The organism is Streptomyces sp. NPDC006739 (assembly GCF_042869815.1).
In the GTDB taxonomy this organism is placed as follows: domain Bacteria; phylum Actinomycetota; class Actinomycetes; order Streptomycetales; family Streptomycetaceae; genus Streptomyces.
In genome coordinates this window covers 1-57,039 of record NZ_JBIAGM010000036.1, presented here as the reverse complement: position 1 = coordinate 57,039, position 57,039 = coordinate 1, and the positions used below count along the sequence as shown (strand labels likewise).

Sequence of the window (57,039 nt, the reverse complement as noted above, 5' to 3'; positions counted from 1 at the left end):
CTGGACGTGCTCACGGATCGGGACGCCGACCTGCACTTCTCGATGGCCCTGCGGGCCGGCCAGCAGCGCGGGCTGGTCCTGGAGACGGGGGCCGAGGGGCCGCCCGCGGAGGTCCGCCGCGCGGAACACCAGCGGCTGTTCGACGACACCGTGGAGTTCTGGCGCTCCTGGCTGCGCCGGTCGCGCTACACGGGGCGCTGGCGGGAGGTGGTGGAGCGCTCGGCGATCACGCTGAAACTGATGACCTTCGCCCCCAGCGGTGCCGTGGTCGCCGCCCCGACGGCGGCGCTGCCGGAACAGCTGGGCGGCGAGCGCAACTGGGACTACCGGTTCACCTGGATCCGGGACGCCGCCTTCTCCGTGTACGCCCTGCTGGGGCTGGGCTTCACCGACGAGGCCTGGGCGTTCATCCGGTGGCTGAGCGACCGGGTCAGGGAGCGGGCCGGCCGCGGCGGCGACTCGGGGCCGCTGAACGTCATGTACAAGGTCGACGGCTCCTCCGACCTGGACGAGCAGATCCTCGACCACTGGGAGGGCTACGCGGCCTCCGCGCCGGTGCGGATCGGCAACGGCGCGGCCACCCAGCTCCAGCTGGACATCTACGGCGAGGCACTGGACAGCATCTACTTCGCGCACCGGCACGGCATCCAGGTCGGACACCGGGGCTGGACCGCCCTGCTGACGAACCTGGACTGGCTGACCGACCACTGGGACCAGACCGAGGAGGGCCTGTGGGAGACCCGCGGCGGCCGGCAGGACTTCACCTACGGCCGGGTGATGTCGTGGGTGGCGTTCGACCGCGCGCTGCGCCTGGCCGAGTCGAACGGCTGGCCGTCCGGGGCCGCGCGCTGGCACGGCGCCCGGGACACCGTCTACGAGCAGGTCATGGCCAAGGGGTGGAGCGAGGGGCGGCAGGCCTTCGTCCAGCACTACGGCAGTGACGTACTGGACTCCTCGCTGCTGCGCATGGCGACGGTCGGGTTCCTCACCCCCGGCGACCCGATGTGGGCGTCGACGCTCGACGCCATGGAGGAGGAACTGGTCAGCGACAGCCTGGTCTACCGCTACAACCCGGAGGCGTCACCGGACGGCCTGCGCGGCTCGGAGGGCACGTTCTCGCTGTGCACGTTCATGTACGTCGACGCCCTGGCGCGCGCGGGCCGGACCGACAAGGCGCGGCTGGTGTTCGAGAAGATGATGGGGTACGCCAACCACCTGGGCCTGTACTCGGAGGAGATCGACCTGACGGGCCGCCAACTGGGCAACTTCCCGCAGGCGTTCACCCACCTCGCGCTCATCGACGGCGCCCTCACCCTGAACGCGGCCCTCGACGGACGGCAGCCCGCCCCGAGAGCCGTCCACCTGTGAGGACCGGACTCAGCCGCCGGTGGCGAAGCCCGGGAAGAGGGTCATCCCGCCGTCCACGTAGAGGGTCGTGCCCACGACGTAGTCCATGAGGTCGGAGGCGAGACCGACAGCCGCGTGGGCGATGTCCCGGGGGTCGCCGACGCGCCCGTAGGGGATCAGCCGCAGGAGGTCCTTCTCGGCATCGGGGGTGTCCCAGGCGTCGCGGTTGATGGGGGTCTTGACGGCTCCCGGGGCGATCGCGTTGACGCGGATCCTCTTCGGGGCGAGTTCCTGGGCCAGCGTCTCCATCATCATCTGGATGCCGCCCTTGGAAGCGGCGTAGTTGACGTGCCCCGCCCACGGGATGATCTGGTGGACCGAACTCATGCAGATGATCTTCCCGGCGGCGCTCGACACCTCGGGGACGACCCCGCGCCGCAGGAACTCCTTCGTCGCCTCGCGGGCGCACAGGAACTGTCCGGTGAGGTTGACGTCCAGGACCTTGCGCCACTGGGCGAGCGTCATCTCGGTGAAGGCGGCGTCCCGCTGCAGTCCGGCGTTGGCGACCAGGATGTCGATCGTGCCGAACTCCTCGACCATCCGCTCCGTCATCGCGACGACCTGGTCCTCCTCGGAGACGTCCGCCTCGTAGGCCGCCGCCCGCACCCCGAGGGCGGTGATCTCCTCGACCACCTTCTCGGCCTCGTCGCGGCCGGCCACGTAGTTCACGACCACGTCCGCGCCGGCCTGGCCCAGGGCGATGGCCGTCGCCCTGCCGATACCCGAGTTGGCACCGGTGACCAGCGCCTTCTGGCCCTTGAGCAGGTGGCCGGGGATCACGCCCTCAGGGGCGCCCACGGGGGAACTCACGATGGTCTTCTCCTCCACTGCGGGACCGGGCCGGCCGGGCCGCCGCCCGGGGGTGCAGGTGCCACACCATCACCCTCGGCGAGCGGCGGCACCTCGCGCACCGCCCGCTTGCGCTGCCCGGCTGAGGGCCTTCGCCCGGTTGGACGCGGGATCGGTCCCCACGCCGGTTCCCACGGCCGGGGCGTCCATCCGGCCGCCCCGACGGTTGGAGGCATGACCTGCGTCACATCCCTGTCGTCGCCGGAAGCACGGCGGCCCGGCCCGGCGCCTCGGGCGACACGGCCGTCATCTCGGCGCAGGCCGCGCCGTCACCCGTGAGGGCCATGACGGGGACGCCGAGGGCCGCGGCCGTCGCACCGGCGAGACCGATCTCACCGACCGGGCGGCCGCCGAGGCGCCCCGAACCACCGTTTTCACGCCCCCGGCCGTCATCGACCGCCCCCGCTCGCAGTACCGCCCGCAGTCCCGCCCACCAGGCTGTACGTCCTCGGCGCCGACGAGTCCGGTGACGTCCTCCAGGTCCGCGCTCAGGCCATGTCCGCACCGCCCGAGGTTCTCGGGGTGGCGGACGATCGACCCTACGTACTGTAGGTTCCCAACCGCCAGAGGACTCACGTCGGTTCATCGGGGGGACACATGCAGGACCCGGACACCCAGGAGGTGCCGCTACCGAGGGTGCCGTGCGCGCGCACTCTGGCCCCCACCCTGACCCTGCTGGTCGTGAGCCTGGCCATCGCCGCCGTCGGCGTGTACGAGCTGTGCGGCTTCGGGCTGCACAGCCTGGACCGGCGCCCGCACCTGTTCAGCGACGGCCTGGCCACGGGCGGTGTGATCGTCGCCGCGGTGGCGGCCGGCGCGGCGGTGGGTAACCTGGCGTGGCTACTGGCGGCGGCACGCCGGGGCGAGGCCAGAGCAACCGCGACGGCCGGAGCGACGTCTAGCGACTAGCAAGGGTGTCGGCCGTACACGGGTACGGCACGTACCCCTGCGCGCGCCCCGTCCTGCGAGCCCCTTGATTCCGGCTCCCCGACAAGGCACGATCCGCCCGTCCTTCCCTTACGTTTACCCTACAGACTGTAGGGTGCTGCACTGTCCTGTACCTCCCGCTCCGTCCCCAAGGTGACCAGTCACCATGCCCCCACAGCAGTCGGCCCAGACCTCCGCCCAGGTCCCCGCTCAGCGCGCCTCGCAGCGCACCCCCTCGGCCCGCGGCGGCCGGCTCCGGACCAGGGCCGCCGCCACCACCGTCTGGTACCTGCGGCTGATCGCCGTGCTCAACGTGGTCGCGGTCGTGTCGTTGCCGTTCCGCCAAGAGGTCAACGAGCACAACACCGGCCGGATCACCCTCCACCCGCGCTACGCGCACCACTCCGGCCAGTTCTTCACCCCGTACCTGGCCACCGCCGGTCTGGTCTCCGCCGCCCTGGCGATCTTCTTCGCGCTGGTGATGCGGCGCCGGAAGCGGGCCGCCTGGGTGGCCAACCTGCTGCTCGCCGGCCCGCTCTTCGCGCTCTACGTCCTCGCCCTCACCCAGCACGAGTACCGCACGCACCTCTTCAACTGGGTCTCCGCCGGACTGACCGGCCTCTTCGTGGCCGCGCTGCTGATCGGCCGGCGTGAGTTCAACGCCGTCGGCGACCCGTCCAACCCCAAGCTCGCGCTGGCCGTCGGCGCCGGCGGCGTCGTGGTCGCCGGCGGCCTCGGCACCCTGCTGGTGGACGCCACCAACAAGCTGCCCGGCGCCACCCTGCCCGACGAGATCGCCTACACCCTGCTGCGCGGCATCAGCGTCGGCCCGCTCGCCGACCACGTCGACGCCGTGCACGCGCCCCGCTGGGTCGACATCCTCCTCAACATCGCGCTCGCGGCGGCCTTCTGCCTCGTCCTGTACGCCTGCTTCCGCTCCCCGCGCGGCCGTCGGCTGCTGAGCGCCGATGACGAGGAGCGGCTGCGTGCCCTGCTGGACAAGCACGGCGCCCGGGACTCCCTCGGCTACTTCGCCCTGCGCCGCGACAAGGGCGTCATCTTCTCGCCGAGCGGCAAGGCGGCCATCACCTACCGTGTCATCGGCGCCGTGAGCCTCGCCTCAGGCGACCCGATCGGCGACCCGGAGGCCTGGCCCGGCGCCATCGACGCCTGGCTCGCCGAGGCCCGCCGGCACGCGTGGACGCCCGCCGTGATGGGCGCCAGCGAGGAGGCCGGCACGGTGTACGCCCGGCACGGTCTGGACGCCCTGGAACTGGGCGACGAGGCGATCGTGGACATCGGCGACTTCACCCTGGACGGCCGCGCGATGCGCGTGGTCCGCCAGGCCCACAACCGGGTCCGCCGGGCCGGTTACACGGTCCGCATCCGCCGCCACGAGGACATCCCCGCGGACGAGATGGCCCTGCTCATCGACCGTGCCGACCACTGGCGCGACGGGACCACCGAACGCGGTTTCTCGATGGCCCTGGGCCGCCTCGGCGACCCGGCGGACGGCCGCTGCGTGATGCTGGAGTGCCGGGACGCGGAGGACGTGCCGCGCGCCCTGCTGAGCTTCGTCCCGTGGGGCGAGCACGGTCTCTCCCTGGACCTGATGCGCCGGGACCGGGACTGCGAGAACGGCCTGATGGAGTACATGGTCGTGGAACTCCTGCTGCAGGCCAAGGACCTGGGCATCCGCCGGGTCTCCCTCAACTTCGCGATGTTCCGCTCGGTCTTCGAACGCGGTTCCCGGCTCGGCGCCGGCCCCGTCCTGCGCCTGTGGCGCTCGGTCCTGACCTTCTTCTCCCGCTGGTGGCAGATCGAGTCCCTGTACCGGGCGAACGCGAAGTACCGCCCGGTGTGGGAGCCGCGCTTCCTGCTCTTCGCGAAGAGCAGCGACATACCGCGCATCGGGCTGGCGAGCGCCCGGGCAGAGGGCTTCCTCACCCTGCCGACGCTGCTGGCGGGCCGTTCGGCTCCCCCGCCCCCCTGACCCACCCCATGACACGCCCCGAGGCCTCACCCGCCGGCTCCACGCCGGTCCGGTGAGGCCTCGGGGCGTGTTTCGGGCTCAGCCTCCCGTTCGGGCCGTGCCGTCCCCGCCGACCGTGAAGCCGATCACCGCGCCGCCGCCTTCGCGGCGGAAGGCGAACGGGGCGCCGCCGTGCGCCATGGCCACCTCGCGCACGATGGACAGGCCGAGGCCGGAGCCGGGCAGGGAACGGGCGTCGGCGGCGCGGTAGAAGCGGTCGAAGATGCGGATCAGGTCGCCGTCGGCGATGCCGGGGCCCCGGTCGAGGACCTCGACGCGGACCGTGCCCGACCGGGCCGGGCCGGTGACGTTGACCTCGATGGGCCCCCTGCCGCCCCGGTCGAACTTGGCGGCGTTCTCGACCAGGTTGGAGACGGCCCGCTGGAGCATGCCCGGGCGGCCCTCGGTGGCCGTGTTGCCGCTCGTCCTGAGGACGATGTCCCGTCCGGTACGGCGGCGGGCCAGGCCCACCACCTCCTCCGCGATGTCGGCGAGGTCGACGCGCTGCGGGGGCTCGGTGTCGGACTGCCCGGCGGCCAGGTCGACCAGCTCGTTGACCAGGTCGGTCAGCTCGCGCGCCTCCTGGCCGAGGTCGGCGACGAGTTCCTCGCGGGTGGCGGGCGGCAGCTCGTCGATCCGGCGCAGCAGCGAGATGTTCGTCCGCAGCGAGGTCAGCGGAGTGCGCAGTTCGTGGCCGGCGTCCTGGACCAGGCGCCGCTGGTCCTCCTCCGACTGGGCGAGGCGGCCCAGCATCCGGTCGAAGGCGCGGCCCAGCCGGCCCACCTCGTCGAGGCCGGCGACGGGCACCTCGATGCCCAGCCGCCGGGTACGGGCGACGTCCTCGGCGGCCGAGGTCAGGACCACCAGGCGCCGGGTGATCCGGCGGGCCAGCCACCAGCCGAACAGCCCGGCCGCCACCACCACCGCCGACATCAGCGCGAGGGTCCGCCGCTGGAGCGTCCGCAGCAGGTCCTCGGTGTCGCTGAACTCCTGTGCCACCTGCACCGCGCCCCGCCCCCCGCCGAGCGCCACGGTGGCGATGCGGAAGAGGTCGCCGCCGACCGGTACGTCCTTGTGCTCGACCAGCTTCCCGGCCTTCCGGGCGCGCGCGGTGGCCCGGTCCCGGGCGGTGACGGGCAGCACCGGGCTGCCGTGGTCGGTGATCTCGCCCTGCGCGCCGAGCACCTGGACGTCGGTGCGGGCGGGCCGTACCAGGTCATGGCCGGGGCGGGAGGAGGAGAAGTCGTCCGGCACCATCTCGTGCTGCCGCACCTCGCTCTGCACGTCCTGCACCACCTGCGTGAACACCGACTGCTGGTCGACCCGGACCAGGCGTGCGGCGGCGCTGTACGACAGGATGCCGACGAGGATCGTGACGGCGGCGGTGACGGCGGCGAAGGACACCGCGAAGGTGGTGCGCAGCGACACCAGCTTGGGCCGGCGCCGGGCCAGCAGCCGCCCGAGACGGCCCACTCAGTCCTCCCGCAGCACGTAACCCACGCCTCGGACGGTGTGGATCAGCTGCGGGGCGCCGGGCTCGTCGAGCTTGCGGCGCAGGTAGCCGACGTAGACGGCGAGGTTCTTGGAGCCGGGGCCGAAGTCGTAGCCCCAGATGCGGTCGTAGATGGTGGAGTGGTCGAGGACGATCCCGGCGTTGCGGACCAGCAGTTCCAGCAGCTCGAACTCGGTGCGGGTCAGTTCCAGCTCGCGTTCGCCGCGCCAGGCCCGGCGGGCCTGCAGGTCCATGCGCAGCCCGGCGGCCTCCACCTGGCGGTCGGAGATCTGCGGCTCCCCCTTGCCCGGCTCGGCGCCGCCCCCGCCCCCGCCGCCGGGGGCGCCCGCGGTGACCGGGCTGGTGCGGCGCAGCAGGGCGCGCAGCCGGGCGAAGACCTCCTCGACGTCGAAGGGCTTGACGACGTAGTCGTCGGCGCCCGCGTCCAGGCCGGCGATCCGGTCGGCGGTCTCCACCAGGGCGGTCAGCATCAGGATCGGCGTGCGGTCACCCTCGGCCCGCAGCACCCGGCACACCTGGAGCCCGTCGATGCCGGGCATCATCACGTCCAGCAGCAGGATGTCCGGCGGCGTCTTGTGGGCCTGCGCCAGCGCCTCCACGCCGTCGGCGACCGCGGTCACCGCGTAGCCCTCCAGGCTCAGGGCCCGCTCCAGGGCATGACGGATGGCGCGGTCGTCTTCGGCGAGCAGCACAGTCTGGGGCACGCCCCCAGTCTGCCAATGCCTGCGCTGGTTCGGCCGGGACGAGTGGACCTACGATCACCCTTTTTACCTGCCTCTCACCGTCACACAGGCAACCGGGAACGGGGCCCTACCGTCTTCTCACCGTCTGCGGTCGGCCCCTGCTCGGGCCGCCCCGCGCCACCCGTCCGGGTCAGCCGCGCAGCGCCGCCAGCTGTGCCTCGAACGGCACGACGGTCAGCTCGTCCGAGGCCGCGGCGGGGGTGCGGGCCGTCGCCGGCAGGACCGTCCCCGGCAGTGCCTTCATCAGCGCCGCCAGTTCCCCCGCGGCCCGCTCGATCCGCTCGGCCAGCCCCTGGGCGCCCCAGTCCTCGGAGGCCGCGTACACCCCCGTGGGCACGATCACGGCCCGCAGGTGGGCGAAGAGCGGGCGCAGGGCGTGCTCCAGCACCAGCGAGTGCCGGGCCGTGCCCCCGGTCGCCGCGATCAGGACCGGCTTTCCCGCCAGGGCGTCCTCGTCACCCGCGCTCAGCACGTCGAAGAACGACTTGAACAGCCCGCTGTACGACGCCGAGAACACGGGCGTGACGACGATCAGCCCGTCGGCCGCCTTGACCGAGTCGATCGCGGCGGACAGCGCGCGCCCGGGGAACCCGTTGGTGAAGTTGTGCGCGATCTCCACGGCGAGGTCGCGCAGTTCCACGACCTCGGCCTGCGCCCCGGCCCCGCCCGGGGCGGGCCGGCCGGCCGCGGCGGCCAGCCGGTCGCCCAGCAGCCGGGTGGACGACGGGACGCTCAGCCCCGCCGAGACGACGACGAGTTTCATACGGCGGCCTCCTTCTTCTCGGCCGTGGCCAGCAGGGACGCGTGGGTCGGCGCCTCCGGTACACCGTCCGGGCGCCCCTTCGCGAACTCCGCGCGCAGCACGGGTACGACCTCCTCGCCCAGCAGGTCGAGCTGCTCCAGCACCGTCTTCAGCGGCAGCCCGGCATGGTCCAGCAGGAACAGCTGGCGCTGGTAGTCACCGGCGTACTCCCGGAAGGCCAGCGTCTTCTCGATCACCTGCTGCGGGGAGCCGACGGTCAGCGGGGTCTGCTCGGTGAACTCCTCCAGCGAGGGCCCGTGGCCGTACACCGGCGCGACGTCGAAGTACGGGCGGAACTCGCGCACCGCGTCCTGCGAGTTGCGCCGCATGAACACCTGGCCGCCGAGGCCCACGATCGCCTGCTCGGGCGTGCCGTGCCCGTAGTGGGCGTACCGGCTCCGGTACAGCTCGACCATCCGCTTGGTGTGGTCGGCCGGCCAGAAGATGTTGTTGTGGAAGAAGCCGTCGCCGTAGTACGCGGCCTGCTCGGCGATCTCGGGCGAGCGGATCGAGCCGTGCCAGACGAACGGCGGTACGCCGTCCAGCGGACGGGGCGTCGAGGTGAAGCCCTGCAGCGGCGTACGGAACTTGCCCTCCCAGTTCACCACGTCCTCGCGCCACAGCCGGCGCAGCAGGGCGTAGTTCTCGATGGCGAGATTGATGCCCTCGCGGATGTCCTGGCCGAACCACGGATACACCGGTCCGGTGTTGCCGCGGCCCATCATCAGGTCCACCCGGCCGTCGGCCAGGTGCTGGAGCATCGCGAAGTCCTCGGCGATCTTCACCGGGTCGTTGGTGGTGATCAGGGTGGTGGAGGTGGAGAGGATCAGCTTCTCCGTCCGCGCGGCTACGTAGCCGAGCATCGTCGTCGGTGAGGACGGCACGAACGGCGGGTTGTGGTGCTCGCCGGTCGCGAAGACGTCGAGCCCGACCTCCTCGGCCTTCAGCGCGATGGCGACCATGGCCTTGATGCGCTCGCGCTCGGTCGGCGTACGGCCCGTGGTCGGGTCCGGAGTGACGTCGCCGACGCTGAAGATCCCGAACTGCATGGTCGCTCAACCTCCAAGTTGTTGACCGTTCAACTATACCCCTCCAACGGAAGCCGGTCCGGCGGTATTCCCCTTGACCCGGCACGGCGTCGCCGGGACATTTATCTGCGTGACACAGATACTGCATGACGTAGGCAAACCTGCGGCACCTTCCGCCCGCGCCCGCTGGGCGATCCTCGGCGTCGTCCTCGCGGCCGACGTCCTCGACCTCCTCGACTCGACCATCACCAACATCGCCGCCCCGACCATCACCCACGACCTCGGCGGCGGACCCGGCCTCGTCCAGTGGCTCGGCGCCTCCTACACCCTCGCGCTCGGCGTGCTGCTCGTCCCCGGCGGACGGCTCGGCGACAAGTACGGGCGCCGGCGCCTCTTCCTCGCCGGACTCGCCGGATTCCTCGCCGCGTCACTGGCCTGCGGGCTCGCCCCGGACCCCGCCGTCCTCGTCGTCGCCCGGCCGGCACAGGGCGCCTGCGGCGCGCTCGTCGTCCCGCAGGGCTTCGGCATCCTCAACGCGGTCCAGCAACTCGCCAACGCCCTCGGCGCCGCCGCCGTCACCGCGGTGTACTTCCACACGGCCCGCCACGGCGAGACCCACGCCATGAACACGAGCCTCATCGTGGTCATGGCGGCCGTCGCCCTGTGTCTGGCGCTCGTCCCCCTGCTGCCCCGCAAGGCACCGCAGGAGCAGCACCATGAGTAAGGGGCTGCTAGGGGGTGTTCCGGGGCCGGTCCCTCAGGCGCGCGACCTGTCGGCCGGTGAACTCGACAGTCCGTCTCATGTGCCCGACCACGGTGGCGAGTTCGGTGTCGTCCAGGTCGTCGAAGAGCGTGGACCAGTCACCGGCCAGTCCCTCCCACAGCCTCCCGAACTCGGCGATGCGCTCCGGCACGGTCGCCACGAGCACCCGGCGCCGGTCGGCCGCGTCCCGCCGCCGCTCGACGTACCCGGCCCGCTCCAGCCGGTCCACCAGCCGGGTCGCCGACCCGGTCGTCAGCCCCGTCAGCTCCGCTACCCGCCCCGTCGTCACCGGCTCCGCCTCCAGGGTGAGCAGGTTCAGGCACTGCAGATCGGTGGGGTGCAGCCCGAGGCGGTCGGCGACGGCCTGGTTGAACAGGGCGTACGACGCCATGTACCGGCGGGAGACGGTGGACAGTTCCGCGAGCAGCCGGGCCCGCCCGGCCCCGCCCCCTGTGCTCCCCGCCATCCGTGCTCCCTCGCTCCCGCTGGTCCGTCGTCCCCGTGGTGCGCAGATCGTACGACGGGCAGCGGCGGCGGGCCGAAGGCGCGCGAGACGGCCCCCGAAGGCGCGCGGACCCGCCCGTGCGAAGCTGCCCGCATGCTCATCCTCCGCTCCGCCGCCCTGTTCGTCGTCGCCGCGCTGTTCGAGATCGGCGGCGCCTGGCTGGTCTGGCAGGGCGTACGGGAGCACCGGGGCTGGCTGTGGGCGGCCGGCGGCGTCCTCGCCCTCGGCGCGTACGGCTTCGTCGCCACGTTCCAGCCGGACGCCCACTTCGGCCGCATCCTCGCCGCGTACGGCGGTGTCTTCGTCGCGGGCTCCCTCCTGTGGGGCGCCGTCGCCGACGGCTACCGCCCGGACCGCTGGGACATCACGGGGGCACTGATCTGTCTGGCGGGAATGGCGGTGATCATGTGGTCTCCGCGTGGCGGGTCATGAGGGCGCCCGCGCGGCTTGCGCCCGGAAGCACGCCGCTCCGGGGCACCGCACCGGCACCGGCCCCACCGGCCCGGTCACCTACCCTGGACGCCGAAACCGTACGCACGCACGCCACGCCCGAGGAGCACCCATGGCCCCCGCCCCGTCCGCAGCGTCCCGCATCGCCGTGGTCACCGGTGCGAGCAGCGGAATCGGTGCCGCCACGGCCCGCCGCCTCGCCGCCGCCGGCTACCGCGTCGTCCTCACCGCCCGCCGCAAGGACCGTGTCGAGGCGCTCGCCGAGGAGATCACCGCGGCCGGCCACTCCGCCGTGGCCTACCCCCTGGACGTGACCGACCGCGCGGCCGTGGACGAGTTCGCGACGGCGTTCCAGACCATCGGCGTCCTGGTCAACAACGCCGGCGGCGCCCTCGGCGCCGACCCGGTGGCCAGCGGCGACCCGGACGACTGGCGCACGATGTACGAGACGAACGTCATCGGCACCCTCAACCTCACCCAGGCCCTCCTGCCCCGGCTGGAGGCGAGCGGCGACGGCACGGTGGTGGTCGTCTCCTCCACGGCGGGCCACGGCACCTACGAGGGCGGCGCGGGCTACGTCGCCGCCAAGCACGGCGCCCACGTCCTCGCCGAGACCCTGCGCCTGGAGATCGTCGGCAAGCCGGTCCGGGTCATCGAGATCGCGCCCGGCATGGTCCGGACCGACGAGTTCGCCCTGACCCGCTTCGGCGGCGACGCGGAGAAGGCCGCGAAGGTCTACGAGGGCGTCGCCGAGCCCCTCACCGCCGACGACGTGGCCGACACGATCGTCTGGACGGTGACCCGCCCCAGCCACGTCAACGTCGACCTCCTGGTCGTCCGCCCGCGCGCCCAGGCCTCCAACACCAAGGTGCACCGGGAACACCGGTGATGCACCGGCCACGAACAAGGCAGACTCACCCGGGTGGACCGACACATACCGTTCTCCCGCCTGCGCAACTTCCGTGACCTGGGCGGCTATCCGACGCAGGACGGCCGCCTGCGCGTCCGCCCCGGCCGCCTCTACCGCGCCGGCTCACTGGGCGGACTGAGCGAGGGCACCCCCGACTGGGACCGGGGCCCCCGCCCCCCGGACGCCGGCTACATCCACCGCCTGATGACGACCCCGCACACGGCCCCGCCCGGAACGGGCCGCCGCATGCTGCGGGAAGCGGAGTCCCGCATCGCCGCGACGGGCCGCCCCTACGCCCGCCTCGACTGCCTCGCCGCCAACCCCCGTCTGCGCGCCTACTACGAGTCGGCGGGCTACCGGGTGGTCGGCGAACGACCGGTCGAGGACGGCGGCACGGGCAGCCCGTACGCGGTGACGTTGCTGGAGAAGCGGCTGAACTGACCCATGGCCATCAGCCCTTCGCGCGGTGACCCGGGACCCCTCAGCCCTTCACGCAGACGACCTGCTTCAGCTTCGCGACGACCTCCACGAGGTCCCGCTGCTGGTCGATGACCTGCTCGATCGGCTTGTAGGCCCCGGGGATCTCGTCGACGACACCGGAGTCCTTGCGGCACTCGACGCCCCGCGTCTGCTCCTCCAGGTCCTTCGTCGAGAAGCGGCGCTTGGCCGCGTTGCGGCTCATGCGCCGGCCGGCGCCGTGCGAGGCCGAGTTGAAGGACTTCGCGTTGCCGAGGCCCTTCACGATGTACGACCCGGTGCCCATCGAGCCGGGAATGATCCCGTACTCACCGGAACCCGCGCGGATCGCGCCCTTGCGGGTCACGAGCAGGTCCATGCCCTCGTACCGCTCCTCGCTCACGTAGTTGTGGTGGCAGGAGATCTCCGGCTCGAAGGCCGGCTTCGCCTTCCTGAACTCCTTGCGGATCACGTCCTTCAGGAGCGCCATCATGATCGTGCGGTTGTACTTGGCGTACTCCTGCGCCCAGAACAGATCGTTGCGGTAGGCCGCCATCTGCGGGGTGTCCGCCACGAAGACGGCGAGGTCGCGGTCGATCAGGCCCTGGTTGTGCGGGAGGCTCTGGGCCACGCCGATGTGGTGGTCGGCGAGTTCCTTGCCGATGTTCCGGGATCCGGAGTGCAGCATGAGCCACAGCGAACCGGCCGAATCCAGGCAGATCTCGACGAAGTGGTTTCCCGAGCCCAGGGTTCCCATCTGCTTTTCCGCGCGATCGTGACGGAACCTGACCGCCTCGGCCACACCGTCGAACCGCCCCCAGAACTCGTCCCATCCGGCGGTGGCCAGCCCGTGGAACAGTCCCGGCTCGACGGGATCGTCATGCATCCCCCGCCCCACCGGAATGGCCTCCTCGACCTTCGAGCGCAGCCGCGACAGGTCCCCCGGCAGGTCGTTCGCCGTCAGTGACGTCTTCACCGCCGACATCCCGCAGCCGATGTCCACCCCGACCGCGGCCGGGCAGACGGCCCCCCGCATCGCGATGACCGAGCCGACCGTCGCACCCTTGCCGTAGTGCACGTCCGGCATGACCGCCAGCCCCTTGATCCACGGCAGGGTGGCGACGTTGCGGAGCTGCTGCAGGGCCACGTCCTCGACCGTCGCGGGGTCGGTCCACATCCGGATCGGAACCTTCGCGCCCGGCATCTCCACGTACGACATGTCTTCCTCATTCCCCCGTACAACACAACAAAAGTCTTAGAAACAGCAAAACGCAAAAGCGGCGCCAAGGTCAGTGAAAAGGGACAGGGGACCGGCGTCCACCGCAGTGCGTGCGATACACATTGTCTCCAGGGGGCGCCCCGCTGCGGCAAGCGAATAACCAGCGGGGACACTGGATGACCGGTCGAACGGACACCGTCGAGAGGAGCCTGACCGTGCTGCGGAAGGCGTATGTACCCGGCACCGCCGCCCTCCTCGCGGCGCTGCTCGCCGGCTGCACGAGCGGCAAGGGCACCGGCACCCCGACCGACAACGCCAACCCGGGCGACGCCGGCACGGTGACCGCGGCCGCCCAACCCGGCAAGTACCGCACCCTGCCCGAACCCTGCGGCGCCGTCGGCCACGACTCCCTCGACTCCCTCCTGCCCGGCATCAAGCAGATCGCCGACCCCGACCAGCGCGAGAAGGCCTACGAGGGCGAGGCGGAGCTGACCTACGACACCGACCGCAAGGTGGGCTGCCACTGGAAGGTCGAGTCCCCCGGCGCGACCGACCGCCTGATGGTCGACTTCGAGCGCGTGGTGTCGTACGACAACGCGGTCAGCGACGACAGCCAGGCGCAGCAGCTCTTCGCGGAGAGGGAGACGGCCGCCGACCTCCCCGCACCCAGCACCACCACGGCCTCCCCGTCGACCCCGGCCGGCCCCTCGTCCTCCTCCAGCCCCTCCGGTCCCTCCGCGGCGGCGGCATCCACCGCGCCGGCCACGCCCGCCGCGAGCGGTGACCCGAGCGCGTCCGCGTCGGCCTCCCCCACGGGCACCCCGGCCGACCTCCAGCCGCGTGCCCTCACCGACCTCGGTGACGAGGCGTACATCGACGACCAGCTCGGCGGCTCCGGTTCGGCGGCCGAACCGCGCACCGTGACTGTGGTGTTCCGCACGTCCAACGTCCTGGTGACCATCGAGTACGAGGAGCAGCCGATGGCCACCGGAACCGTCCCCGACAGCAAGGAAATGCAGGACAGGGCGCGGAATCTGGCGGCCCGACTGGCCGACGCGCTCAACGGCTGACGGTCCCTTCCGCCCCGTCCTCCCGCGCACGCGAAGACCGCGAACCAAAACAGCACAGCTCCTTCACCGCGTACGGTGGGCCCGCAGGAACCCGCACGAACACCGAGCGTCATGAGTGAAGGAACCATGCAGCGAGCAGACCAGCGAGACGACCGTGCCCTCCGTGACCTGCGTGCCAAGCGCCTGAGCCGCGTTCTTGTCGCCGCGGCCGCCGTCCCCGTGGTGCTGATCGCCGCCGGCTGCTCCTCGGACTCCGGCAAGGGCAAGAGCGCCGGCCCCGGCACCGAGACGCGAGCGAGCGGCGGCGGCAGTTCGGTGCCGGAGGCCGGGTCCTCCCCCTCCGTGCAGGCGGCGGCGTACCAGAAGCTTCCCGAGCCGTGCGGGGTGCTGTCGAAGGGCACGCTGACCGATCTGGTGCCGCAGGGCGTCACGTCGGGCAAGAAGGGCTCGTCGGACGACACCGCCTCCCGTGCCAGCTGCTCCTGGAGCAGCCTGGCCAACAACGGGGTCAAGGGCTCGCAGTTCCGCTGGCTCAACGTCTCCCTCCTCCGTTTCGACTCCGACGCCGGCCGCGGCGCGGGCGACCAGCAGGCGCACGCGTACTACACGCAGCAGGTCAAGGACGCCCAGGCGGTGAGCGGCGCGAAGAACTCCACCTCCGAGCCGGTCACCGGGGCGGGCGACGAGGCGACGGCCGTGCGCTACGACCTGAAGAAGAAGGAAGGCGACTTCAAGCAGCAGACGGTCGTGGCCCGCGTCGAGAACGTCGTGGTCACCCTCGACTACAACGGCGCCGGTCTCGCGGGCGAGCAGACCCCGAACGCGGACGACCTGACGAAGGCGGCGGAGAAGGCGGCCAAGGAGGTGGTGGGGGCGGTCTCGTCGGCCAACGGCGGCGGCTCGGCGACCACCGCCCCGTCGCAGTCCGCGTCCAAGTCCCCGGCCGCGTCGGCGTCCCCGTCGGGCAGCACGTCCCCGAAGCCGGCCGCCAAGTCGCCCTCGGCGTCGGCCTCTTCGAAGAGCTGACCCTACGGGCCGGCCCTGAGCCGACGGTGGGCCCGACCGTCCGGCCCACCCACCGACACCACGTTCGCCGCACACGTGTGCCACTCTGTTGCGCGCAACAACACGCAATGGGAGGGGAGTACGAGTGGCCGCGCCACTGCAGCTGACTCGGATGCACCGCGTTCTCATCGGCGTGGTCGTGACCGGCGCCATGATCATCGCCGGCATCGGCTTCGCCGGTTCGTACGCGGCCGTCCGTGAGCTGGCCATCAAGAAGGGCTTCGGGAACTTCTCCTATGTGTTCCCGGTGGGCATCGACGCGGGCATCTGCGTGCTCCTCGCCCTGGACCTGCTGCTGACCTGGATCCGCATCCCCTTCCCGCTGCTGCGCCAGACCGCATGGCTGCTGACGGCGGCGACGATCGCCTTCAACGGAGCCGCCGCCTGGCCGGACCCGCTCGGGGTGGGGATGCACGCGGTGATCCCGATCCTGTTCGTGGTCGCCGTCGAGGCGGCCCGGCACGCCATCGGCCGCATCGCCGACATCACCGCCGACAAGCACATGGAGGGCGTCCGCCTCACCCGCTGGCTGCTCTCCCCGGTGCCCACGTTCCTCCTGTGGCGGCGCATGAAGCTGTGGGAGCTGCGCTCCTACGACCAGGTCATCAGGCTGGAGCAGGAACGTCTCGTCTACCAGGCCCGCCTCCACGCCCGCTTCGGCCGCGCCTGGCGCCGCAAGGCCCCGGTGGAGTCCCTGATGCCCTTGAGGCTGGCGAGGTACGGGGTGCCGCTGGCGGAGACGGCCCCGGCGGGGCTGGCGGCGGCGGGCATAGAGCCGGCGCTGCTGCCCCCGGCGCCGCAGCCCAAGCCCCAGCCCCAGCTGTCGGCCGCGGAAGCCGCCGCGGTCGCCGGTGACCCCGAGGAGGCGCCCGAGCCGCAGCGGGCCGCGCCCCCGGGCGATCAGCGCCCCGACGCCGGCCCCCGGCAGGCGGACGAGGCACAGGGCCCGGACGAGAGCCCGTGGTTCCAGGCACCGCCCCCTCAGCAGGTCCCGTACCAGGGCGGCTACGACCCCACCTACGACCCGCAGTACGACCCGCAGTACGACCCTCAGTACGAGCCTCAGTACGAGCCTCAGTACGAGCCCGAGGAACAGTACGAGGACACCGGCAGCTTCCCGATCCCGGTGGGTCCCAACCGCACCCGCGAACTGGGCGAGGGCGGCGGCACCGAACCCGACGAGGAGGCCTTCTACCAGGTCTTCCGCCAGTCGATAAACGGCAGTTACCCGACCCCCGGCCAGTTCGGCGACAACGTGAAGGCCGAGTTCGGCATCAGCCTTCCCGACCCGGACGCCAAGCGCATGGTCAGCACCTTCACCAACCGCTTCAACGCGGAACTGGAGGAGGACCACATCGCCTAGCCGACCGGAGCACGCGGCGAACACGACGCACGCGGCGAACCGGCGGAAGCGGCGCACGGGAAGGCGCCCGGTGCCTCTCGGCACCGGGCGCCTTCCCGTCGACTACTCCCCGAGCAGGGCCCGCACCCGCTCCTGTCCCACCGCCAGCAGCAGCGTGGGCAGCCGCGGCCCGGTGTCCCGGCCGACGAGCAGGTGGTAGAGCAGCGCGAAGAACGACCGCTGGGCCGTCTTGATCTCCGCCGGAAGCTCCTTGGGCGTGGCGTCGGCCGGGAACCCGGCCTGCACCTTGGGCACGCCGTAGACGAGGTGGGTCAGCCCGTCGAGCGACCAGTGCTCGGCGAGCCCGTCGAGCAGCAGCCGCAGCGAGTGCTGGGACGCCTCGTCGAGCGACTTCAGCAGCTCGGCGTCGGGCTCGTCGCGGACGATGGTGCGCTGGTCGGCGGGCACCTGGGTGTTGATCCAGGCCTCGGCCCGGTCGTAGCGGGGCCGGGCCTCGTCCAGCGAACCGATCGGGTTGGCCGGGTCCAGCTCGCTGAGGATGCGCAGCGCCTGGTCCTGGTGCCCGGCGGTGACGTCGGCGACGGAGGCCAGCGTGCGGTACGGCAGCGGGTGGGGTGTCTTCGGCAGTTCACCGGCGGCGGTGCCGACGGCACGGGAGTGGGCGGCGACGTCGGCCGGCAGGGCGGAGCCGTCGGCGACCTTGCCGACGAGCTTGTCCCACTCGTCGTAGAGCCGCTGGATCTCCTGGTCGAAGGCGATCTTGAAGGACTGGTTGGGCCTGCGGCGGGCGTAGAGCCAGCGCAGGATCTGGGGCTCCATGATCTTCAGGGCGTCGGCCGGGGTGGGCACACCGCCCCGCGAGGACGACATCTTCGCCATGCCGCTGATGCCCACGAAGGCGTACATGGGCCCGATCGGCTGCTTGCCCCCGAAGATCCCGACGATCTGGCCGCCCACCTGGAACGAGGACCCCGGGGACGAGTGGTCGACACCGGAGGGCTCGAAGACGACGCCCTCGTACGCCCACCGCATCGGCCAGTCGACCTTCCAGACCAGCTTGCCGCGGTTGAACTCGCTCAGCCGGACGGTCTCGGCGAAGCCGCAGGCCGTGCAGGTGTACGACAGCTCGGTGCTGTCGTCGTCGTAGGAGGTGACCGTGGTGAGGTCCTTGCCGCACCCGCCGCAGTACGGCTTGTACGGGAAGTACCCGGCCGAGCCGGAGGAGCCGTCGTCCTCGGCGGCCGCGCCCGAGCCCTCCTCGGCCTCCAGTTCGGCCTCGTCCACGGCCTTCTGCTGGGGCTTCTTGCCGCCGCTCTTCGGCTTGGTCCGGTACTGGGCGAGGATCGCGTCGATGTCACCGCGGTGCTTCATCGCGTGCAGGACCTGCTCGCGGTACACCCCGGAGGTGTACTGCGCGGTCTGGCTGATCCCGTCGAACTCCACGCCGAGTTCGGCCAGCGACTCGACCATCGCGGCCTTGAAGTGCTCGGCCCAGTTCGGGTACGACGACCCCTTGGGCGCGGGCACGGAGGTCAGCGGCTTGCCGATGTGCTCGGCCCAGGACTCGTCGACCCCGGCGACACCGGCCGGCACCTTGCGGTAGCGGTCGTAGTCGTCCCAGGAGATGAGGTGGCGTACCTGACGGCCGCGCCGGCGGACCTCGTCGGCGACCAGGTGCGGGGTCATCACCTCGCGGAGGTTGCCCAGGTGGATGGGTCCGGAGGGGGAGAGTCCGGACGCGACGACGACGGGTTTGCCCGGGGCTCGGCGCTCCGACTCCTCGATGACGTCATCCGCGAAACGGGAGACCCAGTCGGCGGTCTCGGTGCTCTGAGCCACGATCGGCACGTCCTTCTTTCTGAACGGGGTGACACCTCATTCTCCCAGACCGCACGGCGGCCGGGAAAACCCCTTTACCTCCCATGGGATACTGGCTGGGTCTATCCATTCCACGAGGAGAACGGCACCCACTCCATGGCCTCGGTCACGTCCCTCAGCGATTTCGTCCAGCAGCACCTCGCGTCCGCCCTCTCGGCCACCCTGCCCGAGGCCGCCGGCGCGGACCCGCTGCTGCGACGAAGCGACCGGGCCGACTACCAGGCCAACGGGATCCTGGCCCTGGCCAAGAAGGCGAAGGCGAACCCGCGGGAGCTGGCGACGCAGGTCGTGACCGCCGTCGTCACCGGTGACGTGATCAAGGACATCGAGGTCTCCGGCCCCGGCTTCCTGAACATCACGCTCACGGACAAGGCGATCACCGAGACCCTGGCCGCGCGGTACGCGGACGAGTCCGGCCGCCTCGGTGTGCCGTACGCCGCGAACCCGGGCACCACCGTCATCGACTACGCCCAGCCCAACGTGGCGAAGGAGATGCACGTCGGCCACCTGCGGTCCGCGGTGATCGGCGACGCGTCGGTGCGGCTGCTGGAGTTCACCGGGGAAACGGTCGTACGACGGCACCACATCGGCGACTGGGGCACCCAGTTCGGCATGCTCATCCAGTACCTGGACGAGCACCCGCACGAGCTGGACCACAAGGCCGCCCGGGTGACCGGCGAGGAGGCGATGTCGAACCTCGACCGCCTCTACAAGGCCGCGCGCAGGCTCTTCGACTCCGACGAGGAGTTCAAGACCAGGGCCCGGCGCCGGGTCGTCGACCTCCAGGCCGGTGACCCGCACACCCTCGCGACCTGGCAGAAGTTCGTCGACGAGTCGAAGATCTACTTCTTCTCCGTCTTCGAGAAGCTGGACATGGAGGTCCGGGACGCGGACATCGTCGGCGAGTCGGGTTACAACGACATGCTCGCCGAGACCTGCCGCCTCCTGGAGGAGTCGGGTGTCGCCGTCCGCTCCGAGGGCGCCCTCTGCGTCTTCTTCGAGGACGTCAAGGGCCCCGACGGCAACCCGGTCCCGCTGATCGTGCAGAAGTCGGACGGCGGCTACGGCTACGCGGCCACCGACCTCTCGGCGATCCGCGACCGCGTCTTCAACCTGAAGGCGAACACCCTCCTGTACGTCGTCGACGCCCGGCAGGCCCTGCACTTCCGGATGGTCTTCGAGACCGCCCGGCGGGCCGGCTGGCTGAACGACGACGTGTCGGCGGTGCAGTTGGCCTTCGGCACGGTCCTCGGCAAGGACGGCAAGCCGTTCAAGACCCGTGAGGGCGAGACGGTGAAGCTGGAGGACCTCCTCGACGAGGCGGTCCAGCGGGCGACCGCCGTGGTGCGGGAGAAGGCCGAGAAGGTGGGCCTGACCGAGCAGGAGATCGTCGAGAACGGCCGGTACGTGGGCATCGGCGCGGTCAAGTACGCGGACCTGTCCACGTCCGCCGTGCGGGACTACAAGTTCGACCTGGACCAGATGGTCTCGCTGAACGGCGACACGTCCGTCTACCTCCAGTACGCCTACGCCCGTGTCCAGTCGATCCTCCGCAAGGCCGGCGAGGCCCGCCCGACGGCCCACCCGGAGCTGGAACTGGCCCCGGCCGAGCGGGCGTTGGGCCTGCACCTGGACCAGTTCGCGGAGACGGTGCTGGAGGTGGCCGCCGCCTACGAGCCGCACAAGCTGGCGGCGTACCTCTACCAGCTGGCCTCGCTGCTGACGACGTTCTACGACCAGTGCCCGGTGCTGAAGGCCGACACCCCGGAGCAGACGGAGAACCGCCTGTTCCTGGTCGACCTCACGGCCCGCACGCTGCACCGCGGAATGACGCTGCTCGGCATCAGGACACCCGAACGTCTCTGACCCGCCCATCGGCCCGCCGCCTTCGGCCTCGACCTGTTCTCGCGGGTCGAGGCCGTTGTCGTGACACCCGCCAGGGGCGTCCGAACGGAGCAAGATCGAAATGCGGTGGCCGCCGAACGCCTCGACGATGGCTGTGCAGGGCGGAGCGCGAAGCCTGTGACGGCCGAGCACTCCGCCGAGTCATGCGCCAACGAGAGAGGTAAACATGACGACGACGACGGAGACCCCCACGCGGGAGAAGGCAGGAGTCGGCACCGAAGGCGCCGGCGAGGAGTCCACCATCAGTCCCCTCCTGCTGGCAGCCCTGCTGGCCCGTCGTGAGGAGCGCGGGGAGGAGCCGATCATCGAGCACCCGCTGCTGCTCGCCGCACTGATGCAGCGCCGCCAGGAGCGCGGGGGCGAGTCCGGGATCCAGCACCCCCTCCTCCTCGCCGCACTCATGCACCGCCGTGAGGAACGCGAGGAATCGGGCATCGAGCACCCGCTCCTGCTCGCCGCACTGATGCAGCGCCGCCAGGAGCGCGGGGGCGAGTCCGGGATCCAGCACCCCCTCCTCCTCGCCGCACTCATGCACCGCCGTGAGGAACGCGAGGAATCGGGCATCGAGCACCCGCTCCTGCTCGCCGCACTGATGCACCGCCGCCAGGAGCGCGGAGGCGAGTCCGGGATCCAGCACCCCCTCCTCCTCGCCGCACTCATGCAGCGCTAGGACGTCACGTCCCCTGCCCTCCGATGGTCGCGCTCGCGACGTCGGAGGGCAGGTCCCGTACGGCAATCGAAGACTCGATCGAAGACTCGAAGGAACCACAATGGCAGCTGAGTCCGGCGGAGAAGCGGAGCGGGATCCCCTGGAGACCTTCATCGACGAGGTCTTCGAGGAAATGGTGCGCGAGGCCGGGATTCCGCGTGGCGGCATCAGTAGCAGGCACGGGAAGGATCCGATGGCGGCGGCCCTGGTGGAGGCTGCCATGACATCCCTGTCGCAGTCGGCGTCCTCCCGGTCCTCGGAACTGGAGAGAGCGCTGTTCGCGCAGGCTCTCGCGACGGCGTTGGCTGAGTCCCTCGCCCCCGCCCTGGCCGATGCACTGGCCTCGGAGATCATGAAGGTCCTGACCCACCACGCGGGCGTGAAGGGCGACAGCGCACACCAAACTGTCGGGGCCACCGGCCGCAACCGCCGCGGTTCCGGCGACGGGAACCCCTGAGCGGATCGTCCGTCCGCGTCCGGGGGACCGCGACCGTCCCGAGCGGCCCTCCGGATCCATCACTCATGTCAGTGCCTCCCCCTAGAGTCACCGGCATGGCGACTCTTCCCAATCCGCTGCCCACCCTCGCGACCGACCCCAGCGGTCGTTCCCTCGGGCTTCGGCTCCCGCCCGGGAGACTGATCGACGACACCGAAGAAGGCTCCTGGCACGAGCCGTTGCTGTGGCACGCGGACGTCTCCGCCGCACCCGGTGCGTGGAAGGCGCTCGGCGGCCCCGCCGCGCGGGCGGGGCTGCTGCCCCTGCTCGTGGACGTGGAGGGTGAGCAGGGCGGGCCCGCCACCTGGGAGTTGATGCCGGGTGAGATGTCGTACCCGGGTGACCACGACGCCGACGCCGTCCTCGCCGAGTACTGGGAGGACATCGCGGAGGAACTGGGCGCGGAGGAACTGGGCGCGGAGGAACTGGGCGCGGAGGAACTGGGCGCCGAGGAAACGGGCGGGGCGGAGCCGAGCGGGGCGGCACCGGACGGGCTTGGAGGTCCCCTCGGGGGTGAGTGGCCCGGCCTGGCGCCCCCCGCACCCGACCGCACCGTCGCCCCGGACGTCCACGCCGCCCGCGTCGCCGACTCGCTGGCCGACGGCACCCTGCCCTGGTGCGAGGAGCCCCGCCTGGCCCTGGTCCCGGCCCGCCGGTCTGCCGACCTGCCGGCGGCGATCGGCTGGACCGGCCCGCTGAACCACGAGAACGACGTCGCCCGGCTCTGCGCGGTGCTGCGCTCCTGGGAGGACCGCTTCGGCATACGGGTCGTGGCCCTCGGCTTCGACAGCCTGGTCGTCTCCGTCGCCGCCCCGCCGGCCACCCCGGCGCAGGCCGGGGCCATCGCCGCCGAGCACCTCGCCTTCTGCCCGGACGCCGTCACCCAGGACGACGGCACGGTCGACCTCCCCGGCTACGCCAAGGAGTTGGTCGGCGCGCCCCACTGGTCCTTCTGGTGGGACTGAGCTACCGGCCGCCGAGCCCCCGCCCCAGCCTCCTGAGCCCCTCCCCGATCTCCTCCACCGTCTGCGTCACGAAGCACAGGCGCAGCGTGGAGCGGTCCGGCTCCCCGGCGTAGAAGGGCGCGCCCGGCACGTACGCCACGTCCTGCTCCACCACCTGGCGGAGCAGGACCGTGGTGTCGTACGCCCCGGGCAGCCGCGCCCACAGGAACATGCCGCCCTCGGGGCGGTTCCACGTCGAGCCCGGCGGCAGCGCGTCGGCCAGCCCCGCGAGCATCGCGTCGCGCCGCTCGCCGTACACCGCCCGTACCTTCTCCACGTGGGTGTCCAGGACGTCGAGGTAGCGCGCGGCGGCGAGTTGGTTGACGGTGGGGGTGTGCAGGTCGGCGGCCTGCTTCGCGACCGCGCAGGCCCGCCGCAGCTCCGCCGGTGCGCGCAGCCAGCCGAGGCGCAGACCGGGGGCCATGACCTTGGACAGGGAGCCGAGGAGGACCACGCGGTCCGCCGCGTCAGGGTGGGCGGCGATCCAGGGGACGGGTGCGCCGTCGTAGCGGAGTTCGCCGTAGGGGTCGTCCTCGACCACCCACAGGCCGGCCCGCGCCGCGACCGAGGCCACGGCGGCCCGGCGGGCGGCCGGCATGGTGCGGCCGGTGGGGTTCTGGAAGGTGGGCACGAGGTAGAGGAGCTTCGGCCGCTCCCGCAGCACCAGTTCCTCCAGGGCCGCCGGGTCCACGCCGTCCTCGTCGCCCGGCACGGGCAGCACACGCGCGCCCGCGAGTCCGAAGACCTGCAGTGCCGCCAGATAGCAGGGGTCCTCGACCAGGACGGTGTCGCCGGGTTCGAGCAGGGCGGTCGCGAGGAGGGAGAGGGCCTGCTGTGAGCCGGTGGTGACGAGGAGGTCGTCGGGGGTGGTCGGCAGGCCCCGGTCGGTGACCCGGGCCGCGAGGCCGGCCCGCAGCGCCGGCTCGCCCTCCGTCGTGGAGTACTGGAGCGCCCGGTGCGGGGTCTCCTCCAGCACCTCGCGGAACGCGGCCGCTATGCCCTCGCGGTCGAACAGCTCGGGTGCCGGCAGACCGCCCGCGAAGTTGATCACCTCGGGGCGGGCGGTGACCGCCAGGATGTCCCGTACGGGCGAGCCGCCCACCGTACGGGCGCGGGCCGCCAGCGGCGGGACGGGGGCGCGGGGCGGCGCGGGTTCGGTGACGGTCATGGCACGGCTCCTTCGGCTGCGGAACGGCTCTGCGCTGCGCAGCCTAGGGAAGTGCGTGCTGCCTACACCCGGAATTCCGCGATCCGGACGACGGGCCCGGGCCACCGGGCGGCGCCACGGACCGACGCTACGACCGGGGTCATGGACCGGCACGCCGGACCGGCCCCACGGCCGGGGTTCATGGAGCGACGCCATGAGCCGGAGCCACGAACCGGAGCCATGAACCGGAGCCGCGAACCGACGTCACGGACCTGCGCCGCGAACCGGAGCCACGGACCGGAGCCGCGAACCGACGCCATGAACCGGAGCCACGGACCGGAGCCATGAGCCGGAGCCGCGGACCTGCGCCACGGACCGGCGCCACGGACCGGCGCCACGGACCGGCGCCACGGACCGGAGCCACGGACCGGCGCCCCCGCCGAAGCCTTTGCCACTGCTTTACAACCAAATGCGCCCCCGCCGCGTCTCACCTGCGTGCCCGTGTCCCGCGTCGCCCTCGCGCGGGACGGTATTCCCGCAGCTCAAAGGGAGATCACCGAAGCCGAAGGGAGCCCTTCCATGTCCGCCCGCCGCACCACCTCCGCGCCGGCCCGGCTGCTCGCCGCCGTCGCGCTCTCGCTGGTCGCCGTGCTCACCCTGACGGCGTGCCAGGACGGCGAGGGCATACGGGACGAGGGGCCCTCGTCGGTGAGCGCCCAGCCCCGGGCGCACCACCTCCCCGCGCACCTCCCCGCGCACCACGGCACGGCAACCAAGCCGGACGAGGCACACAGCCCGGCCAAGACGCCTACAGGCCGCCCCCCGCACGCAGCTTCTGCGCGGCCTCGGTCGCCCAGTAGGTGAGGATGGTGCGCGCACCGGCCCGCTTGATGCCGGTGAGGGTCTCGAACATGGCCCGGTCCCGGTCGATCCAGCCCTTCTCGGCGGCGGCCTCGACCATCGAGTACTCGCCGGAGATCTGGTACGCCACCACGGGCACGTCCACCGAGTCGGCGACCCGCGCCAGGATGTCGAGGTAGGGACCGGCGGGCTTGACCATCACCAGGTCGGCGCCCTCGGCCAGGTCCAGCTCCAGCTCGCGCAGTGACTCGCGCCAGTTCGCCGGGTCCTGCTGGTACGTCTTGCGGTCGCCCTGGAGCGAGGAGGCGACGGCCTCGCGGAAGGGGCCGTAGAAGGCCGAGGAGTACTTGGCGGTGTAGGCCAGGATGGCCACGTCCTCGCGGCCGATCTGGTCGAGGGCGTCCCGGACGACCCCGATCTGCCCGTCCATCATCCCGCTCGGCCCGACGACATGGGCGCCGGCGTCCGCCTGCACCTGTGCCATCTCGGCGTACCGCTCCAGCGTGGCGTCGTTGTCCACCCGGCCCCGCGCGTCCAGCACTCCGCAGTGCCCGTGGTCCGTCGTCTCGTCGAGGCACAGGTCGGACATCACCAGCAGGTCGTCCCCGACCTCGGCGCGTACGTCCCGCAGGGCGACCTGGAGGATGCCGTCCGGGTCGGTGCCCGCAGTCCCGAGCGCGTCCTTCTTGGCGTCCTCCGGCACCCCGAACAGCATGATCCCGGAGACCCCGGCCTGCACGGCCTCCAGCGCGGCCTTCTTCAGACTGTCCCGGGTGTGCTGGACCACACCGGGCATGGCCGCGATCGGCACCGGCTCGCTCACGCCCTCCCGGACGAACGCCGGGAGGATGAAGTCGGCGGGGTGCAGGCGGGTCTCGGCGACCATCCGGCGCATGACGGGCGAGGTCCGCAGCCGCCGGGGACGCGTACCGGGAAACGATCCGTACTTCGTCATGGCACCTACGCTACGCCCGAGCCGCGCCCACCCTTGCCGACGCCCTGTCGGCCCGAGGGCCGGCTCATAGCGAGCCCACAGGCACCCCATTCAGCGCACTCGCGGGCATAACGCCCCGGTCATACGAACTTTTTGCGCTCCCCTGGCGATCCCTGGACCCACCCGACTCCCCGGCGTTCTACGCGCGTGGTGTCATGCACGCGCCACCCCCCACCACGCCTCCCCGACAGGAGTCCCGCATGCTGCGGAAGGTCCTCACAAGCGTGTCCATGGCCCTGGCCGCCGGCGCCACCGTCGTCGCCGGCGCGGTCCCCGCGAACGCCGCGAGCTACTCGGCGTTCGCCTTCTCCCGCACCGGCGCCCAGCCCACGATCTACGACTTCATCAACTCCGCCACCAGCACGCTCGACATGACGATGTACGAGTTGGAGGACACGACGGCCGTCGACGACCTCATCGCTCTGAAGAACAAGGGCGTCACGGTCCGGGTCATCCTCGACCGCCAGCACCAGAGCGCCGACGGCGCGGCGTACACGTCCCTGACGAACGCGGGCATAGGCGTGGTCTGGTCCTCCTCCGCCTACGTCTACACCCACCAGAAGACGATCACGGTCGACGGCACCAAGTCGCTGATCCTGACCGGCAATCTGACCTCGCAGTACTACACGACCAGCCGCGACTACGGCGTCTTCACCGACGACACCCGGGACGTCGCCGCGATCGAGAAGGTCTTCAACGCCGACTACACGGCGACCTCGGTCACCCCCACCGACGGCGACCACCTCCTGTGGTCCCCCACCGACTCCCGCAGCCGCCTGGTGTCCGTCATCAACTCCGCGACCAAGACGCTCGACGTGGAGGAACTGGAGTTCAGCGACAGCACGGTGGTCAACGCGATCGTGGCCCGCGCCAAGGCCGGCGTGACGGTCCGCGTGGTCCTGGAGACCCCCTCCAGCTACTCCAGCCAGGTCTCCGCCATCAAGGCGGCCGGCGGCAAGGTCGTCGGCTACTCCGACCCCAACGGCTTCTACATCCACGCCAAGGCGATGGTCGCCGACTACGGCCTGTCCACCCAGGAGGTCGAGGCCGGCTCCATGAACATCAGCAGCAACTCACTGAGCAACAACCGCGAACTCGGCATCATCCTGACCGGAACGGGCGTGGCCCAGCCGGTGGCGAGCACGATCGAGACAACGTTCAACAGCGACTACGCGGGCGGCACGACGGCGTGACCGTGACGCTACGCGGCATGAAGTGAGCCGTGTGGCGTCGGCCGCTCGGATGGGGACCGGCAGTCGCGGCAGCGGCCGGCGTGTGCGGCGCGGAAGGCGCGTTCGCAGCCGTCGCAGGTCTGGAAGGGATGAGGACGAGGGCCCCCGGGGGCGTCTGCCGGTACGGCCGGTGGTGCGGAGACCGCTGGAAGGGGCACGGGCAACAGCTCGCGCAGGCGGTAGCCGAGCACACTGGCCGGGTGCCGCATGTCATCGGGAAGGTTGACGGTCAGCGCCCGGTGGACGACAGCGGCCGGAGCACCTCCCTCGAACCAGGTGGTGACGACAGGGGCGAGCGCATGCACGTCCCGGCGGGAGAGGGCAAGGCGGGCGTCAGTGCGGCGCAGGCCCGCGAGGAGGGTGACGGCTCTGTCGTGGCGGCCGTCGTGGGGGCCGTCCTGGGCGACCTCTTCTGCGGACGGACTCCGCCGTACGGGCCGTCGCACGGGCGTTTCAGCTCGCTCGGCCGAACGGTCCGCGCCCCCGTCGTCATCCTGGGGTGTCCGTCGGTCCTCGCAGGCCGACTGAGTCGTGCCGGCACCCGGGAGATGGTGCGCGTACGTGCGGGTGAGCAGCCGTCCCGCTTCCGTACGCTCCCGGACCCGCTCCAGATAGCCGTACGCCTCCAACTCCCGCAGAGCGAAGGCGATTCGGTCGCGCCCCTCGGGAAAGCGCTCGGCGAGGCTGCGGATGTCGACCGGGGCGCCCTCCGGCAGCGACAGGATGTGGGTGGCCAGTCCAATGGCGGTCAGCGACAGCTCGCGGTGCTGGGCGAGGTGGTTGCCGACGATGGTGTAGCGGCCGGAGTGGTACGCCCGTACGTGGGTTACCCCGGAGTGGGTGGTCTGGCGCCGAACGTCCTGACTCGGAGTTGCGACGGCATTAGGCTTCTTCTCAGCCATGGGGAAGATCTGCTCTCTTCCTGGATGGTCAGGCCCTCGCCCTGGGATTGCAGTCCCGGCGGGGGCCGAAGCATGTGTGGGGTTGCGGAGTTGCGGGTGTTGCCTGCGGCGAGCCTGCCCGCCCTGCCCATCGAAACGCCAGCCGCAACGGCCGGTTTCACCCGCTCGGGTGATGAAAGCCGGGTTTGGTTGGTTGGAGGGTTATTTCCCTCGGGTTCTTTGGTCTTTTACCGCCCGCCGCCCCGACGCGCACTCGGCCGGGCTACGCGTTTCCGGGCTGCGGTGCGGCACTTGCCGGGAGGGGCTGCGGTCGGGCGATCCCCTGGATTTACGTCACTCAACGTGTCCATGCATGCGTAGGCTGTGAAGCAAGGCAGCCCGTGCGGATGGTGGCTGAGTGCGCGGCGGGAGGGTGGCGACGTGAGCGAGTGGGACGCGGGGCTGGAGGAGGACGAGGAGGCCGGGGCCGCGATGAGGGCCGTCCAGCGGCAGTTGAAGCTGTGGCGGGAGTCGGCCGGCCTCACGCAGGCCGAGTTCGGGGCGGCCATCGGGTACGGCGAGGACCAGGTCTCTGCGGTGGAACGGGGACGGCGGATCCCTCGCCCCGAGTATCTGGACCGCGCCGACGAGGCATTGGACGCAGGCGGCCGGATCGCCGCGATGAAGGAGGACGTGGCGGAGGCGCGGTACCCGAAGAAGGTACGGGACCTGAAGAAACTGGAGGGGGACGCGGTTGAGTTGTGTGCCTATAACAACTCGGTGATTCATGGGTTGTTGCAGACCGAGGAGTACATCCGGGCGTCCGTCGCCACCAGGCGGCCTCCCTTCTCGGAGGACGAGCTGGAACAACACGTGGCCGCCCGCCTGGCTCGTCAGGACATCCTGAGCGAGCAGACACCGCCGCGAGTCTTCAGCTTCGTACAGTGCGAATCGACGCTACGACGCCCCATTGGCGGCAGAATGGCAATGCGGAGGCAGCTCGAACACTTGCTCACAATGGGCCGGTTGAGCAATGTCGATCTGCAAGTACTACCCCTGGAGCGCGAGGACAACGCTGGCCTGGCGGGCTCGTTCAGACTGCTCAGGCTGCGGGACGGGAGCACAGTAGGGCACAACGAGGTCCAGCTCATCAGCCGAGTGATCAGCATCCCCAAAGAGGTTCAGATCCTGGACATCCGCTATGGGATCATCCGGGCACAGGCTCTCGCCCCTCGGGAGTCGCTGGCCTTCATCGAGAAAGTGCTGGGAGAGACATGATCCGCAAGCCTGCAAGGGAAGACGGACCGGCTCTGGAGTGGATAAAGAGCAGTTACAGCACGCCTGACGGCCCCGACTGCGTCGAAGTGGCCACGGCCCCCGCCGACATCCTCGTCCGCGACTCCAAGACCCCCCACGGCCCCCGCCTCGCCCTCACCCCCACCGCGTGGGCGACCTTCCTGCCGTACGCCTCGGAGCACTGACCCGCGAGACGGCTGTGCTCCTGCTTCCGCACCGACCGTGAGGGGTGGGAGCACACTCACGCCGTCAGGCGAGACTCTCCGCCATCTCCTCCGCCTGCTTCAGAACCCGTTCGATCGCGGCGGGTTGCCTGTCGGGCGGATAGCCGTACTTGCGCAGCAGGCGGAGGACCCGGGCCATGATCTTGTCCCTGGCCTGCTCCTTGACCTTCCAGTCGACCGTGACGTCCTTCCTTATCTGCTCGTACAGCTCGTGAGCGATCTTCGCGAGGAGGGTGTCCTCCATCTCCTCCGCTGCGGACGGGTCGGCGGCGAGGGCGTCGTAGAAGGCGAGCTCGTCCTCGGTCAGACCGAGCTTCTTCGCTCTGCCGCGGTCGGCCGACACCTCACGGGCCAGGTTGACCAGGAACTCCATGAACTCGGCGGCGGTGAGAAGGCCGTTGGTGTAGCGGTTCATGGCGGCCTTCATCTTGTTGGTGAAGGTCTCCTGCCGGGTGAGGTTGTTCGGGTGGGCATCCTTGATCTCCTTCATCAGCGCGCGCCGGAGTGCCGCGATGGCGAGGTTGGGATGTCTGCTGGCTTTCAGGTCGTTCAGTATCCGGTCGTCCAGATGGGACAGGTCGGGCTTGGTGAGGCCGGCCGCGTCGTAGATGTCCACGACGCCCTCGGTGGCGACGACGGACTCGTTGAGCTGGGCGATCAGCAGGCGTACGTCGGCCGCCGTGGCAAGGCCCTGCTCCTCCTTCTCGTCCATGGCGTACTTCTCGCGCATGGTGCGCACCGCCTCGAAGAAGCGGATGTCGGGAAGCAGGTCCTGCACCCGCTGGTCGGTCGGGCAGAGCGAGAACGCCTGACGCAGCAGGTTGGCGTGGTACATGAACCGCTGCCTGCGGGTTGCCTTCCCTGGCTCGGGCTCCGACGCGGGCTCGGGGGCGATCAGAAACTCAAGCACCTCCGTCAGCGCCTCCCGGTAGGCGCTCGGACCACCCGCGTCACGGATCTCGCGCCACGGACAGCCGTGCAGGAGTTCGTCGATGCGCTGCTGGTTCTCACGAACCAGCTGGACGGCCTGACGGAGGTCAGCGCCGAGCATGGGATTCTCCTGGTCCCGCTCGGAGTACTCGGCCAGGGCCTCCCTGATCTCCCGGATCACCCCCTGGAAGTCGACGACGAGCCCCGACGGCTTGCCCGGCCAGGTGCGGTTGACGCGGGCGATGGCCTGCATCAGGGCCGCGCCGCGCATGCGCTTGTCCAGGTAGAGGGTGTGCAGGGGGGGAGCGTCGAAGCCGGTCAGCCACAGGGACTGGACGATGACGAGTTCCAGGACGTCCTTCTCCTTGGTGACCCGCTTCTGGATCTTCTTCAACTGGGTGGGCGTACGGACGTAGTCGGCGACCTCCTGACCGTCCTTCGCCGCGTTGCCGGTGAACACCACCCTGATGTGGCCGGTGTCGTCGGTGAGCAGCTGGGACCCGGGGTCCCGCTCCCCCGCCCATGCGGGCCGACGTCGGATGATCGCCTCGAAGAGGCGTGCGGCGACAACTCGGGACGCGCACACGATCATGCCCTTGCCGGGGTATCCCGTGAGCTTGATCATCTCGGAACGGCGAGCGTCCCAGTGTTCGAGCACCGCCCCGGCCAGCTCCTCGATGCGCTGCGGAGCGCCGATCAAGTTCTCGTACTCCCCGAACCGCTGCCTGGCCTTGCGCTTCTCATCCTCCGACAGCCCCTCTATCAACCCCTCGGCCCGTGCGTCGAGTTCGTCGAGATCGACGTCGGCCGGCAGATCTACGCGGACGAGGTGCGGCTCGTAGAAGACGGGGACGGTCGCGCCGTCGTCGACGGCCTGGGTGAGGTCGTAGGTGTGGATGTTCTCGCCGAACACACCTCGGGTGCTGCCGACGCCGTTCTCGATGGGGGTTCCGGTGAACGCGATGAACGTGGCGTTCGGCAGCGCGTCGCGGAGGTTGCGGGCGTAGCCGTCGATGAAGTCGTAATGGCTGCGGTGCGCCTCGTCGACGACGACGATCACGTCACGGCGCGGAGAGACGAGCGGATGCCGGACCCCGGCGTCACGTTCCTCCGGCTTGAGGCGGAACTTCTGGAGCGTGGTGAAGACGACCCCACCGCCGCCCTCCTGACGCTTGAGCAATCGACGCAGCTGATCAGCGTCGTCGGCCCTGTCCGGAGGCCCGGTGATCTTCTCCAGCGTGCGGCTGGCGGCGAAGGTGTCGTAGAGCTGGGTGTCGAGGTCGATGCGGTCGGTGAGGAGGACGAAGGTCGGGTTGGAAAGCTCGGCCGTCCGGGCCGCCTTTCCGACGTAGAACAGCATTTCCTCGCTCTTGCCGGCGCCCTGGGTGTGCCACACGACACCGGCCCGGCCGTCGGTGGCCACGGCGGACTCGGTGGCGCGTACGGCCGCGTTGACGGCGATGTACTGGTGCGCCTTGGCGAGCTTGACCGTGTCGACGGCACCGGACGCCGGGGCCGAGTAGGAGAGGAAGTTGGCGACGAGGTCCAGGAAGCGAACGGGCTCGAAGGCGCCGTAGAGCATCCGCTCCAGTGCCTGCCCGTCCTGCCGCTCCTCCTTGCGGAGCATGACGTCGTGCTCGTCGGCGTGCCAGGGAGCCATGTGCTGCCAGGGCGTGAAGGGGGTGCCGAGGCGGGCGGTGATCCCGTCGGAGACGAGGGTGAGCAGGAGAGTCGCGAAGGTGCCGGTGTCCTTCAGTTCACGCCGGTAGCCCTGGAGCTGGTCGTACGCGGTACGGGCACTGTCATTGCTGTCGGCCTTCTTCAGCTCGAAGACGGCGAGCGGGAGGCCGTTGACGTACAGCACGATATCGAAGACGAAAGTCCGGTTCTTGTTGCTGCGCACCCGCACCTGGGAGGCGGCGACGAGGTCGTTCCCGTGCGGGTCGGTGAAGTCGACGGGCCGGATGGTGGCGTGCCGCTTCTCGCCGCCGTCGGGGTCGTCGTAGGGGACGCGGACGCCCTCCGTGAGCCGCTCGTAGAAACGGTGATTCTCGCGGAGGTCGTTCCTCGTCTGCCAACGCAACAGCTCGCTGACGGCGTCCTCGGCGACGTGGTCGGGCAGACGCGGGTGACGGGTCCGGATCGCCTTGAGCAGCCGGGGCCGCAGCACGAGGTCGTCCCAGTCGGCCCGGACTCCGTGCGCGGGCCCCAGCTCCGGCCCGGGGATGTGCTGCCAGCCGTACTCTCCGAGCAGTTCCAGCGCGTGTGACTCCAGCTCCGCTTCGGTGAGCCGGTCCATGGACGGCTCACCGAGCGACTGCTCGGCCCCTACGGTCATACGACCTCCTCAACGGCACGGACTGCGTCCCTCACACGGAGCTTTCCGGAGAGGAGCTGGGGAAGGAGGGTGTCCCGGAGGTCGGCAAGGGTGCGGTTCTCGTTGGTCACGGCGACGGCGCGGTCCAGCAGCGCACCGGAACGTGCGGCGAACTCCGCAGCGGCCTCACCTTGCGGAAGCCTGACGGGAAGGCTCGCGACCCGCTCGGTCACGAGACGGCCGGTTCCATGCCCGGCAAGATCGACCATTCCAAGGATCCTGGACGACTGCGACCTGATCGCCAAGAACAGCGTGGCCGGATCGATGCCAGGATGCGGAATGAGCGCCTTGCAGTCCTGCCCGAATGCAACCTCTCGTTGAGCGACCCCGACCCGAAATTCCGTCGTCAGGCTCATGCCTCGTACCACGAAAATGATGGTCCCTTTCGACACGAGCCGGGTTCCGTTTCGCGCTCCGAGTTCGGTGACGCGCCGTTCCGATTCGTGTAGCCAAGGGGTCTTGAGGCTTGCAGCGGAGATCCAGGGGATCCCGCCTCCCCAATAGCTAGGTTCGCTGGTCTTCGGCGTGCCACCGGACAACCACTTCGCAGTGTCGCCAAGCGCAACTTCACGCCAGAAATCAGATGCGGCAGAGTCCCTCTCATACAGGCACCCAGCTAGCTCCAGGGCAGTCTCGGCGTGCCGCTCGTTGAGCGCGATCTTGTCGTCCAGGGCACCGAGAACTTCGACGATGGCCTGCTGCTCGATCATCGGTGGTACGAGTAGCGTGAGCTTCTTTGCAGAGGTGACATTGAAATGCTGTTGAACAGCCCCAACAGTGTGAGCCTTCACAAAGGCTTGCGCGGTCTCATTGATCGCATAGCTAAGGAACCTCGCACTCACATCGGGATTTGGCCTCGCGATCACAAGATCAGCGCAGTTGAGCTCTCCGAAGCCATCGGGAACGACGGCAGCTTTACCGGGCTCACCTGTACGCACGATAACCAAGTCGCCAGCCCTGAGTTGCGACTTACGCAACTGCACATGGAACTCTCGATCAATGAACTTTAGAGACGATAGTTCAACTCGTCCAGCCTGCACATTCTGAGAGCGAAGAAACGGGATGCCAGTAGGTACATATCGTGTGGCCATCGAGCCAACATGCCCAACGGTGATTTCCTTGCACAGATCCCCGAGCTCACGTTGCTCCCAGCTCACCGGACCCTCCCCAACTGCTCATCCACAGCCTTCGCCAGCCGCTCCGACTCCGCGAACTGCTCCCGCAGCAAAGCCGTCAACCGGGCGATCTTCGCCTCCACCGGCTCCGCGTCCGGGTCGACCTCCGCCTCCGCCGCCCCCACATACCGCCCCGGCGTCAGCACGAAGTCGTGCTCGGCCACCACATCCAGCGAAGCGCTCACGCAGAAGCCCGGCACATCCTCGTAAGGCCGGGCCCCTTCCACCCCCCGCCACGCCCGCACCGTGTCGCCGATGCGCCCGACGATCTCCTCTGCCGTCAGCACCCGCAGCGTCCGGTTCTCCATCTCGCCGAACTCGCGCGCGTCGATGAACAGCACCTCGCCCTTGCGCCCCGGCGCCCACCCCGAGTGCCGACCCTTGCCCTCCGCCAGGAACCACAGGCAGGCCGGGATCTGGGTGGACCGGAAGAGCTGGCCCGGCAGGGCGATCATGCAGGCCACCAGGTCGTCCTCGACCATCGCGCGCCGGATGTCCCCCTCACCCGACTGCTTGCTGCTCATCGAGCCGTTCGCCAGGACCACACCGGCCCGGCCGCCCGGCGCCAGCTTGCTGATCATGTGCTGGAGCCAGGCGTAGTTCGCGTTGCCGACGGGCGGGGTGCCGTACACCCACCGCTTGTCCATGCCGAGCAGCTCCCCGCCCCAGTCGGAGATGTTGAACGGCGGGTTGGCCATGACCACGTCCGCCTTCAGCTCCGGATGCTGGTCGTTGCGGAAGGTATCGGCGGGTTCGTCGCCCAGGTTGGCCTCCACGCCGTGGATGGCCAGGTTCATATGGGCCAACTGCCAGGTGGTCTGGTTGAGTTCCTGACCGTAGACGGAGACGTTGAGCGGATTGCCGCCGTGCGTCTCGATGAACTTCTCCGCCTGGACGAACATGCCTCCCGAGCCGCACGCCGGGTCGTACACCCGCTCGCCCTGATGCGGCTCCAGAACCTCGACCAGAAGCTTCACCACGCTCTCGGGTGTGAAGTACTCGCCGCCCTTGCGGCCCTCCTTGAGAGCGAACTCCGCGAGGAAGTACTCGTAGACCTCGCCCATGATGTCGCGCGCGCCCTTGCGCTTGCCGTCCTCGCCCAGCTGCTCCTGGAAGACGAGCCGGTCCAGCAGCTTCACCAGGCCGGCGAGGCGCTCCCCGTCGACGCGCCCGCTGTTGTAGATCTTCGGCAGAGTCCGGTTCAGCGATGGGTTGAACTTCTCGATGGCGCGCATCGCCCCGTCGATGGTCTCGCCGACACTCTGGCCCTCGACCGTTCCCTTGGCCCGTTCCAGGACGCTCTCCCAGCGCGCGGTGGGCGGCACGTAGAAGATCCCCGAGCCCGTGTACTCGCGGCGCTCCTCAAGCGTGGCCAGGATGTCGGCCTCGCTCCAGCCGCCCTCCTCCCGCAGCTCGGCCTCCAGTTGCGCCCGCTTCTCGGCCATGGCGGCGGAGACGTACTTGAGGAAGACCAGACCCAGCACGAAGTGCTTGTACTCGGCGGCGTCCAGGCTGCCGCGCAGTTTGTCCGCCGACGCCCACAGCACCTTCTTCATGTCCTGGGGTTCAGCCGTTTTCTTCTTCCGTGGCGGCACCGGTGCCTCACTTCTTTCCTGTGCTTGATCGTTCTCGTCTTATGCCGTGAGCGGGGCAGGCGGTGCTGTCCTGCGGATCATCGCCGTGCCCGTCCGCCCTCAGGCGCCGGGTCTGCGGCGCAACGCCAGGTCTCCGTCCGCGACCCCGGCCGCCAGCCGCCGGGCCAGGTTGTCCAGCGCCTCCAGCTGCCGCCGTACTTCCGCTCGCTGCCGGTAGGTCTCGGCCAGGATGGCCTCCAGCTCGGCGACCTCCTCGGGGGTCAGCCCCGGCAGGTCCATGTCCCGAACGCTCACCCTGCGCACCAGCGAGCCACTGCCGCGCTGCTGGTTGCGTGGGGCGGTGAGTAGCTGTGCCAGCGCTTGCGGGCGCATCCACAGGTTCTCCGGGGCCACCGGATGCTTCGCGTCTGGACCGGCGAGATACTCCCGGTAGGCCGGGATCCTCAGCCCTTGCACCGGAGCCAGCAGCACACACCCTCCCGCATCGTCCACGCGCGTGCGTACCCCGTGCTCGGTGAGCAGGAAGACATCGCCGCGCTCGGTCGTCACCGCTTGCGGGTACTGGGCCAGGTCCTCCAGTGCGATGCGCCGCTGGCCTAGCGGCAGAGCACCAAGCATCTCCTCCCGGCCGACGACCATCAGACCCGCGTCCCCGATGTCCGATTCCCGGATGCGGTGCCCGGCCAGCAGTCGGAGCTGGCCGGCCCTCAGGTGTTCGCCGACCTTGCGGTGCGTCACCGCACTGTCCTCGGGCCGCCGGGCAATGCCGAGGTTGCCGATCCACTCTTTCAGACTCGGCAGAGCGACAGCGGCCTCACGGCGCGCGTCCAACGTGGCCGAGAAGTGATCCAGGTCTTGTTCCCTGGAGGCGAGCCGGTGCGCCGGCAGAACCGAGCGGCCGTCCAGAAGCGCGTCCGCCCTCGGCCCTGCGGGCGAAACGGGGAAGTACCCGGCCTCCTCGTCCACCGGCGACCGCCCGGCGTCCAGCACTTCGGTGACGTACTCCGTCCACGCGCCGCCGACACGGCGGGCGATCCGGTCGGCATCGACCAACATCACCTCGCCCCGATGCTCTGGTGCCGCCTCACCACGCAGCACCAGCAGTGCGTGCTCCGCACCCGTGCGGAAGGGGTGGATTCGGCGCGGCAGTTGAATGATCGCCTCCACCGCGTCCCGGCTCAGCAGCTCTTCCCGCATCCGCGTGTTCGGTGTCGGTGTCGTGCCACGCGGTCGGCTCAGGGTCCACGAAGGTACGACGACGAGTCCCCGGCCGCCGGGGTTCAGCCGGTGCACGGCCTCCAGGGCCCAGCCGAGCGGGCCGCCCTCGTCGAACTCCCGCTCCCCGGCGGCGTAGGGCGGGTCCGCGAGGACGACGTCGCCGGACGGGATTCCCCAGGGGCGGTCGGGGTCCAGGTCGAACTCCCGCTGTTCCCAGGGTCGCAGCGTGTCCAGTTCCTCGGCTTGCGCGCAGATGTCCACGGCGGTGCAGTGGTGTGCGAACAGCCGGTAGAGCAGAAGCTTGCGGCGCAGTGGATCGGTCTCCACCGCGACGATACCCCCGCGTCCCTTGATGCTGTCGAGCGCGAACAGCAGCTCCCCCGTGCCGGCGCACAGGTTGATCACCGTCGGATGATCAGGGCCGGACGACAGAACCCCTACCGGACCGGCCAGCGCGCTGATCAGTTTCGCCACAGCGGGCGGCGTCGTGTCCGTCGTCAGGTCCGACTCCAGCCGCTCGGCCAGACCAAGCACGGTGTCAGCCGCTGCGGCCGGCGAGCCGAGCTCATCTATGAGGTCGCGGACGGCACGGGCGACACGGGGATCGGCGTTCTCCGCGTCCTCCAGCAGGTGCTCGGGCAGGTACTCCGGGTACCAGTCGCCACCCTCACCCGCCATGGCGCACACGGCGAGCGCGTCAACGATGAGGCGGTCCGCGGATCCCAGCTCGTGGCGCAGGGACACCAGCCCTCGCAGCCGCAGCCCGCGCCGGAAACGGTCACCGTAGGTGGGGACGGTACCGTCCTCGTCGGGCTCCACGTCCGGGATGGGGCGCAGGTCCAGCCAGGAGGCCACGTCCCCGGCGTCGAAGAGGGGCTTGCTGTCGCTGCCTCCCACGGGTTCGGGGAACGGCAGGCGCCCGTTACCCCCGGTGCCCAGAACCTCCTTGGCGAACCGGCGCCGCCAGTTGCTGACGGTTGGCCGGCCGACCTCGGCGAGTTCCTTGATCTCGCCGAGCGAGACCAACGACGACTCGTCCGCGCGTCCCGGCATCCGCGTCGTCATACCCGTTCCCGTTCCTTTCCGTCCCCTCCGTGGTGGCCCCTTCCATAGCCACGGCCTCACAGCCGCATCGGTTCCTCTCCGGAGAGCACCGCCTTCCTGCGCGCCAACACCGCGGGCACCTGCCCGTACTTCTCATGCCGGTCGGCCATTTCCGGCGAGAGGTACCGCATCAACGTCAGCACGGTGTCCAGGTCCCGATCCAGATGCCGCTGGAAGACGCGTTCATGGTGCGCGATGCGGTTCCGCAGCGTGAGCATGAACTGGAACTTCTTGTACAGGTCCTCTCGACCGCCGCGATGCTCACGGAAGAGATGACGGAGCGAGGAGTTCCAGTACTTCATCTCGTAGTTGTCACGGCCTCCACGCCCGAGCAGGCTGACCCAGAAGCCGAACGACAGCTGCGCGACGATGTCGCACGGGCCGAACGGGCGGTGCGGCTGCCTGTCCTCCAGGGTCTCCCGCGCCCGTTCCAGCATCTCCTGACCCTTGTAGTTGGGCCGGGCCTTCGGCACGTCCCACCAGGCCTCCTGGCCATGACGTCCCACGAGCTGGCGGTGGAGCCGGTTTCGCAGGCTCACCTCGAGGTCACGCAAGGGGCTCTGCAGAGCCCGGGCCACCTCGGAGTCCCAGGCGTACAGCCGTAGCGCGCGAGTGCGGTCGCCTCCACACCTGTGCAGGAAGGGCTGGAACCGCTCCGGAGAGATGGCCTCGATTAACCGGCCGTCTGCATCCGCCCCTCGCTCACGCTGAGTCATCCCGCTCCCTTTCCCCCGTTACCCGACCGTGGTAGAGTCTGTCGAGTAAGCCTTGGATCCCTGTCACTGCATCGCAAACAGCCCTTGGCAGTGCTTGGTTGTGACCCTTGACTCCGCCCGCTCGACTCGGGCGGACTCAAGGGCACAACTGCTTCTAGGGCCAGGCAGGTTGGGTCGACACCGCCTCGGCTGCGGCGCCCACGAACCACAGTAGTAGGTCCGACGACGCAAGGTCAACATTTGTCACCTAGGCACCTCTGAGAAGCAGGCTTCTCAGAGGTGCCTAGGTTCTTTGATGGCACCTGAAAACTGCATGCTGTCCTCAGACACGCGAACGCCCCGCCGTCCATGGGGGACAGCGGGGCGTTCAGGAGGCCACTCAGGGCAGACCACCAGTCGGGGCTACGTCGTGGACCGCCGCCTGCGCGCTCCCGGCCGGCGCTCGCTCGGGCGGGTGACCGGGTCGCCCGCCTCCACGGCGGCGGCGCGCCGCTTCAGGCCGAAGTCCGCCAGGGCCTCCGCCAGCTTGAGCGCCGACGGCTCCGGGGCCATGACGTCGACCCGCAGACCGTGTTCCTCGGCCGTCTTGGCCGTGGCCGGGCCGATGCACGCGATCACCGTGACGTTGTGCGGCTTGCCGGCGATGCCGACCAGGTTCCGCACGGTGGACGACGACGTGAAGAGCACCGCGTCGAAGCCGCCGCCCTTGATCGCCTCCCGGGTCTCCGCCGGCGGCGGCGAGGCACGGACCGTCCGGTAGGCCGTGACGTCGTCGACCTCCCAGCCCAGCTCGATCAGCCCGGCGACCAGGGTCTCCGTGGCGATGTCGGCGCGCGGCAGGAACACCCGGTCGATCGGGTCGAAGACCGGGTCGTACGGCGGCCAGTCCTCCAGCAGGCCCGCGGCCGACTGCTCACCCGACGGCACGAGGTCCGGCTTCACACCGAAGGCGACGAGCGCCCGGGCCGTCTGCTCGCCCACCGCAGCCACCTTGATACCCGCAAAAGCCCGAGCATCAAGGCCGTACTCCTCGAACTTCTCCCGTACCGCCTTCACCGCGTTGACCGACGTGAAGGCGATCCACTCGTAGCGGCCCGTCACCAGGCCCTTGACCGCGCGCTCCATCTGCTGGGGCGTGCGCGGCGGCTCGACGGCGATCGTCGGGACCTCGTGCGGCACCGCGCCGTAGGACCGCAGCTGGTCGGAGAGCGAGACCGCCTGCTCCTTCGTACGCGGCACGAGGACCTTCCAGCCGAACAGCGGCTTGGACTCGAACCACGACAGCTGGTCGCGCTGGGCGGCGGCGGAACGCTCACCGACCACGGCTATCACCGGCCGGCCGCCGTCCGGGGACGGCAGCACCTTGGCCTGCTTCAGGGTCTGCGCGATGGTGCCGAGGGTGGCGCTCCAGGTGCGCTGCCGGGTCGTGGTACCGGCGACGGTCACCGTCAGCGGGGTGTCCGGCTTGCGGCCGGACGCGACCAGTTCGCCGGCCGCCGCCGCAACGGAGTCCAGGGTCGTCGAGACCACCACCGTGCCGTCCGAGGCGCCGACCTCGGTCCAGCAGCGGTCGGAGGCCGTACGGGCGTCCACGAAACGGACGTCCGCGCCCTGCGCGTCCCGCAGCGGCACACCGGCGTACGCGGGCACGCCGACGGCGGCCGCGACACCCGGTACGACCTCGAAGGACACCCCGGCGGCGGCGCAGGCGAGCATCTCCTCGGCCGCGTACGTGTCGAGTCCGGGGTCCCCGGACACCGCACGCACGACCCGCCTGCCGCCCCGCGCGGCCTCCATGACAAGATGAGCGGCATCCCGCACGGGCGGGACCGCTACGGTTTTTGACGCGCCGTCAACGACCGTCAGCTGGGGCGTGCCCGTGCCCGGACGCGTATCCGAGGAAGGATCCGTGTCCGTACGCACGACGGAGACGCCCTGTCTGGCGTGCGTCCGGATCACGTCGAGCACGTCGTGCTCGGCGATCAGGACGTCCGCACTGGACAGCGCCTCCACAGCGCGCAGAGTCAGTAGTCCCGGATCCCCGGGTCCGGCACCGAGGAAGGTGACGTGCCCGTGTTCCGGACCGGCGGGAAGAGTGGTGGGGCTCACTGTGCTCGCTCCCCCATCAGACCGGCCGCGCCCTGGGCAAGCATCTCGGTGGCGAGTTCGCGACCGAGCGCCGTTGCCTGGTCGTACGTCTCGGGCACGGGACCGGTGGTGGACAGCTGCACCGTCCGCGTGCCGTCGGTCGTGCCGACGACGCCGCGCAGGCGCATTTCTTTGATGGTCTGCCCATCGGCCAGAAGGTCGGCCAGCGCTCCTACCGGGGCACTGCAGCCGGCCTCCAGGGCGGCGAGCAGGGACCGTTCGGCGGTCACGGCGGCCCGGGTGAGCGGGTCGTCGAGTTCGCCGAGCGCGGCGACGAGGGACGCGTTGTCCGCGGCGCACTCGATCGCCAGTGCCCCCTGGCCGGGGGCGGGCAAAACCGTGTCGACCGACAGGAAGTCGGTCACCTCGTCGATCCGGCCGATACGGCTCAGGCCGGCGGCGGCCAGGACGACGGCGTCCAGTTCGCCGTCGTGGACGTATCCGATCCGGGTGTCGACGTTCCCCCGGATCGGGACCGTGGCTATGTCCAGGCCGTGGGTGCGCGCGTACGCGTTCAGCTGTGCCATGCGGCGCGGTGAGCCGGTGCCTATGCGGGCGCCGCGCGGCAGGTCGGTGAACTTCAGCGCGTCCCGGGCGACGATGACGTCCCTCGGGTCCTCGCGTTCGGGAACGGCGGCCAGCGCCAGCTCCCCGGGCTGTGTGGTCGGGAGGTCCTTCAGCGAATGAACCGCGAAGTCGACCTCGCCCCTGAGCAGCGCGTCACGCAGCGCGGTGACGAAGACGCCCGTGCCGCCGATCTGCGCCAGGTGCTCGCGGGACACGTCGCCGTAGGTGGTGATCTCGACCAGCTCGACGGGCCGTCCGGTCACCCGGCTCACGGCGTCCGCCACTTGCCCGGACTGGGCCATGGCGAGTCTGCTCCGCCTCGTCCCCAGTCTCAGTGCCTTGTTACTCATGCCGGCCCTCGGTTCTTGCCGTTCTTCTCGGTGCTGTCCCCGGCCCGGGAGACGGCGGCCACCGTCTCCTGGTCGAGGTCGAACAGGGTGCGCAGCGCGTCCGCGTACCCGGCGCCGCCGGGCTCGGCCGCGAGCTGCTTGACCCGCACGGTCGGCGCGTGCAGCAGCTTGTCGACGACGCGGTGCACGGCCTGGCGGATCTCGCCGCGCTGGCGTTCGTCCAGGTCGGGCAGGCGCCCGTCGAGCCGCGCGATCTCACTGGCGACGACGTCGGCGGCCATCGTGCGCAGGGCGACGACGGTCGGCGTGATGTGCGCCGCCCGCTGCGCCGCCCCGAAGGCCGCGACCTCGTCGGAAACGATACGCCGGACCAGGTCCACGTCGGCCGCCATCGGGGCGTCCGCGGAGGCCTCGGCCAGCGACTCGATGTCCACCAGCCGCACCCCGGCCAGCCGGTGCACGGCCGCGTCGATGTCGCGGGGCATGGCGAGGTCGAGGAAGAACAGGACCGGGGCCGGACGCGGGATCTCGGCGACCGGTTCGGGCTTGCGGCGCTCGGGGATGCGGCCGACGGTGGCGGCGAGCGCGGTGAGCGCGGCGATCAGCTCGGCGTCGGCCTCCGGGCCGCGGCGGCCGTCCCCCACTGCCTCAACGGCGTGGGAGGTGCCCCCACCGCGGCGGTCCACGGTGCCGTTGTCGACCCAGGCCCCGTGCTGCTCCAGGGTGGCCGCGTCGATGCCGGCCACGGCGGCCTCTCCCATCACGGAGAAGCCCGAGGGTACGGCGGTCAGGTCGAGGGGGCAGTTGTCGTCGGTGCCGACGCCGGTGGGCGCCGGCGCGGTCGCGGGCCTCGCGGCCGTGGTACCCGTCTCGGCGGCGGGCTGCCCGGTGCGGCCCTCGACGGCCCGCGCGACCGCGTCCGCCGTGAGCACCAGGCCCGTCGCCCCCGTACAGGAGACGACGACGTCGGCACGTGTCAGCTCGGCCGGCACCGCGTCCATCGGTACCGCGCGGGCCGCCACGTCCGTCTCGCCGCCCTCGCCGAGTATCTGTGCGAGGCGCTCGGCACGGTCGAAGGTGCGGTTGGCGACGACGACCTCGGCGATCCCGGCCCGCGCCAGCGTGGTGGCGGCCAGCGAGGACATCGAACCGGCGCCGATGACCAGGGCCTTCCTGCCCCGCGCCCAGTCCTGGACGGCGCCCCCGGCGGCCAGCTGCTCCAGGCCGAAGGTGACCAGGGACTGTCCGGCGCGGTCGATGCCGGTCTCGGAGTGGGCGCGCTTGCCGACCCTGAGGGCCTGCTGGAACAGGTCGTTGAGCAGGCGCCCGGCCGTGTGCAGCTCCTGCGCCCTGGCCAGGGAGTCCTTTATCTGGCCGAGGATCTGGCCCTCTCCGACGACCATCGAGTCCAGCCCGCAGGCCACCGAGAACAGGTGGTGGACGGCCCGGTCCTCGTAGTGCACGTAGAGATAGGGAGTCAGTTCCTCGAGGCCCACCCCGCTGTGCTGGGCGAGCAGCGTGGACAGCTCGGCGACGCCCGCGTGGAACTTGTCCACGTCGGCGTACAGCTCGATGCGGTTGCAGGTGGCCAGCACCGCGGACTCGGTGGCCGGTTCGGCGGCGACCGTGTCCTGCAGCAGCTTGGTCTGGGCGTCCGCGCCGAGCGCGGCCCGCTCCAGGACGCTGACCGGGGCGCTGCGGTGGCTCAGCCCCACGACGAGGAGACTCATGCCGGCATCACGGCGGGTACGTCCCCGTCGGGCCCCTGGTCGGCGGACTTCTCGCGGGCGGTGGCGGCGGGCAGCGCGCCGTCGCCGGCGGCGGTCTCCTCGCCGGCCTTGCGCTGCTCGTGGAAGGCGAGGATCTGCAGCTCGATGGAGAGGTCGACCTTGCGCACGTCGACGCCGTCCGGGACGGACAGCACGGTCGGCGCGAAGTTCAGGATGGAGGTGACGCCGGCGGCGACCAGGCGTTCGCAGACCTGCTGGGCGGCGCCCGCGGGGGTGGCGATCACACCGATCGACACGCCGTTGTCCTCGATGATCTTCTCGAGGTCGTCGGTGTGCTGCACGGGGATGCCCGCGACGGGCTTTCCGGCCATCGCCGGGTCCGCGTCGATGAGCGCCGCGACCCGGAAGCCACGGGAGGCGAAGCCGCCGTAGTTGGCCAGGGCGGCGCCGAGGTTGCCGATACCGACGATGACAACCGGCCAGTCCTGGGTCAGGCCGAGTTCACGGGAGATCTGGTAGACGAGATACTCCACGTCGTAGCCGACACCGCGCGTTCCGTACGAACCCAGGTAGGAGAAGTCCTTGCGCAGCTTGGCGGAGTTGACCCCCGCCGCCGCGGCCAGCTCCTCGGAGGAGACCGTGGGTACCGAGCGCTCCGACAGTGCGGTCAGGGCTCGGAGGTACAGCGGAAGCCTGGCGACGGTGGCCTCGGGAATCCCTCGGCTGCGGGTCGCCGGTCGGTGAGTTCGGCCAGTTGCCACGGTGCTCCTGCGGGTAGAGCGGGGCTGTAGGCGGTCACACGTACCTAGACCGCCCCGTCGAATGCAGGCTATGTCTTTGTGAACGCGTGCACAAAGATGGTGTCCGTTTTGCCCGGCCAACGTGACCGGGGTCACGCGCTTCTCCGCTGGGGGCAAAATCGTCACACGCTCCTCGTCAATCCCGCCCCCCGGACCAAGTTCGCCGTCGATCCTAGGCGACTTTTCGCCTGACTTGGACTACCCGGTCAGTTCCCTGCGCAGCCGGCCCTCGTCCACCCGCCAGAAGGTGTGCTGACGGCCGTCCACGAGCACCACGGGAATCTGCTCCCAGTACTGCTCGTGGAGCCCCGGATCCTGGGTGATGTCCTTCTGCTCCCACGGGACCCCGAGATCGCCGCAGACCTTCTCGACCACCGCCTGGGCGTCGTCGCACAGATGGCAGCCCGGTTTGCGGACAAGTGTGACAAGCCGGTCACCGGGAGCGGGCCTGCGCCGAAAGATGGGACTCATGTCGGCCATTGTCGCCCCTGCTTAACGGCCCGGCCGCGGAGAGTTCACAGCCTCCGAACGTCTCCACTCCGGAAGCCCCGAACAAACTGGCTATGCTCACGCCATGGCCGCTCTCGGATGGCTCACTCCCCGTAGGCGCTCCGCCACGGCGCGGAGCGTGTTGGCAGGCGAGGCCTCGGCGGAGGCAGCGCGCAAGTCGGCTCCGGCCGAGGAGGAACCGGAGTTCCCGGTGCTCGGCGACGAACGGGCCGCCGCCTTCTTCGACCTCGACAACACCGTGATGCAAGGTGCCGCCCTCTTCCACTTCGGCCGGGGCCTGTACAAGCGGAAGTTCTTCGAGACCCGGGACCTCGCGAAGTTCGCCTGGCAGCAGGCCTGGTTCAGGCTGGCGGGCGTGGAGGACCCGGAGCACATGCAGGACGCCCGCGACTCGGCACTGTCGATCGTCAAGGGTCACCGGGTCGCCGAGCTGATGTCCATCGGCGAGGAGATCTACGACGAGTACATGGCCGAGCGCATCTGGCCGGGCACCCGGGCGCTGGCCCAGGCCCACCTGGACGCCGGCCAGAAGGTGTGGCTGGTCACGGCCGCCCCGGTGGAGATCGCCCAGGTGATCGCCCGCCGTCTCGGCCTCACCGGCGCGCTCGGCACGGTCGCGGAGTCGGTCGACGGGATCTACACCGGCAAGCTGGTCGGCGAGCCGCTGCACGGTCCGGCCAAGGCGGAGGCGGTACGCGCGCTGACCACGGCGGAGGGGCTGGACCTCGCCCGCTGCGCCGCCTACAGCGACTCCCACAACGACATCCCGATGCTCTCCCTCGTCGGCCACCCCTACGCGATCAACCCCGACGCCAAACTGCGCAAACACGCCCGCGAACAGGACTGGCGGCTGCGCGACTACCGCACGGGCCGCAAGGCGGCGAAGGTCGGCATCCCGGCGGCGGCGGGCGTCGGCGCGGTCGCCGGCGGCACGGCGGCGGCGATCGCGCTGCACCGTCGCCGCCGCTAGCGGCCCTGGTCGCCGCCGGTGGCGACACTCCCGGGCGCGACGGCGGGCGCCGGGCCGAGGATTATGGCGCCCTCCGTCCAACACGCCCCCCACATCGCCGAAAGCCGACGCTTTTCGATCAACAAGCGTTCATTCTGCGGCACTTGAACAGGTGTCATTCGGTTACACAAGCGACGTAATCGATGATTTGAGCAACTGGGTGTAGCAGGGCCTGCACGAAGCGTTATTCTCCTCAGACGCAAACCGGTACCCCTCCGTCGCTACGACGGGTGAATGGTCCCGTACTGCACGTGATGGAAGCTCTGCCTCTGGGAGTCCCGTGTACCCACACGTCGGGGTTGACGCCTCGGGCCTGGCTACGCTGCGCGCAACGGTCGCAACGGTCCAACAAATGTTGCGCGGACTGGTCCCGCCCGCGTACGCCGTCCCCGCCCTCGCCACCGCCGCCTCCGCACCCGTGGGCCCGTGCTACGCACTGGCCGACGGCGGTGCGGCGGTCGGCAGACGGGGCCGGTCGGCGGCCGGCGCCGCCACCGCCCGCCGACCGGCCGCCGACAGCGACAGCGCCCGGATGATGGACCTGGTGGAACGCGCCCAGTCCGGCGAGGCCGAGGCCTTCGGCCGCCTCTACGACCAGTACAGCGACACGGTGTACCGGTACATCTACTACCGCGTCGGCGGCAAGGCCACCGCCGAGGACCTCACCAGTGAGACGTTCCTGCGCGCCCTGCGCCGCATCGGCACCTTCACCTGGCAGGGCCGCGACTTCGGTGCCTGGCTGGTCACCATCGCCCGCAACCTCGTCGCCGACCACTTCAAGTCCAGCCGCTTCCGGCTGGAGGTCACCACCGGGGAGATGCTCGACGCCAACGAGGTCGAGCGCTCCCCCGAGGACTCCGTCCTGGAGTCCCTCTCCAACGCCGCGCTGCTCGACGCCGTACGACGTCTCAATCCCCAGCAGCAGGAGTGCGTGACGCTCCGCTTCCTCCAGGGCCTCTCCGTCGCCGAGACCGCCCGGGTGATGGGCAAGAACGAGGGCGCCATCAAGACCCTCCAGTACCGGGCCGTGCGCACCCTCGCCCGGCTCCTCCCGGACGACGCGCGCTAGAGAACTCACCTTCCGTTGAGGCGCGTTGACTTTCCGAACCGCTCCTGGGCCGTCCGTAACCCAAGTGCCGCGCCAGTCGTTGTGCGGGATACAGGCTCCCTGTGGTCACGTCCTGGCCGACCCTGATCGCTCGATCGTGTGAAGTGGTCGCGGGCGTGCAACCCTCAGGACCCCCTGGGGAGTCGACCGTCATGACGAGAGGAGGTGCCGCCAGTGATCGCGAACGTATCGGCGCACCGGCGGGCGAACGCCTTCGCCCAGGCCCTGGAGGAGCAGTCCGACCGGGAACCGGTGGACGAGCGGCCCGAAGGCCCGGCAGGATCGCCCCCGGCCGCCGCCGCGAGGACCGAGCAGAGCGAGCAGGGGGAGCTGTTGACCCTCGCCGCGGGTCTCGGCTCGCTGCCCAGACCGGAGCTGGACCCCGAGGTCAAGGTCGTCCAGCGGGCCCAGTTGGTGGCCGCGATGGAGGCCATGCTCCAGGAGGGCACCGCGGGCGGGGCGGCGGACGCGTCGGTGCCCGAGCAACGGGGCCGGGCCAAGGGTGCGCACCGGGCGAGCCCGCTGGGCAAACTGCGACCGCGGTCCCGGCTGACGAAGGGGCTCGCCGCCGGCGGCCTCAGCGTCGGCGTCGCGGCCGGAGCCTTCGGCGGAGTGGCCGCCGCGAGTTCCGACGCCCTGCCCGGCGACTCGCTGTACGGCCTCAAACGCGGCATCGAGGACTTCAAGCTCAACTACCTGAGCGACGGCGACGACGAGCGCGGCCAGACCTACCTCGACCAGGCCTCCACCCGGCTGAACGAGGCACGGCGCCTGATGGAGCGCGGCCGGGGCGGCCACCTCGACCACGAGTCCATCGGCGAGATCCGCCGCACCCTGTCCGGGATGCAGCACGACGTCACCGAGGGCCACCGCCTGCTGCACGCCGCCTACGAACGCGATCCCGACTCGCTGCGCCCCATCCAGGCCCTGTCCAACTTCTCCCGGTCCCACCGCCAGGTCTGGGGCGCCCTGCGCGAGAAACTGCCGGTCCAGCTCGGGGACGTCGGCGAGCAGGTGTCGTCGGTCTTCGACGCCATAGACCAAGAGGTCGCCCCGCTGCAGTCCCTGCTTCCGCAGTCGCCCGCCCAGACCGGCGGCAGCGGACACCAGGGCTCCGGCTCGGCGTCCCCCGGCAGCTCCGGCACCCACCGCTCGGCCACACCGTCCACCGGGGCCTCCGCCTCCGGCAAGCACCCGGGCACCGGCAGCCCCTCCGGTACGGCCTCCGGCAGCCAGGGCGAGGGCCTGATCGGCGGCAGCACGGGCGGTCTGCTCGACCCGCCGAAGAACACCGGCAGCGCCTCCCCGTCCACCGGCAAGTCCCCCTCCGCCGCCCCGGACGTCACCCTGCCCCCACTCCTCCCGGGCCTCCTGCCCGGCCTGGGCATCGACGGCCAGGAAAACGGCAACTAGACGCACGAACACAACGGTGGGGGTGCCCTTCCCAAGAAGGGCACCCCCACCGCCGCAGGCCCAGCGGAATGACCTTCTAGAAGAAAACCGACCTCCGCTGCACCAACAACTTGACCCCTCCCGTCTGCTGCCCTCGCACTGCTCCGCAGGCTTCGGACAGCCGCGCCGGACTCCGCCCGGCGGCTCCGGGGGCCAACTCCGGACGGCGGCTCCGGACGGCCGGAACCGGGCATCCCACGCGCTCATGCCGGGCGGCTCGTCCGCTCAGAAGAAAACCGACCTCCGCTGCACCAACAGCTTGTACAGCGTGTGCTGGATCTGCTCCCTCACCTGGTCGGTCAGGTTGAACATCAGCATCGGGTCCTCGGCCGCCTCCGGCGGGTAGCCGTCCGTCGGGATCGGCTCGCCGAACTGGATCGTCCACTTGGTCGGCAGCGGAATCGCGCCCAGCGGCCCCAGCCACGGAAAGGTCGGCGTCAGCGGGAAGTACGGGAACCCCAGCAGCCGCGCGAGCGTCTTGGCGTTGCCGATCATCGGGTAGATCTCCTCGGCCCCGACGATCGAGCACGGGATGATCGGCGTACCGTGCCGCAGTGCCGTGGAGACGAAGCCGCCCCGGCCGAACCGCTGGAGCTTGTAGCGCTCCCCGAACGGCTTGCCGATGCCCTTGAAGCCCTCCGGCATCACTCCGACCAGCTCGCCCTGCCCCAGCAGCCGTTCGGCGTCCTCCGCGCAGGCGAGGGTGTGCCCCAGCTTGCGGGCGAGTTCGTTGACGACCGGGAGGACGAACACCAGGTCGGCCGCGAGCAGCCGCAGATGCCGGCCCGCCGGATGGTTGTCATGGACGGCGACCTGCATCATCAGCCCGTCCAGCGGCAGCGTCCCGGAGTGGTTGGCGACGATCAGCGCGCCCCCCTCCGCCGGGATGTTCTCGATGCCCTTCACTTCGACCCGGAAGTACTTCTCGTACACCGGGCGCAGCAGTGACATCAGGACCTGGTCGGTCAGCTCCTCGTCGTAGCCGAAGTCGTCGACGTCGTAGTCCCCGGTCAGCCGGCGGCGCAGAAACGCCAGGCCGCTCGCGACACGCTTGTCGAGCCCGCCCTCGTCCCGCCTGCGCAGCGGCTCCTTCTCACCGGTCACAGGAACATCATCCTGCGCGGGAGCCCTGCTCGGCAGGGGCTGGACCTCGCGGACCAGGGCCGGCTCGCCGGTCCCCCGCCGGCTCCCCAGGCTCCGGCGCCGGGACGGCCGCTGCACGGCACCCCCGCGGGACCGGTCGTCGTCGAACGGAATGACCTTGGCATCCGCCATCGTTGATGCGCTCCTCAGTTGGCGCTCGGCGTCGGGGGGTGGCCGCCGCCCAGGGCGGGCAGCGCGGCGATCCGGTCGACGGCCCCCGCGAGGGCCTGCGGCGGCAGCAGCCCGGGACCCTGGCTGCGCGCGAAGTCCGTGAAGGTCTCCGCCGTCGTGTACTTCGGCTTGAAGCCCAGCGTCTCGCGCATCTGGTCCGTGGCCACCACCCGGCCGTGGGTGAGCAGCCGGATCTGCTCGGGCGAGAAGTCCGTCATGCCCAGCGTACGGACCAGGGAACCGGCCCAGGTGACAGCCGGCAGCAGCAGCGGCACGGTGGGGCGGCCCAGGCGCCGGGAGCACTGGGACAGCAGCAGGACGCCGTCCCCGGCGATGTTGAAGGTGCCGCTGTTCAGCGTGCCCCGCTGCGGCTCGTGCGAGGCGATCCGCAGCACCTCGTTCACGTCGTCCTCGTGCACGAACTGCAGCCGTGGGTCGTAGCCGAACACGGTCGGCAGGACCGGCAGCGAGAAGTACGAGGCCAGCGGCGTGTCGGCGGTCGGGCCGAGGATGTTGGCGAACCTGAGCACGCACACGGCCACGTCCGGCCGACGCCGGGCGAACCCGCGCACGTACCCCTCGACCTCCACCGCGTCCTTCGCGAAGCCGCCGCTGGGCAGCGACTTGGGCGGCATGGTCTCGGTGAACACGGCCGGATCCCGGGGTGCGGAGCCGTAGACGTTCGTACTGGACTTCACCACCAGCCGCTTCACGGTCGGCGACTTCTGGCAGGCACCGAGCAGTTGCATGGTGCCGATGACGTTGGTCTCCTTGACCGTGGTCCGGCTGCCGCTGCCCAGCGCCGTGCCGGTCACGTCCAGGTGTACGACGGTGTCGGCGCCCGTCTCGGCGAGTACCCGGGCGATGGTGGGCTGCCGGATGTCGGCCTGGATGAAGTCCGCGCCGCCCAGGTGGTGCTCCGGCGGCACCGCGTCCACGGCGACCACCCGGTCCACCTGTGGGTCACGCTGGATCCGCCGGACGAACCGGCCCCCCAGCTGACGGGCCACTCCGGTGACGAGCACGACCTTTCCCATGCGGCCAACTTAGCGGTTCGGTGTTGCGCTGTGATGACCGCCCGATGCCCGAGGTGACGGAATTTCCCCAGTCGGAATATGCCCTTGACGCCCTGGCCGGACACCCCGGCCCGGAAATATGACTGCGGCCCCCCACCGCATGGGTGGGGGGCCACGGCCGTACAACGCTCTCGCGGCGCCGCTACGGTTCACCCGCGCTCGCGCGGGGAGCCGCTTACTTCTTGTTGCGACGCTGAACGCGCGTGCGCTTGAGCAGCTTGCGGTGCTTCTTCTTGGCCATCCGCTTGCGCCGCTTCTTGATAACAGAGCCCACGACTACCCTCGCTCACTTCTCATCACTCGGTGCTGGGCGCCATGGGCCCATACGACCTACGAGGGGCTAGCCTACCCGCCCGAGCGCTGAGGTCGTAATCGAGGGCGCTCCGGGTGAATTCCCGGCTCGCCGTCAGGCTGTCTCCACCCCCACATAGCTCTCGCGGAGGTACTCGTGTACCGCTTGCTCCGGGACGCGGAAGGACCGCCCGACCCGGATCGCGGGCAGATGACCGCTGTGCACCAGCCGGTACACGGTCATCTTGGACACTCGCATCACCGAGGCGACCTCCGCCACGGTAAGGAATACGACCTCGTTGAGAGGCCTCTCGCCAGCTGCAGCCATGACACACCTGAACCTTCCGCACTCGACGGCCACCGGCTTCCCCTTCCGGTGACTCTTCGTCGTTGCGTGCTCACTCCCCAATGTAGGGGCGGGTGATGCGAGTGGGGAAGAGGTGCACCCATCGCAGGCCTACTGTGACAGACACGCTCGATTGAGTACGTAGCGGGTAAGCGGCCCGTAGTAATCAGACCGCACTGCGTCATCAAGTGGAACGACGACGGAGACGGACCCCTCGGCCTCCCCCACGAAGAGCGCCGGGTCGTCCGTGTCCGCCAGCCCGATCGCCTCGAACCCCAGCTGACCTGCCCCGCAGACCCAGCCGTGATCCCCGACGACCAGCTCGGGCAGGGGGCCGCCGCCCTCGGCCGCGGCCGCCAGCGCCACCCGAACCGGGAGAGGTGAATGGCTGTGTGCGCCAGGCTCACAACCGGGGCGTACGGTGCCTGGTTCTCGCATCAGCCCGACTCCCCGTACGTAGTCGAGGTTGTGCGTACGTAGACCGAACCGGGTCGTTATGTCGACACAGCGACCCTGCGCCGGGGTGAGGACCTCACATCCCGCCGACGACAGCGCGTCCGCCAACGCGGCGTAGAAACCGAGCAGCCAGCGCGGGTGGCCGGTCCCGAACAGCACGGGGGCACCACGCTGCGCCACGGCCGCGATCCGCTCCGCGAAGGCATCCAGGGCGGCCAGGGTGCGCTCCGGATCGATCACATCTTGCCCTGAAGTATGTGCAGGATCGGCCGAAACCCCACACTTGGTGGCCATCAACTCCATCAAGTCCCGCTGCCCCCAGGACCATTCGGGATCGATCCCGATCAACAGGCGGGGGTCACGGGCCGCGAAGAGCCGATAGCTGCGCAGGCTCTCCTCCCGGGAGGTCGCCACGACACCGGCGAGCCGGGCGGCCAGCAGATGGGCTCGGAGGGCACCGGTGGTCAGCATGGGAGCGATGGTGACGGACGGGGGGCGAGCACGGGGCGGGAACGGCGGTAAGACCGCACGGTTGGCCTAGCGCCCCGGCCCAACCGCCACCCGGGCCACGCTCGACAGCACCCGCCCCCTGGCCGCTCTCGGTGTGCCCCGCCGCACCTGGCCGCCCCGGCAGCACCCGTGACCTCGCCGCACTCGAGCGCGTCCCTCGTCCTGGCCGCACTCGGCCGCACCCGACGCGCACCCGTCAATCTGGCCGCGCCGACGGACCCCCGCATCGCACCCGGCCACCCCGGGCACCAACCCGTCGCAGCCACCCCGGCAGCACACCCATCGCCCCGGCCGCACTCGCCCGGACTTGGCGCACGCGGGCCATGCCGGCCGGACCCGCGCGCAGCCCTCGCACCTGGCCACGCCCGGCCAGACCCGACGCACCCGCCCGCACCCGGCACACACCAGCCGACCTGACCGCCCCGGCAGCACCCGTGACCTCGCCACGCTCGAGCGCATCCCTCATCCTGGCCACGCCCGGCCGGACCCGGTGTCGCACCCGGTCGCAGGCGTTCGGGGCCCGGGGCCCTTCCGGTGCCCAGGCCGACACCCCCTACGCCAACAGCCCCCGCAGCGGGAACGCGGAGCGGCGGGTGGCCAGTACCGCCTGGTCCAGGCGGTCGGCGGGGTCGTATCCCTCCTCCCAGGACGGGAACGACACCGGCCACCGCCCGTCGGTCATCCGCGCCGGCGCCAACTGCCGTGTCCGGGCGAAGACCTGCTGCCGCCACCCCTCGGGGATCATCGCCTCCGGCTCCACGGGACGCCCGGCCGCGATCCCCACCAGATGCGTCCAGGACCGCGGCACCACGTCCACCACCGCGTATCCGCCCCCGCCGAGGGCGATCCACTTCCCCTCGGCGTGCTCGTGCGCCAGTTCATGACAGGCCACCTGCACCGCCCGCTGCGCATCGAGCGACACCGCGAGATGGGCGAGCGGGTCCTCGAAGTGCGTGTCGGCCCCGTGCTGTGTCACCAGCACCTGCGGCCTGAAGTCGGCGATCAGCTCCGGCACCACGGCGTGGAACGCCCGCAGCCACCCGGCGTCCCCCGTCCCCGCGGGCAGCGCCACGTTCACCGCCGACCCCTCGCCGGCCCCGTCCGCCCCGGTCTCCTCGGGCCACCCCGTCTGCGGAAACAGCGTGCGCGGGTGCTCGTGCAGCGAGATCGTCAGGACCCGAGGATCCTCCCAGAACGCCGCCTGCACCCCGTCCCCGTGATGCACGTCGACATCCACGTAGGCCACCCGCTCGGCCCCGAGCTCCAGCAGCCGTGCGATGGCGAGCGCGGCGTCGTTGTACACGCAGAACCCCGACGCGCCCCCCGGCATCGCATGGTGCAGCCCGCCCGCGAAGTTCACCGCATGCGCCACGCCACCCCGCCACACGGCCTCCGCCGCCCCCACCGACTGCCCGGCGATCAGCGCCGACACCTCGTGCATCCGGGCGAAGGCGGGATCGTCCATGGTCCCGAGCCCGTACGAGCCGTCCGCCGACCCCGGATCCGCCGACGCTGCCTTCACCGCCTCGATGTAGTCCTGCCGGTGGACCAGCCGCAGGGTCGACTCGCCGGCCGGCTTCGCCGCGACGACGTCCACCTCCCGGTCGAGCCCGAAGGCCTCCACCAGTCGCCGGGTCAGCTCCAGCCGGACCGGATCCATCGGATGGTCCGGGCCGAAGTCATAGCCCGTTACTGCCTCGTCCCACATCAGCTGTGCGCGGCCGCTCATGCCCGCCACCGTATCGGTCCGGTTGAGGCGCGAACGATTTGGCGTACCCGAGGGTCACCAGCACCAACACCATCGGTACGAGCATGGCCCCGCGATAACTCCAGGCGTCCCCGATCGCCCCCACCAACGGGGAACCGACGAGGAACCCGACATAGTTGAAGATGTTGAGCCGGGCGATCGCCGCGTCCGACGCCCCGGGGAACAGCCGCCCCGCCGCCGCGAACGTCTGCGGCACCAGCACACACAGTCCAAGGCCCAGCAGGGTGAACCCGAGCATCCCCACCCAGGCCTGGGGCGCCGCGGCCACCACCGCGAACCCGAGCGCCGCCACCAGCGCCCCCAGCCGCACCACCGCCACGGCCCCGAACCGCCGTACCCCGATGTCACCGATGGACCGCCCCAACAGGGTGGTCACCATGTACACGTTGTACGGCACGGTCGCCAACTGCTCGGAACTGCCCAGCACGTCCTTCAGGTACTTCGCGCTCCAGTTGGAGACGGTCGAGTCCCCGATGTACGCGAACGCCAGCACCAGACACAGCGGCAGCAGCAGCTTGAAGACCACGCTCCCGCCGTCACCGGCCGCCTGCTCCCCGACGGGGCCCGGCTCCCTGTCGACGTACCACCGGCTCCCCACCAGCACCGCCGGCAACAGCACGGCGACCACCGGCAGGTACGACACCCACAGCGCGAGGTGCCAGTGCGCCCCGGCCCAGGCCAGCGAGGCCCCGAGGATCCCGCCCAGGCTGAACGCGGCATGGAAGCTGAGCATGATGCTGCGCCCGTACATCTGCTGCAGCCTCACCCCGAGCATGTTCATGGAGGCGTCCAGCGCGCCGACGGCCAGTCCGAACGCGGCCAGCGCCGCCCCCAGCTCGACCATCCGGTTGCCCGCCCCGACACCGAGCAGCGCCAGCAGCACCACCGGCTGGCACCAGCGCAGCAGCCGGCTGGGCCGTACCCGCTTCACCAGCTGCTCGGTGGTCACACTGCCGACGCCCGCGAGGATCGGTACGGCCGCCAGGAAGACCGGCAGCAGCCCGTCGGAGACGCCGTACCGGTCCTGGATGGCCGGGATCCGCGTCACGAGGAGGGCAAAGGTGGCGCCCTGGGCGAAGAAACCGAACGCCAGTGAGGCCCTACCGCGCCGCAGCACATCTGTCATGGCGGCGAGCGTAGGGCCCCGGCGTACTCGTGGGTAGATCCGGCCAAAGATGAATTTCCTTCAGCTTCGCCGACGCGGTCGGTGTCAGGCGGCGACGGCCACCTCGGGGCGGGCGGTCCGGTCGGCGGTCTCGGCCTCGTCGCTGACCATGCGCTCCATGGGTCCGGCGGCCAGTGCCCCGCAGAGCACCATGCCCAGGCCGATGGCCGCGATCATGATCACGGTGCCGAGCCAGACCATGGTGTCCACCGGGACGGTGTAGGCGCCGACGACCCGCAGCACGCACTCCACCAGCAGCACGACGCCCCAGACCAGCGAGAACACCTTCTCCTTGCTGCGGAAGTCCCCTGAGCCGGCGGCGGTGCCGTTCATCAGCCGGTCCCAGGCGGCCTCCTTGGCGGTGTCGCCCTTCACCAGGAAGGGCTTGAGGCCCGCGGTCATCATCGGCCGCCCGAGGGCCACGGAGACCAGGATCCCGATGCCGACCGTGCTGCTGACGCCGCTGTCCTTGGCGAGCATGAGGCGGGGGTCACCGGAGACGAAGCTGAGCAGCAGCCCGACCGCGTTCACGATCAGGATGAGGAGGGCGAGCCCGTTGGCCCTGCGTTCCTTGGCCAGGCCCCACAGGGTGCGCAGCACGGGCACCACGCTGCTCCAGGCGAGCGCCGAGAACGTGCTCATTCCGATGGCGTCCTTGAAGGCGTAGTACGAGCCGAGCGGCACCGCAACGTCCAGGATCAGCGGCCGGAAGTTGTCCAGCACGCTCGGGTTCTGCTGCTTGTTCCGGCTCTGGTTCCCCGTGTTCTTCGTCATGCCCCTAGCTTCGCGTCCGGGCGGGGTCCGCCGGTAGAAACGATCGTCCGGAGGACCGCATGACAAATGTCAGTGCAACAGCCCTGACAACTCCTCCATGTCCGAGAAGAGTTGGCCCGCGTCCGCGAGCCGCTCGGCGGGCGTCATGGCCGTGAACCCGTACACGTCCATGCCGGCGGCGACAGCCGCCCGCACCCCCAGCGGACTGTCTTCCACGACCACGCACCGCTCCGGGGTGACCCCCATCCGCTCGGCCGCGTGGAGGAAGAGATCCGGGGCCGGCTTGCCCCGCCCGACGTCCTGGGAGCTGAAGATCCGCGCCTGGTCGAACCACCGGTCGAGCCCGGTCGTCCGGTGTCCGACGCGGATGCGTTCATGGCTTCCCGAGGAGGCGACGCAGTACGGCACTCCGTCCGCGGTCAGCTTCTCCAGGACGCCGACGACTCCGGTCACGGGCTTCAACTCCCGCTCGAACGCGGCGAACACGCGTGCGTGGAAGACGTCGTCGAAGTCGTCCGGCAGTCGCCGGCCCGTCCGCTCCAGGACCAGGTCGTGGATGCGGTGCATCGCCGATCCCATGTAGTCCCGTATGGAGTCCTCGTAGGAGGTCGGATGGCCGAGTTCGGTCAGGTAGGCGGCCAGATGCCGGTTGGAGATGGGTTCGCTGTCGACGAGTACGCCGTCGTTGTCGAAGATGACGAGGTCATAGCGCATACCTAGACCTTAAACGCAGAAAACCCCGCATCTTTCGATGCGGGGTTTTCCCAAGAATTGTTCGGCGGTGTCCTACTCTCCCACAGGGTCCCCCCTGCAGTACCATC

At 70.6% G+C, this 57,039-nt stretch carries 50 protein-coding genes and 1 pseudogene (1 of these 51 only partly in view); 20 read left to right on the top strand and 31 right to left on the bottom strand.

Annotated features, from left to right (window positions below):
* A protein-coding gene (locus tag ACFYMM_RS39695; protein ID WP_388396460.1) for a glycoside hydrolase family 15 protein crosses the window boundary here: on the top strand, positions 1 to 1,368 show its 3' portion. 498 nt of this gene lie to the left of the window's left edge; only the last 1,368 of its 1,866 coding nucleotides appear in the window; its start codon lies off the left edge, out of view; the stop codon is at positions 1,366 to 1,368.
* A 9-nt stretch (positions 1,369 to 1,377) separates the two neighbouring features.
* Here the strand turns inward: ACFYMM_RS39695 and ACFYMM_RS39690 are convergent, their stop codons facing one another.
* Entirely contained in the window at positions 1,378 to 2,217 is an 840-nt protein-coding gene (locus tag ACFYMM_RS39690) for an SDR family oxidoreductase (protein ID WP_388396457.1), read from the bottom strand.
* 325 nt (positions 2,218 to 2,542) lie between these two features.
* Positions 2,543 to 2,842 (bottom strand): annotated as a pseudogene (locus tag ACFYMM_RS39685) (hypothetical protein); the annotation flags it as partial.
* Between the two features lie 11 nt (positions 2,843 to 2,853).
* Here ACFYMM_RS39685 and ACFYMM_RS39680 point away from each other — a divergent pair.
* Positions 2,854 to 3,165: a hypothetical protein gene (locus tag ACFYMM_RS39680; protein WP_388396456.1), complete on the top strand. Its 312-nt coding sequence runs from the start codon at positions 2,854 to 2,856 to the stop codon at positions 3,163 to 3,165.
* A gap of 184 nt (positions 3,166 to 3,349) precedes the next feature.
* Positions 3,350 to 5,176 (top strand): phosphatidylglycerol lysyltransferase domain-containing protein, encoded by a 1,827-nt coding sequence (locus tag ACFYMM_RS39675; RefSeq protein WP_388396454.1) that lies wholly within the window; start codon positions 3,350 to 3,352, stop codon positions 5,174 to 5,176.
* Between the two features lie 78 nt (positions 5,177 to 5,254).
* Here the strand turns inward: ACFYMM_RS39675 and ACFYMM_RS39670 are convergent, their stop codons facing one another.
* The 4 genes from ACFYMM_RS39670 to ACFYMM_RS39655 form a co-directional block, all read right to left on the bottom strand.
* Positions 5,255 to 6,688, bottom strand: coding sequence for an ATP-binding protein (locus ACFYMM_RS39670; RefSeq protein ID WP_388396452.1), 1,434 nt, complete (start codon positions 6,686 to 6,688; stop codon positions 5,255 to 5,257).
* Positions 6,689 to 7,420: a response regulator transcription factor gene (locus ACFYMM_RS39665; protein ID WP_388396470.1), complete on the bottom strand. Its 732-nt coding sequence runs from the start codon at positions 7,418 to 7,420 to the stop codon at positions 6,689 to 6,691.
* Between the two features lie 181 nt (positions 7,421 to 7,601).
* Entirely contained in the window at positions 7,602 to 8,234 is a 633-nt protein-coding gene (locus tag ACFYMM_RS39660; protein ID WP_388396449.1) for a CE1759 family FMN reductase, read from the bottom strand.
* The gene (locus ACFYMM_RS39655; RefSeq protein ID WP_388396446.1) at positions 8,231 to 9,322 is read right to left on the bottom strand and encodes an LLM class flavin-dependent oxidoreductase; all 1,092 of its coding nucleotides are present in this window, start codon (positions 9,320 to 9,322) and stop codon (positions 8,231 to 8,233) included. The genes ACFYMM_RS39660 and ACFYMM_RS39655 overlap by 4 nt, the downstream gene beginning before the upstream one ends.
* A gap of 109 nt (positions 9,323 to 9,431) precedes the next feature.
* Here ACFYMM_RS39655 and ACFYMM_RS39650 point away from each other — a divergent pair, with 109 nt between their 5' ends.
* On the top strand, positions 9,432 to 10,025 hold the full coding sequence (locus ACFYMM_RS39650; RefSeq protein ID WP_388396444.1) for an MFS transporter: 594 nt from the start codon (positions 9,432 to 9,434) through the stop codon (positions 10,023 to 10,025).
* Positions 10,026 to 10,032: 7 nt separating this feature from the next.
* On the opposite strand, the gene ACFYMM_RS39645 is transcribed toward ACFYMM_RS39650, so the two are convergent.
* The gene (locus tag ACFYMM_RS39645) at positions 10,033 to 10,530 is read right to left on the bottom strand and encodes a MarR family winged helix-turn-helix transcriptional regulator (protein ID WP_388396441.1); all 498 of its coding nucleotides are present in this window, start codon (positions 10,528 to 10,530) and stop codon (positions 10,033 to 10,035) included.
* Positions 10,531 to 10,662: 132 nt separating this feature from the next.
* Between ACFYMM_RS39645 and ACFYMM_RS39640 the strand changes: the two genes are divergently transcribed.
* The 3 genes from ACFYMM_RS39640 (at position 10,663) to ACFYMM_RS39630 (ending at position 12,370) form a co-directional block, all read left to right on the top strand.
* Entirely contained in the window at positions 10,663 to 11,001 is a 339-nt protein-coding gene (locus ACFYMM_RS39640) for a YnfA family protein (RefSeq protein ID WP_388396438.1), read from the top strand.
* Positions 11,002 to 11,131: 130 nt separating this feature from the next.
* The gene (locus ACFYMM_RS39635; protein WP_388396436.1) at positions 11,132 to 11,908 is read left to right on the top strand and encodes an SDR family NAD(P)-dependent oxidoreductase; all 777 of its coding nucleotides are present in this window, start codon (positions 11,132 to 11,134) and stop codon (positions 11,906 to 11,908) included.
* A 33-nt stretch (positions 11,909 to 11,941) separates the two neighbouring features.
* Positions 11,942 to 12,370, top strand: coding sequence for a tyrosine-protein phosphatase (locus tag ACFYMM_RS39630; protein WP_388396433.1), 429 nt, complete (start codon positions 11,942 to 11,944; stop codon positions 12,368 to 12,370).
* 40 nt (positions 12,371 to 12,410) lie between these two features.
* Here the strand turns inward: ACFYMM_RS39630 and ACFYMM_RS39625 are convergent, their stop codons facing one another.
* Positions 12,411 to 13,604 carry an RtcB family protein gene (locus ACFYMM_RS39625; protein ID WP_388396431.1) on the bottom strand — a complete coding sequence of 398 codons (1,194 nt, stop codon included), beginning with the start codon at positions 13,602 to 13,604 and terminating at the stop codon, positions 12,411 to 12,413.
* Positions 13,605 to 13,819: 215 nt separating this feature from the next.
* On the opposite strand from ACFYMM_RS39625, the gene ACFYMM_RS39620 reads away from it, so the two are divergent.
* From ACFYMM_RS39620 to ACFYMM_RS39610, 3 genes are all read left to right on the top strand, one after another.
* Positions 13,820 to 14,674, top strand: coding sequence for a DUF3558 domain-containing protein (locus ACFYMM_RS39620; protein WP_388396468.1), 855 nt, complete (start codon positions 13,820 to 13,822; stop codon positions 14,672 to 14,674).
* A gap of 126 nt (positions 14,675 to 14,800) precedes the next feature.
* A complete protein-coding gene (locus ACFYMM_RS39615; protein WP_388396429.1) occupies positions 14,801 to 15,700 on the top strand; it encodes a DUF3558 domain-containing protein in 900 nt (299 codons plus the stop codon).
* A 124-nt stretch (positions 15,701 to 15,824) separates the two neighbouring features.
* Positions 15,825 to 17,102 carry a DUF2637 domain-containing protein gene (locus ACFYMM_RS39610; RefSeq protein WP_388396426.1) on the top strand — a complete coding sequence of 426 codons (1,278 nt, stop codon included), beginning with the start codon at positions 15,825 to 15,827 and terminating at the stop codon, positions 17,100 to 17,102.
* A 102-nt stretch (positions 17,103 to 17,204) separates the two neighbouring features.
* On the opposite strand, the gene lysS is transcribed toward ACFYMM_RS39610, so the two are convergent.
* Entirely contained in the window at positions 17,205 to 18,950 is a 1,746-nt protein-coding gene (lysS, locus tag ACFYMM_RS39605) for a lysine--tRNA ligase (RefSeq protein WP_388396423.1), read from the bottom strand.
* A gap of 126 nt (positions 18,951 to 19,076) precedes the next feature.
* Between lysS and argS the strand changes: the two genes are divergently transcribed.
* From argS to ACFYMM_RS39585, 4 genes are all read left to right on the top strand, one after another.
* Positions 19,077 to 20,846, top strand: coding sequence for an arginine--tRNA ligase (argS, locus tag ACFYMM_RS39600; RefSeq protein ID WP_388396420.1), 1,770 nt, complete (start codon positions 19,077 to 19,079; stop codon positions 20,844 to 20,846).
* A 205-nt stretch (positions 20,847 to 21,051) separates the two neighbouring features.
* Positions 21,052 to 21,555 carry a hypothetical protein gene (locus ACFYMM_RS39595; RefSeq protein ID WP_388396417.1) on the top strand — a complete coding sequence of 168 codons (504 nt, stop codon included), beginning with the start codon at positions 21,052 to 21,054 and terminating at the stop codon, positions 21,553 to 21,555.
* A gap of 100 nt (positions 21,556 to 21,655) precedes the next feature.
* Positions 21,656 to 22,051, top strand: a complete 396-nt coding sequence (locus ACFYMM_RS39590) for a hypothetical protein (protein WP_388396415.1) — start codon at positions 21,656 to 21,658, stop codon at positions 22,049 to 22,051.
* Between the two features lie 95 nt (positions 22,052 to 22,146).
* Positions 22,147 to 23,055, top strand: coding sequence for a DUF4253 domain-containing protein (locus ACFYMM_RS39585; RefSeq protein WP_388396412.1), 909 nt, complete (start codon positions 22,147 to 22,149; stop codon positions 23,053 to 23,055).
* A gap of 1 nt (position 23,056) precedes the next feature.
* Here ACFYMM_RS39585 and ACFYMM_RS39580 read toward each other — a convergent pair whose 3' ends face one another.
* Together ACFYMM_RS39580 and hemB are read right to left on the bottom strand one after the other, a co-directional pair.
* Complete coding sequence (locus tag ACFYMM_RS39580) at positions 23,057 to 24,262, bottom strand: PLP-dependent aminotransferase family protein (RefSeq protein ID WP_388396409.1); 1,206 nt, start codon at positions 24,260 to 24,262, stop codon at positions 23,057 to 23,059.
* Between the two features lie 787 nt (positions 24,263 to 25,049).
* The gene (hemB, locus tag ACFYMM_RS39575; RefSeq protein ID WP_388396407.1) at positions 25,050 to 26,057 is read right to left on the bottom strand and encodes a porphobilinogen synthase; all 1,008 of its coding nucleotides are present in this window, start codon (positions 26,055 to 26,057) and stop codon (positions 25,050 to 25,052) included.
* A gap of 239 nt (positions 26,058 to 26,296) precedes the next feature.
* Here hemB and ACFYMM_RS39570 point away from each other — a divergent pair, with 239 nt between their 5' ends.
* Positions 26,297 to 27,289: a phospholipase D-like domain-containing protein gene (locus ACFYMM_RS39570; protein ID WP_388396404.1), complete on the top strand. Its 993-nt coding sequence runs from the start codon at positions 26,297 to 26,299 to the stop codon at positions 27,287 to 27,289.
* 8 nt (positions 27,290 to 27,297) lie between these two features.
* Here the strand turns inward: ACFYMM_RS39570 and ACFYMM_RS39565 are convergent, their stop codons facing one another.
* Positions 27,298 to 28,230, bottom strand: coding sequence for a helix-turn-helix domain-containing protein (locus ACFYMM_RS39565; RefSeq protein WP_388396402.1), 933 nt, complete (start codon positions 28,228 to 28,230; stop codon positions 27,298 to 27,300).
* Between the two features lie 420 nt (positions 28,231 to 28,650).
* Here ACFYMM_RS39565 and ACFYMM_RS39560 point away from each other — a divergent pair, with 420 nt between their 5' ends.
* Entirely contained in the window at positions 28,651 to 29,487 is an 837-nt protein-coding gene (locus ACFYMM_RS39560; protein WP_388396400.1) for a helix-turn-helix transcriptional regulator, read from the top strand.
* Positions 29,484 to 29,690 (top strand): DUF397 domain-containing protein, encoded by a 207-nt coding sequence (locus tag ACFYMM_RS39555; protein ID WP_388396397.1) that lies wholly within the window; start codon positions 29,484 to 29,486, stop codon positions 29,688 to 29,690. The genes ACFYMM_RS39560 and ACFYMM_RS39555 overlap by 4 nt, the downstream gene beginning before the upstream one ends.
* Positions 29,691 to 29,754: 64 nt before the next feature.
* Here the strand turns inward: ACFYMM_RS39555 and ACFYMM_RS39550 are convergent, their stop codons facing one another.
* The 10 genes from ACFYMM_RS39550 to ACFYMM_RS39505 form a co-directional block, all read right to left on the bottom strand.
* A complete protein-coding gene (locus ACFYMM_RS39550; RefSeq protein WP_388396394.1) occupies positions 29,755 to 32,997 on the bottom strand; it encodes a type I restriction endonuclease subunit R in 3,243 nt (1,080 codons plus the stop codon).
* Positions 32,994 to 34,193, bottom strand: coding sequence for a restriction endonuclease subunit S (locus ACFYMM_RS39545; RefSeq protein WP_388396391.1), 1,200 nt, complete (start codon positions 34,191 to 34,193; stop codon positions 32,994 to 32,996). Before ACFYMM_RS39545 ends, ACFYMM_RS39550 begins: the two co-directional genes overlap by 4 nt.
* Positions 34,190 to 35,806, bottom strand: coding sequence for a type I restriction-modification system subunit M (locus tag ACFYMM_RS39540; RefSeq protein ID WP_388396388.1), 1,617 nt, complete (start codon positions 35,804 to 35,806; stop codon positions 34,190 to 34,192). Before ACFYMM_RS39540 ends, ACFYMM_RS39545 begins: the two co-directional genes overlap by 4 nt.
* Positions 35,807 to 35,905: 99 nt before the next feature.
* Positions 35,906 to 38,089: an N-6 DNA methylase gene (locus ACFYMM_RS39535; protein ID WP_388396385.1), complete on the bottom strand. Its 2,184-nt coding sequence runs from the start codon at positions 38,087 to 38,089 to the stop codon at positions 35,906 to 35,908.
* Between the two features lie 56 nt (positions 38,090 to 38,145).
* Entirely contained in the window at positions 38,146 to 38,844 is a 699-nt protein-coding gene (locus ACFYMM_RS39530; RefSeq protein ID WP_388396382.1) for a hypothetical protein, read from the bottom strand.
* A 402-nt stretch (positions 38,845 to 39,246) separates the two neighbouring features.
* Positions 39,247 to 40,953 carry a uroporphyrinogen-III synthase gene (locus ACFYMM_RS39525; protein WP_388396379.1) on the bottom strand — a complete coding sequence of 569 codons (1,707 nt, stop codon included), beginning with the start codon at positions 40,951 to 40,953 and terminating at the stop codon, positions 39,247 to 39,249.
* Entirely contained in the window at positions 40,950 to 41,909 is a 960-nt protein-coding gene (gene hemC / locus ACFYMM_RS39520; protein WP_388396376.1) for a hydroxymethylbilane synthase, read from the bottom strand. Before hemC ends, ACFYMM_RS39525 begins: the two co-directional genes overlap by 4 nt.
* Positions 41,906 to 43,639 carry a glutamyl-tRNA reductase gene (locus tag ACFYMM_RS39515; RefSeq protein ID WP_388396373.1) on the bottom strand — a complete coding sequence of 578 codons (1,734 nt, stop codon included), beginning with the start codon at positions 43,637 to 43,639 and terminating at the stop codon, positions 41,906 to 41,908. The genes hemC and ACFYMM_RS39515 overlap by 4 nt, the downstream gene beginning before the upstream one ends.
* Positions 43,636 to 44,400 carry a redox-sensing transcriptional repressor Rex gene (locus ACFYMM_RS39510; RefSeq protein WP_388396370.1) on the bottom strand — a complete coding sequence of 255 codons (765 nt, stop codon included), beginning with the start codon at positions 44,398 to 44,400 and terminating at the stop codon, positions 43,636 to 43,638. The genes ACFYMM_RS39515 and ACFYMM_RS39510 overlap by 4 nt, the downstream gene beginning before the upstream one ends.
* A 237-nt stretch (positions 44,401 to 44,637) precedes the next feature.
* Positions 44,638 to 44,919, bottom strand: a complete 282-nt coding sequence (locus tag ACFYMM_RS39505) for a glutaredoxin family protein (protein WP_388396368.1) — start codon at positions 44,917 to 44,919, stop codon at positions 44,638 to 44,640.
* 94 nt (positions 44,920 to 45,013) lie between these two features.
* On the opposite strand from ACFYMM_RS39505, the gene ACFYMM_RS39500 reads away from it, so the two are divergent.
* The 3 genes from ACFYMM_RS39500 to ACFYMM_RS39490 all read left to right on the top strand — a co-directional run bounded on the left by ACFYMM_RS39500 (position 45,014) and on the right by ACFYMM_RS39490 (position 48,479).
* Entirely contained in the window at positions 45,014 to 45,919 is a 906-nt protein-coding gene (locus ACFYMM_RS39500) for an HAD family hydrolase (protein ID WP_388396365.1), read from the top strand.
* Between the two features lie 319 nt (positions 45,920 to 46,238).
* Positions 46,239 to 47,027, top strand: coding sequence for an ECF subfamily RNA polymerase sigma factor, BldN family (locus tag ACFYMM_RS39495; RefSeq protein ID WP_388396362.1), 789 nt, complete (start codon positions 46,239 to 46,241; stop codon positions 47,025 to 47,027).
* Between the two features lie 213 nt (positions 47,028 to 47,240).
* Positions 47,241 to 48,479 (top strand): DUF5667 domain-containing protein, encoded by a 1,239-nt coding sequence (locus ACFYMM_RS39490; RefSeq protein ID WP_388396360.1) that lies wholly within the window; start codon positions 47,241 to 47,243, stop codon positions 48,477 to 48,479.
* A 264-nt stretch (positions 48,480 to 48,743) separates the two neighbouring features.
* On the opposite strand, the gene ACFYMM_RS39485 is transcribed toward ACFYMM_RS39490, so the two are convergent.
* The 9 genes from ACFYMM_RS39485 to ACFYMM_RS39445 all read right to left on the bottom strand — a co-directional run bounded on the left by ACFYMM_RS39485 (position 48,744) and on the right by ACFYMM_RS39445 (position 56,932).
* The gene (locus ACFYMM_RS39485) at positions 48,744 to 49,793 is read right to left on the bottom strand and encodes a lysophospholipid acyltransferase family protein (protein ID WP_388396357.1); all 1,050 of its coding nucleotides are present in this window, start codon (positions 49,791 to 49,793) and stop codon (positions 48,744 to 48,746) included.
* 14 nt (positions 49,794 to 49,807) lie between these two features.
* Positions 49,808 to 50,869, bottom strand: coding sequence for an NAD-dependent epimerase/dehydratase family protein (locus tag ACFYMM_RS39480; protein WP_388396355.1), 1,062 nt, complete (start codon positions 50,867 to 50,869; stop codon positions 49,808 to 49,810).
* A 214-nt stretch (positions 50,870 to 51,083) separates the two neighbouring features.
* Entirely contained in the window at positions 51,084 to 51,182 is a 99-nt protein-coding gene (locus ACFYMM_RS39475; protein ID WP_003948845.1) for a 30S ribosomal protein bS22, read from the bottom strand.
* Between the two features lie 132 nt (positions 51,183 to 51,314).
* Positions 51,315 to 51,527 carry a helix-turn-helix domain-containing protein gene (locus ACFYMM_RS39470; RefSeq protein WP_158696841.1) on the bottom strand — a complete coding sequence of 71 codons (213 nt, stop codon included), beginning with the start codon at positions 51,525 to 51,527 and terminating at the stop codon, positions 51,315 to 51,317.
* 129 nt (positions 51,528 to 51,656) lie between these two features.
* A complete protein-coding gene (locus tag ACFYMM_RS39465) occupies positions 51,657 to 52,472 on the bottom strand; it encodes a phosphatase (protein WP_388396352.1) in 816 nt (271 codons plus the stop codon).
* A 592-nt stretch (positions 52,473 to 53,064) separates the two neighbouring features.
* Positions 53,065 to 54,240 (bottom strand): acetoin utilization protein AcuC, encoded by a 1,176-nt coding sequence (locus ACFYMM_RS39460; RefSeq protein WP_388396350.1) that lies wholly within the window; start codon positions 54,238 to 54,240, stop codon positions 53,065 to 53,067.
* Positions 54,191 to 55,405, bottom strand: a complete 1,215-nt coding sequence (locus ACFYMM_RS39455) for an MFS transporter (protein WP_388396347.1) — start codon at positions 55,403 to 55,405, stop codon at positions 54,191 to 54,193. Before ACFYMM_RS39455 ends, ACFYMM_RS39460 begins: the two co-directional genes overlap by 50 nt.
* An 84-nt stretch (positions 55,406 to 55,489) precedes the next feature.
* Positions 55,490 to 56,218, bottom strand: coding sequence for a VC0807 family protein (locus ACFYMM_RS39450; protein ID WP_388396344.1), 729 nt, complete (start codon positions 56,216 to 56,218; stop codon positions 55,490 to 55,492).
* Positions 56,219 to 56,287: 69 nt separating this feature from the next.
* Positions 56,288 to 56,932: an HAD family hydrolase gene (locus tag ACFYMM_RS39445; protein WP_388396341.1), complete on the bottom strand. Its 645-nt coding sequence runs from the start codon at positions 56,930 to 56,932 to the stop codon at positions 56,288 to 56,290.
* Between the last annotated feature and the right edge of the window lie 107 nt (positions 56,933 to 57,039).

Coding starts and splice junctions, on each gene's coding strand:
- ACFYMM_RS39570 (WP_388396404.1), top strand. CDS start 26,297: ATGCTGCGGAAGGTCCTCACAAGCGTGTCCATGGCCCTGGCCGCCGGC.
- ACFYMM_RS39595 (WP_388396417.1), top strand. CDS start 21,052: ATGACGACGACGACGGAGACCCCCACGCGGGAGAAGGCAGGAGTCGGC.
- ACFYMM_RS39480 (WP_388396355.1), bottom strand. CDS start 50,869: ATGGGAAAGGTCGTGCTCGTCACCGGAGTGGCCCGTCAGCTGGGGGGC.
- ACFYMM_RS39465 (WP_388396352.1), bottom strand. CDS start 52,472: ATGCTGACCACCGGTGCCCTCCGAGCCCATCTGCTGGCCGCCCGGCTC.
- ACFYMM_RS39635 (WP_388396436.1), top strand. CDS start 11,132: ATGGCCCCCGCCCCGTCCGCAGCGTCCCGCATCGCCGTGGTCACCGGT.
- ACFYMM_RS39660 (WP_388396449.1), bottom strand. CDS start 8,234: ATGAAACTCGTCGTCGTCTCGGCGGGGCTGAGCGTCCCGTCGTCCACC.
- ACFYMM_RS39460 (WP_388396350.1), bottom strand. CDS start 54,240: ATGAGCGGCCGCGCACAGCTGATGTGGGACGAGGCAGTAACGGGCTAT.
- ACFYMM_RS39530 (WP_388396382.1), bottom strand. CDS start 38,844: ATGACTCAGCGTGAGCGAGGGGCGGATGCAGACGGCCGGTTAATCGAG.
- ACFYMM_RS39455 (WP_388396347.1), bottom strand. CDS start 55,405: ATGACAGATGTGCTGCGGCGCGGTAGGGCCTCACTGGCGTTCGGTTTC.
- ACFYMM_RS39590 (WP_388396415.1), top strand. CDS start 21,656: ATGGCAGCTGAGTCCGGCGGAGAAGCGGAGCGGGATCCCCTGGAGACC.
- ACFYMM_RS39615 (WP_388396429.1), top strand. CDS start 14,801: ATGCAGCGAGCAGACCAGCGAGACGACCGTGCCCTCCGTGACCTGCGT.
- ACFYMM_RS39450 (WP_388396344.1), bottom strand. CDS start 56,218: ATGACGAAGAACACGGGGAACCAGAGCCGGAACAAGCAGCAGAACCCG.
- ACFYMM_RS39515 (WP_388396373.1), bottom strand. CDS start 43,639: ATGAGTCTCCTCGTCGTGGGGCTGAGCCACCGCAGCGCCCCGGTCAGC.
- ACFYMM_RS39645 (WP_388396441.1), bottom strand. CDS start 10,530: ATGGCGGGGAGCACAGGGGGCGGGGCCGGGCGGGCCCGGCTGCTCGCG.
- ACFYMM_RS39470 (WP_158696841.1), bottom strand. CDS start 51,527: ATGGCTGCAGCTGGCGAGAGGCCTCTCAACGAGGTCGTATTCCTTACC.
- hemB (WP_388396407.1), bottom strand. CDS start 26,057: ATGACGAAGTACGGATCGTTTCCCGGTACGCGTCCCCGGCGGCTGCGG.
- ACFYMM_RS39555 (WP_388396397.1), top strand. CDS start 29,484: ATGATCCGCAAGCCTGCAAGGGAAGACGGACCGGCTCTGGAGTGGATA.
- ACFYMM_RS39680 (WP_388396456.1), top strand. CDS start 2,854: ATGCAGGACCCGGACACCCAGGAGGTGCCGCTACCGAGGGTGCCGTGC.
- ACFYMM_RS39485 (WP_388396357.1), bottom strand. CDS start 49,793: ATGGCGGATGCCAAGGTCATTCCGTTCGACGACGACCGGTCCCGCGGG.
- ACFYMM_RS39640 (WP_388396438.1), top strand. CDS start 10,663: ATGCTCATCCTCCGCTCCGCCGCCCTGTTCGTCGTCGCCGCGCTGTTC.
- ACFYMM_RS39550 (WP_388396394.1), bottom strand. CDS start 32,997: ATGACCGTAGGGGCCGAGCAGTCGCTCGGTGAGCCGTCCATGGACCGG.
- hemC (WP_388396376.1), bottom strand. CDS start 41,909: ATGAGTAACAAGGCACTGAGACTGGGGACGAGGCGGAGCAGACTCGCC.
- ACFYMM_RS39505 (WP_388396368.1), bottom strand. CDS start 44,919: ATGGCCGACATGAGTCCCATCTTTCGGCGCAGGCCCGCTCCCGGTGAC.
- ACFYMM_RS39565 (WP_388396402.1), bottom strand. CDS start 28,230: ATGGCTGAGAAGAAGCCTAATGCCGTCGCAACTCCGAGTCAGGACGTT.
- argS (WP_388396420.1), top strand. CDS start 19,077: ATGGCCTCGGTCACGTCCCTCAGCGATTTCGTCCAGCAGCACCTCGCG.
- ACFYMM_RS39580 (WP_388396409.1), bottom strand. CDS start 24,262: ATGACCGTCACCGAACCCGCGCCGCCCCGCGCCCCCGTCCCGCCGCTG.
- ACFYMM_RS39675 (WP_388396454.1), top strand. CDS start 3,350: ATGCCCCCACAGCAGTCGGCCCAGACCTCCGCCCAGGTCCCCGCTCAG.
- ACFYMM_RS39585 (WP_388396412.1), top strand. CDS start 22,147: ATGGCGACTCTTCCCAATCCGCTGCCCACCCTCGCGACCGACCCCAGC.
- ACFYMM_RS39500 (WP_388396365.1), top strand. CDS start 45,014: ATGGCCGCTCTCGGATGGCTCACTCCCCGTAGGCGCTCCGCCACGGCG.
- ACFYMM_RS39625 (WP_388396431.1), bottom strand. CDS start 13,604: ATGTCGTACGTGGAGATGCCGGGCGCGAAGGTTCCGATCCGGATGTGG.
- ACFYMM_RS39535 (WP_388396385.1), bottom strand. CDS start 38,089: ATGACGACGCGGATGCCGGGACGCGCGGACGAGTCGTCGTTGGTCTCG.
- ACFYMM_RS39655 (WP_388396446.1), bottom strand. CDS start 9,322: ATGCAGTTCGGGATCTTCAGCGTCGGCGACGTCACTCCGGACCCGACC.
- ACFYMM_RS39445 (WP_388396341.1), bottom strand. CDS start 56,932: ATGCGCTATGACCTCGTCATCTTCGACAACGACGGCGTACTCGTCGAC.